This window comes from Motilibacter aurantiacus (assembly GCF_011250645.1).
In the GTDB taxonomy this organism is placed as follows: domain Bacteria; phylum Actinomycetota; class Actinomycetes; order Motilibacterales; family Motilibacteraceae; genus Motilibacter_A; species Motilibacter_A aurantiacus.
The window spans coordinates 56,782-102,559 of the sequence record NZ_JAANNO010000012.1 but is presented as its reverse complement, the minus strand read 5'-3'; the positions used below and the strand labels follow the sequence as shown (position 1 = coordinate 102,559).

Here is a 45,778-nt window from a genome sequence, read left to right as displayed (position 1 = left end):
CACGGCCCGGCCCGCGGACACGGCCCGGCCCGCGGACACGGTCGTACCGACGAGGGATCCCGTCGCCGGTAGCCGTCCCGGAGTGCCCGCGGGGGCGCACGCCAACGTGCCCGCGGAGGCGGGGAGCGCGGCCGGAGTCGCGGCCACCGGCCCGTACGACCACCTGGCCGCCGAGCAGGCCGCGGACGACGCGGCACCGGCGGCCGAGCCGGACGATTGCGGCGACCCAGCGGAGCCTGCCCACCGCACGGGCTCGAACGCAAGGCCCGCCCCGTGACGGCCGGGGCGCAGGAGCACTCGCCGCGCCCGGAAGCCGGGGCTCCGGGCACCGGCGACCCGCGCGTGGACGCCGCGGTGGCGCGGCTGGCCGAGCTCGCCGGCCGTCCGGCGACCGAGCACGTCGAGGTCTACACGCACATCTCCCGGGCTCTGCAGGAGACGCTCACGGGCGCCGGCGCGAGCGCGGCTCCCGGCTCAGGGACGACGAGCGGGACGGCGATGACCGGGACGCCGCGCCCAGGCCCACGGGCGTGACCGCGCGCATGCCGGCCCGCGCCCGCCTCGCCCGGCTCGACGCCGAGCTGGTCCGCCGCGGCCTGGCCCGCTCCCGGGAGCAGGCGGCGTCGCTGGTGGCCGACGGCCGCGTCACGGTCGCCGGACGGCGGGCCGAGAAGCCGGCCACGCAGGTGGGCGCCGACGCCGCGATCGTGGTGGCCGAGGCCGCCGAAGGCCCGGACTACGCCAGCCGCGGCGGGCACAAGCTCGCCGGCGCGCTGGAGGCGTTCGTGCCCCAGGGCCTGGTGGTCGAGGGGCGTCGCTGCCTTGACGCCGGTGCCTCCACAGGCGGCTTCACCGACGTGCTTCTCCGGTCGGGCGCCGCCTCGGTCCTGGCGGTCGACGTCGGCTACGGCCAGCTGGCGTGGTCGCTGCAGACCGACCCGCGGGTGACCGTGCGCGACCGGACCAACGTGCGTGACCTGCAGCCCGAGGACGTCCCCGAGCCGGCGCAGCTCGTCGTGGGCGACCTGTCCTTCATCTCGCTCACCCTGGTGCTACCGGCCCTGCGCCGGGTGTCCGCGCCCGACGCCGACCTCGTGCTCATGGTGAAGCCGCAGTTCGAGGTGGGCCGCGAGCGGCTCGGCGCCGGTGGCGTGGTCCGCGACCCGGCACTGCGCGCTGACGCTGTGCGCACGGTGGCCGGCGCCGCGGCGGCCGAGGGGCTGGGCGTGGCCGGCGTCGTCGCCAGCCCGCTGCCCGGCCCGAGCGGCAACGTGGAGTACTTCCTGTGGCTGCGGGCAGGCGCGCCCGCGCTGGACGACGAACGACTCGAGCAGGCGATCACCGAGGGGCCGCAGTGACCGCAACGCCGCCGCGCACCGTGCTGCTCGTCGCGCACACGGGCCGCGAGTACGTCCACAACGCGGCCGAGGAGGTGGTGACCCGGCTGCGCGGGGCCGGGCTGCAGATCCACGTGCTCGCCGAGGAGGCCGCCGAGCTCGAGCTGCGCGGCGCCCGCCGCGTCGGCCCTGCCGACGCCTGCGCGCCCGGGGTCGAGCTCGTCGTGGTGCTCGGTGGGGACGGCACCATCCTGCGCGGCGCGGAGCTCGCCCGAGACGGGGGCATCCCGGTGCTCGGCGTCAACCTGGGCCGCGTCGGCTTCCTCGCCGAGGCCGAGCGCGCCGACCTGCACTCGGTCGTCGACGCCATCGCGGACCGGCGCTACACCGTCGAGGAGCGCATGACCCTCGACGTCGTGGTCCGGCGCGACGGCGAGGTGCTGGCCCGGCAGTGGGCGCTCAACGACGTCAGCGTGGAGAAGGCCGACCGCGGCCGCCTGCTGGACATCGCGCTCGAGGTGGACGGGCGCCCGCTGTCCACGTGGGGCTGCGACGGTGTGGTCGCCGCGACGCCGACGGGGTCCACGGCGTACGCGTTCTCGGCCGGTGGGCCGGTCGTCTGGCCGGAGGTCGAGGCGCTGCTGCTCGTCCCGCTCAGCGCGCACGCGCTGTTCGCCCGTCCTCTCGTCGCGGCGCCCACCTCCATGATCGCGGTCGAGATCCTGGAGGTGGGCTCGGAGGAACCGTGCGCCGTCATGTGGGCCGACGGGCGGCGCCGCGCCGACCTGCCTGCGGGCTCCCGCGTGGAGGTACGCCGGGGCCAGGTCCCCGTGCGGCTCGCCCGGCTCAAGCAGGCTCCCTTCACCGACCGGCTGGTTGCGAAGTTCCAGCTCCCGGTCCGGGGATGGCGCGGCCCTCCGAACGGCTCGTCCGCATAGCCTGGGCGGGTGCTGGAGGAGGTACGGATCCGCGCCCTGGGCGTGATCGAGGACGCGGTGCTCGACCTCGCGCCCGGGCTCACGGTGCTGACCGGCGAGACCGGCGCGGGCAAGACCATGGTCGTCACCAGCCTGGGCCTGCTGCTCGGCGGCAAGGCCGACCCCGGTGCCGTGCGCACCGGCGCGGCGAGCGCGGTCGTCGAGGGCTCCGTCGTGCTGCCGGCCGGCCACCCCGCGCTGGCCAGGGCCGAGGAGGCGGGGGCGGAGCTCGACGACGGCGTGCTGCTGCTCGGCCGCACCGTCTCGGCCGGCCGCTCCCGGGCCCATCTCGGGGGCCGGTCCGTCCCCGCCGCGGTCCTCGCCGAGCTGGCCGACGACCTCGTCGCGGTGCACGGCCAGTCCGACCAGCACCGGCTGCTGCGCCCGGCCCGGCAGCGCCAGGCCCTGGACCGCTACGCGGGGCCGAAAGCCGCCGAGGTGCTGGACCGCTACCGGGAGCGCTGGTCCCGGCTGCGTGAGGTCGAGGACCGGCTCCACGAGCTGACCACCCGGGCGCGCGAGCGCGCCCAGGAGGCGGACCTGCTCCGGTTCGGGCTGGACGAGATCGAGGCTGTCGACCCCCAGCCCGGGGAGGACGCCGCGCTCCGCGAGGAGTCCGACCGGCTGGGCCACGCCGACGCGCTGCGCACCGCTGCGCTCAGCGCGCACGCCGCCATCCTCGGCGACCCCGACGCCTACGAGGACGCGCCGGACGCCGCGGGGCTGCTGGCGGCCGCGCGCCGGGCGCTGGAGGCCGAGCGGGCGCACGACCCGCAGCTGGGCGGGCTCGCCGACCGGCTGGGGGAGGCGGCCTACCTGCTCACCGACCTCGGCGCTGACCTCGCCGCGTACGCGGCCTCCGTCGACGCGGACCCGGGGCGGCTGGCCCAGGTGCAGGACCGGCGCTCCGAGCTGGCCGCGCTCACCCGCAAGTACGGCGAGAGCGTCGACGCGGTGCTCGAGTGGGCCCGGCAAGCGGCCCAGCGGCTGACCGGCCTCGAGGGCGACGACGACGCGGTCGACGCGCTGCGCGAGGAGCGAGCCGCCCTCCGCGCCGAGCTGGGGGCGCTCGCGGCCACGCTGTCGACGACCCGGACGAAGGCCGCCGTCCGGCTCGGCGAGGAGGTCACCCGGGAGCTGGCCGCGCTGGCCATGCCACGGGCCCGGGTCGAGGTCGCCGTCACCCAGCAGGCCGCGGAGAGCGGCGACCCCGGGGAGGGGCCGGGCAGCGCGCAGACCGTGCTCGAGGTGGACGGCCGCGCCGTGGTCGCCGGAGCGTACGGCGTCGACACGGTGGAGCTCCTGCTCGCCGCGAACCCCGGCAGCCCGGCCCGGCCGCTCGGCAAGGGCGCCTCCGGCGGTGAGCTCTCGCGGGTGATGCTGGCGCTGGAGGTCGCGCTCGCCGGGGCCGACCCGGTGCCGACGTTCGTGTTCGACGAGGTGGACGCCGGGGTCGGCGGCAAGGCTGCGGTCGAGGTGGGCCGCCGGCTGGCGCGGCTCGCCCGGCGTGCCCAGGTCATCGTCGTCACGCACCTTCCGCAGGTGGCCGCCCACGCCGACCGCCACCTGGTGGTCGTGAAGGACGCCGACGGCGCCGTCACCCGTTCCGGGGTGGCGACGCTCGACGACGAGGGACGGGTGCAGGAGCTGTCGCGGATGCTCGCCGGCCTGGAGGGGTCGGGCACCGCGCGCGCCCACGCACAGGAGCTGCTGGACGCGGCGCGGGCCGAGGACTGACCGCGCGGGCGCTGCCGGCCCGCGCGACCCGGGGGAACGAGCGGGGTGTGCGCGCCGTGCCGTGGCCAGACCGTGACGTTCGCGACGGACAACGCGCGCGTCGGCTGCTCGGCACTCGCGGGTGCCTCTGGCACGATGTCGGGCGATGAGGATTGCCACCGCTCGTCGTCGGTCCCGGGTGCCCGAGCTCCCCGGCATCACGGCACCGACCCGGGTGGACCGCCGGACCAAGAATCTCACCAAGCGGGTACGCCCGGGTGAGATCGCGGTCATCGACCACATCGACCTCGACCGGGTGAGCGCCGAGGCGCTCGTGGCGTGCCGCGTGGCGGCCGTCGTCAACGCGTCGCCGAGCACCAGCGGGCGCTACCCGAACCTCGGCCCCGAGATCGTCGTGGGCGCAGGCATCCCGCTGATCGACGGGTGCGGCCAGGCGGTCATCAACGACGTGACCGACGGCGACGTGCTTCGGGTGCACGAGGGCGTGGTCTACCTGGACGGCCGCCAGCTCGCGGCCGGGGTGGAGCAGACGCCGGAGTCGATCGCCTCCGCCATGGCGGAGGCGCGGGCCGGGCTGGCCCTGCAGCTCGAGGCGTTCGCCGGCAACACGATGGAGTTCCTGCGCCGCGAGCGCGAGCTCCTGCTCGACGGGGTCGGCGTCCCGGAGATCCGCACGCAGATGGAGGGCCGGCACGCCCTCGTCGTCGTGCGCGGCTACCACTACCGCGAGGACCTGCGCACCCTCCGGCCGTACATCCGCGAGTACCGCCCGCTGCTCATCGGCGTCGACGGCGGCGCGGACGCCCTGCTCGACGGGGGCTACATCCCCGACCTCATCGTCGGGGACATGGACAGCGTGTCCGACAAGGCGCTCACCTGCGGTGCCGAGCTCGTCGTCCACGCCTACCGCGACGGGCGCGCCCCCGGGCTGGAGCGGCTGGAGCGGATGGGCCTGCAGTCGGTGCTCTTCCCGGCCGCCGGGACCAGCGAGGACGTCGCCATGCTGCTCGCCGACGACAAGGGGGCGAGCCTCATCGTCGCGGTCGGCACGCACGCCACGCTCGTCGAGTTCCTCGACAAGGGCCGCTCGGGCATGGCCAGCACCTTCCTCACCCGGCTCCGGGTGGGCGGGAAGCTGGTCGACGCCAAGGGCGTCAGCCGGCTCTACCGCAGCCGCATCTCGAACCTCCAGGTCGCGCTCTTCCTGCTCGCCGGGATCGTCGCGCTGCTGGTCGCGGTCGCGGCCACCCCCGCGGGCCAGGTGTTCATCGAATATCTCCGGGACCGCTGGGCCGAGGGCCAGTTCCGGCTGGAGGAGCTCTTCTCGTCGTGATCGACTTCCGCTACCACCTGGTCTCGTTGATCGCGGTCTTCCTGGCCCTCGCCGTCGGCGTGGTGCTCGGCGCCGGGCCGCTCGACGACCCGATCGGCCAGACCGTCGAGAGCCGCGCCGACGCGCTCAGCACGTCCAACAACGAGCTGCGCGAGGACAAGGCCGACCTCACCGACCGGATCGGCGACTACGAGGACTTCATCACCCGCACCACACCGGCCCTGATCGGCGGCCGCCTCGAGGGCTCGACCGTCGCGCTGGTCGGCCTGCCCGGCGTCACCGAGGGTGAGGCGGAGGCCGCGCGGACGAGCCTGGCGGCGGCGGGGGCCGCCGTCCCCGGCAGCGTCCTGCTCACCGACGACTGGGCCTCGGCCGACCGCGCGGCCGAGCTGGACGACGCCCTGACCCGCCTGATGCCGCCCGACGTCTCCTTCCCCGAGGACACCAGCAGCGCCGCCCGAGCCGCCCTGGTGCTGGCCCGCGGCGTCGTGACCGCCGACCCCGCCGCTGCAGGGGCCGCGGACGACGCCGCCAAGACCCTGCTCGAGGGGCTGCGCGAGGACGGGTTCCTCACGCTGGAGGACGAGCCGTGGAAGCGCGGCGCCCTCGTGGCCGTCCTCGCGCCGCTGCCCGAGGAGCCCGAGCCGGGCGAGGACACGACGAGCCAGCGGACCGCGCTGATCGCCGTGCCCCGGATGCTGGCCACCTCCGGCGCCGTCACCGTGGTCGCCGGCGCCACGGGCAGCGCGGAGCCCGGTGGGCTGCTCGCCGACGTGCGCTCGGACTCCGAGGTCGCCGCCACCGTCTCGACCGTGGACGACGTCGACACGCCCGCGGGACGGGCCACGCTCGTCCTCGCCTTCGTCGCGGCGCGCGCCGACGACCCCGGCCACTACGGCGACGGCCCCGGCGCGGACGAGCCGCTGCCGGACATCGAGGGCGTCACGACCAGGTGACCCGCACCCCGCCCACGGCGCACCTGCCCGCAGGCCACGTCCCGGCGCGGGTACGCGCCGCCGCCGTCGTCGCCGGCGCCGCGGTCGGCCAGGCCGCCTTCAGCGCGCTGCTGGCCAGCCCGCCGGGCGGCTCGGCGCGCTGGGCGCGGCGCAACGCGCGCGACCTCCCGGTGACCCTCCTCGAGGGCCCGGCGTACGCCCTGGCCGCCGTGCTCGGGGTCGCGCTCGCTCCCCGCGTGCCACTGCGGGCGCGGGTGGCCGGCGTCCTCGCGGTGGGGGCGGCCGGCGGGCTCGGGGCGTACGACGACCTGGCCGGGTCCGGCGACGACCGCGGGCTGCGCGGGCACCTGGCGGCGCTCAGGCGGGGGCGGGTGACGACCGGCGCGGCGAAGTTGGCCGGGCTGGGCGCCGCCGGCCTCACCGCGGGAGCCGTGCTGCGCGGGCCCGGGGCCGGCGGCAGCGCGGTGGAGGCCGTGCTCGCGGGCGGCGTGGTCGCCGGCTCGGCCAACCTGATCAACCTGCTGGACCTGCGCCCCGGCCGGGCGCTCAAGGCCGGGCTGCTCGCCGGCGCCCCCGCGCTCGTACGCGGCGGCACCCCCGGCGCCCTGGCCGCCGCGCCGCTCGGAGCGGCCCTGGCCATGCTCCCGCCGGACCTGGGAGAGCGCTCGATGCTCGGGGACGCGGGGGCCAACGCGCTCGGCGCGGCGCTCGGCGTCTGCGCGGCGGCGGGCTCCTCGCGACGCGGACTGGCGGTGCGCCTCACCCTCCTGGCCGCGCTCACCCTCGCCAGCGAGCGCGTCAGCTTCACCAAGGTCATCGCCGCGACGCCCGGGCTCCGCGAGCTCGACGCCTTCGGCCGCCGGGCGTGAGCCGCCGGCTCGCCTCCGGGCTCGCCGGCGCGGCCGCCCTCGTCGCGGTGGCGACCCTGCTCAGCCGGGTGGTCGGCTTCGGCCGGTCGTTCGTCTTCGCCACCACCGTGGGGTCGAACTGCCTGGGCAGCGCCTACAACACCGCCAACCAGCTGCCGAACGTCGTCTTCGAGGTCGTCGCCGGCGGCGCGCTGGCGAGCGTGGTGGTCCCGCTGCTGGCCAGGCCCTTCGCGGACCGCGACAGCGCCGAGGCCGGGCGCATCGCCTCGGCGCTGCTCACCTGGACGCTCGCCGTGCTCGTGCCCGTCACGGCCGTGGCGCTGCTGCTGGCCGAGCCGCTGGTCTCGGTCCTCGTCGGTGACGCGGGTGGGGCGGCCTCGGGCACGCAGTGCGACCGGGACGAGGCGGTGCGCACCGCCACCGGGATGCTGCAGGTCTTCCTCCCGCAGATCCCGCTCTACGGGGTGGCCGTCGTCTGCGGGGGAGTCCTCCAGGCCCAGCGCAGGTTCCTCGCGCCCGCCGTCGCCCCGCTGGCCTCGAGCGCTGTCGTCGTCTTCGCCTATCTATGGTTCGGCGAAGCGTACGACGGGGACCCCTGGGACCTCTCGAGCGTGCCCCGCGGGCCAGAGCTGATCCTCACCGTCGGCACCACGGCAGGCGTCGTGGCCCTGGCCGCGGCCACAGTTCTCCCGCTTCTGCGTTCCGGAATCCCGGTTCGGCCGTCTTTCCGCTTCCCGCCCGGCGTCGCTCGGCAGGCACGTGGCCTGGCCCTGGCCGGGCTGGCCGCGCTGGTGGCCCAGCAGGCGTCCACCCTCGTCGTCATCCGGCTCGCGAACGACCGGGTGGGCGGAGGCGGGCTCCCGCTCTACGGCTACGCCTGGGCCGTCTTCCTCCTCCCGTACGCCGTGCTCGCGGTCCCGCTCGCGACCAGCGCGTTCCCGACCCTGTCCCGGCATGCGCAGAGCGGGCAGCTGAGCGAGTACGCGGCGGTCAGCGCCGTGACGACGCGGGCGGTCCTGCTGGCCGGCGGCCTGGGTGCCGCGCTGCTCGCGGCGACCGCCGGCCCGGTGTCGCAGGTCTTCTCCTCCGGCGAGGACGACGCTCCGGCGGTCTGGCTCGCGCGGGCGCTCGTCGCCTTCGCCCCCGGCCTGCTCGGCTACGGCCTCGTGGCCCATCTGGGCCGGGCGCTCTACGCCGCCGGGTCCGGCCGGGCCGCCGCCACCGCCACCGTCCTGGGCTGGGCCCTGGTGCTCGTCGCCGACCTGGCGCTCGTGGCGCTCGTGGATCGGGGGTGGGCCGTCGCCGCGCTGGGCCTGGGGAACACTCTGGGCATGACGATCGCCGGGGTGCTGCTGCTGGCCGCTGTGAGAACGGCCGCCGGGCCGGCGGCGCTCTCCGGCGTGGCGCGGGCCGGCGCGGCCGCCGTCCTCGCCGGCACGGGCGGCGCGGTGGTCGGCGGCGGGCTCGCCCACCTGCTCGACGCGGCCGGGCGTCCCGCGGGAGCGGCCAGCGCCGTCGCCAGCGGGGCCGCGGCGGCCGCGGCGTACACCGCCGTCGTGCTGCTCGCCGACCGGGCGGGCGCGCTGCAGATGACGCGGGGGCTGCGCCGTGGCTGAGCCGCTCGACGTCCGGCTCGTGCTCGCGACCAGCACCGGGGGAGTCGGCGCCCACGTGCGCGCACTGGCCCGCGGGCTCGTCGACCGCGGGGACCGGGTGACCGTCCTCGGCCCGGCGAGCACCGAAGAGCACTTCCGCTTCAGCGGGACGGGCGCGGCGTTCGTCCCGGTCGAGGTGAGCGTCGTGCCGCGCCCGGCCGCCGACGTGCGCGCGGTGCTGCGGCTGCGCAGGGCGCTGCGTGGCGCCGACGTGGTGCACGCGCACGGGCTGCGGGCCGGCCTGGTCGCGGGCATGGCGCTGCCCAGGGGCGTCCCCTACGTCGTCACCTGGCACAACGCGCTGCTCGCCACCGGCGCGAAGCGGGCCGTGCTCGAGCGGATGGAGCGCTACGACGCCCGGCGGGCCACGGTCACCCTGGGCGTCTCCCCGGACCTCGTCGAGCGCGCCCGGCAGCTGGGCGCACCCGATGCCCGTCTCGCCGCCGTCGTCGCCCCGCCCCCGGCGCCCCGCCCGTCGCCGGACGGCTCGGACCGGCGGGCGGAGGTCCGTGCCGAGCTCGGCGTCGGGTCGAGCCCGCTCGTGGTCGCGGCCGGGCGGCTCGCCCCGCAGAAGGCGTACCCGGTGCTCCTGCAGGCCGCCCGCACGTGGCGTGACCGGCTGGACCGCCCGCTCACCGTCATCGCCGGGGACGGCCCGCTCCGCGAGGAGCTGCAGCGCCGGATCACCGACGACGGGCTCGCCGTCCGGCTGCTCGGTCACCGCGAGGACGTCTCCGACCTGCTGGCCGCGGCCGACGTCGCGGTGCTGCCGTCGCAGTGGGAGGGGCGCCCGCTCGTGGCGGAGGAGGCGCTGCGCGCCGGCGCACCGCTCGTGGCGACGGCTGTCGGCGGAGTGCCCGAGCTGGTGGGCGACGCGGCGGTGCTGGTGGCTCCCGGCGACCCCGCCGCGCTCGCCGCGGCCGTGGTCGCGCTGCTCGACGACCCGGTCGAGCGCGTACGCCTCTCCGCCGCCGCGCGCGAGCGGGCCGCCGCCTTCCCGACGGAGGACGACACCGCCGCCGAGGCCCGCCGCCTCTACGTCGAGCTGACGTCTTCGCTAGGCTAGAAGCCCGTGGACAGGTGGGTGTTCCCACCGCACTACGGACCCACGGGAGCGCCCCTTGGCCGCACCGCAGCCGCCCAAGCACATCTTCGTCACCGGGGGCGTCGCCTCCTCGCTCGGCAAGGGGCTGACCGCTTCGAGCCTGGGCAACCTGCTGACCGCTCGCGGGCTCCGGGTCACGATGCAGAAGCTGGACCCGTACCTCAACGTCGACCCCGGGACGATGAACCCGTTCCAGCACGGTGAGGTCTTCGTCACCGACGACGGGGCCGAGACCGACCTCGACGTCGGCCACTACGAGCGGTTCCTCGACACCGCCCTGCACGGCTCGGCCAACGTGACCACCGGCCAGGTCTACTCCGGGGTCATTGCCAAGGAGCGGCGCGGAGAGTACCTCGGCGACACCGTCCAGGTGATCCCGCACATCACCAACGAGATCAAGGACCGCATCCGCCGCGTCGGACAGGCCGGCAAGGTCGACGTCGTCATCACCGAGATCGGCGGCACGGTCGGCGACATCGAGTCCCAGCCGTTCCTCGAGGCCGCCCGCCAGGTCCGTCACGACGTGGGGCGGGACAACGTGTTCTTCCTCCACGTGTCGCTGGTGCCCTACATCGGCCCGTCCGGCGAGCTGAAAACCAAGCCCACCCAGCACTCGGTCGCCGCGCTGCGCAGCATCGGCATCCAGCCCGACGCGATCGTCTGCCGGGCGGACCGGGAGATCTCCACGGGCGTCAAGAAGAAGATCTCGCTGATGTGCGACGTCGACGAGGAGGCCGTGGTCACGGCCATCGACGCGCCGTCGATCTACGACATCCCCAAGGTGCTGCACGCCGAGGGGCTCGACGCGTACGTCGTGCGCCGTCTCGGGCTGCCCTTCCGCGATGTCGACTGGCGGCGTTGGGACGACCTGCTGCGCCGGGTCCACTCGCCCAGCCGGTCGGTCACCGTGGCGCTCGTCGGCAAGTACATCGACCTGCCGGACGCGTACCTCTCGGTCACCGAGGCGCTGCGGGCGGGCGGGTTCGCCCACGACTGCAAGGTGCACCTCAAGTGGGTCGCCTCCGACGAGTGCGAGACGCCCGAGGGCGCGGCCCGCGAGCTCGGCGACGTGGACGCGGTCTGCATCCCCGGCGGCTTCGGCGTGCGCGGCATCGAGGGCAAGCTCGGCGCGATCCGGTACGCCCGGGAGCACCGCGTGCCGACCCTCGGGCTCTGCCTGGGCCTGCAGTGCATGGTCATCGAGACCGCGCGCAACCTCGCCGGCCTGGAGGGCGCGAACTCCCTCGAGTTCGACGAGCAGGCCCCGCACCCGGTGGTCTCCACCATGGCCGACCAGCGGGACGTCGTCGCCGGCGAGCGCGACATGGGAGGCACGATGAGGCTCGGCCTCTACCCGGCCAAGCTGGCCGAGGGCAGCATCGTCCGGGAGGTCTACGGCGAGCCCTACATCGACGAGCGCCACCGCCACCGCTACGAGGTCGCCAACAACTACCGCGAGCAGCTCGAGGCGGCGGGGCTGGTGTTCTCGGGGACCTCGCCCGACGGCCGGCTGGTCGAGTTCGTCGAGCTGCCGCGCTCGGCCCACCCGTACTTCGTGGGGACCCAGGCGCACCCGGAGTTCCGCTCCCGGCCCACTCGCCCGCACCCGCTCTTCGCCGGGCTCATCTGCGCCGCGCTGGACAGCCGGCAGGAGCAGCTGGACATGCTCGAGCGGGAGCCCGTGGACGCCGGCGTGAACGGGCAGGGCGCATGAGCCCGTCCCCGTGGGAAGGGAAGATCACCGACGCCCGGGAGCGACGTCAGGTCGTCTCCTCGTCGCGCGAGTTCACCGGCAGGGTGTGGCACGTGCGCCGCGACATCGTCGACCTCGGCAGCGGCGGGGACCCGGTGACCCGCGAGGTCGTCGAGCACACCGGCGCGGTGGGCGTGCTCGCGCTCGACGACCGGGAGCGGGTGCTGCTGCTGCGCCAGTACCGCCATGCGGTCGGCGCCATGCTGTGGGAGGCGCCCGCGGGCCTGCTCGACGTCGCCGGCGAGGACCCGTTCGAGGCGGCCAAGCGCGAGCTGTGGGAGGAGTCCGGCTACCGGGCCGGGCGGTGGAACGTCCTCGTCGACTTCTACAACAGCCCCGGCGGGAGCACCGAGGCGTTCCGCTGCTACCTCGCCCGCGACCTCGAACTGGCGCCGGAGGACGACCGGCACGCGGGTGAGGACGAGGAGCAGGACATGCCGCAGGCGTGGGTCCCGCTCGACGAGGCGGTCGCGCTCGTGCTGGAGGGGCACCTGCACAACCCGACCTCGGTCAGCGGCATCCTCGCCGCCGCGGCCGCCAGGGCCCGCGGCTGGGACACGCTGCGCCCCGCGGACGCCCCCTGGGAGTGGCGGCACACCTGACGGGCCGCCGGGCCGCCACGGCTCCGGACGGAGTGGCGGCCCGGCATTTCCCGCCCGGCCTCTTAGGCTCGGCTCATGCGCGTCGGAGTCGTGCGGGAGGTCAAGGACGGCGAGTTCCGCGTCGCCGCCACCCCGGCGGGGGCCCATGAGCTCGTCCGGGCCGGCCACGAGGTGCTCGTCGAGGCGGGCGCCGGGGCCGGCTCCGGGCTGCCCGACGCCGACTACGAGCGGGCCGGCGCCCGTGTCGTCGACGGCCCGGACGCGGTCTGGGGCGACGCCGAGATGGTGCTCAAGGTCAAGGAGCCCGTCGCGCAGGAGTACGCCCGGATGCAGCCGGGCCAGCTGCTCTTCACCTACCTGCACCTGGCGGCGTCCGCCGAGTGCACCCGGGCGCTGCTCGACCGGCAGGTGACCGCGGTCGCGTACGAGACGGTCGAGCTGCCCGACGGACGGCTGCCGCTGCTGGCCCCGATGTCGGAGGTGGCCGGCCGGCTCGCCCCGCAGGCCGGGGCCCACCACCTGACCCGTGCGGGCGGGGGGCGCGGCGTGCTGCTCGGCGGGGTCCCCGGCGTCCCTCCGGCGACCGTCGTGGTCCTCGGGGCCGGAGTCGCCGGCATGAGCGCCGCGGCGATCGCTGTCGGCATGCGCGCCCGCGTGCTCGTGCTGGACCGGGACGTGGACAAGCTGCGCGCAGCCGACCGGCAGTACGCCGGCGCCCTCGAGACGGTCGCCTCCAACGCCCACGAGGTCGAGCGGGCATGCCTGGAGGCCGACCTCGTGATCGGCGCGGTGCTCGTGGCCGGGGCACGGGCGCCCAAGCTCGTGAGCGACGAGCTGGTGGCCCGGATGAAGCCCGGCTCGGTGCTCGTCGACATCGCCGTCGACCAGGGTGGATGCTTCCAGAGCACCCACCCGACCACCCACTCGGACCCGGTCTTCGGCGTGGCGGAGTCGGTCTTCTACTGCGTGGCGAACATGCCCGGCGCCGTTCCCCGCACCTCCACCCTGGCGCTCACCAACGTGACCCTGCCCTACGTCCTGACGCTGGCGTCCGCGGGGTGGAAGGACGCCTGCCGGGCCGACCCGGCGCTGGCCCGCGGCCTCAACACGGTCGGCGGCCGCGTCGTGCACGCCGGTGTCGCCGAGGCGCACGGCCTCGAGGCGGCTCCCCGCGAGGAGGCGCTGCGGTGACCGCGGTCGCCGAGGCCGAGCCGGCAGCGGCCGCGCCGGCAGCCTCCCCGGCGCTGACGGGGCTCCTGCGGGCGTACCTCGACCATCTGGCCGTCGAGCGCGGCGTCGCGGCCAACACGCTCTCGTCCTACCGACGGGACCTGCGCCGCTATCTCGCCCACCTCGCGGCGACCGGGCGGGAGGACATCGCGCAGGTCACGGAGGGCGACGTCGCCGCCTTCCTGCGCGCCCTGCGCGAAGGGGACGCCGCGCATCCGCCGCTCGGCGCCAGCTCGGCCGCGCGGGCCGTGGTCGCCGTTCGTGGGCTGCACCGGTTCGCGCTCAGCGAGCGGCTGGTCGTCGACGACGTCGCCCGCGCCGTACGCCCGCCCGCCCCACCGCGGCGGCTGCCCAAGGCCATCGGCGTGGACCAGGTGGAGGCGCTGCTCGCCGCCGCCGGCGCGGACGGCTCTGCCCGCGCGCTGCGCAATCGGGCCCTGCTCGAGGTGCTCTACGCGTGTGGAGCGCGCATCTCCGAGGCCGTCGGGCTCGACGTCGACGACCTCGACCTCGACGGTGGCACGGTGCGGCTGTTCGGCAAGGGCAGCAAGGAGCGGCTCGTTCCCATGGGCCGGTACGCCCGGGAGGCGCTCGACGCGTACCTCGTCCGGGCGCGGCCGGAGCTGGCCGCGGCCGGTACGGGCGGGTCGGCGCTCTTCCTCAACGCCCGTGGCGGCCGACTGACCCGGCAGAGCGCCTGGGTCGTGCTGCGCGCGGCCGCCGAGCGGGCCGGTATCGACGTCCAGCTCTCCCCGCACACGCTGCGGCACTCCTTCGCGACCCACCTGCTCGACGGCGGGGCGGACGTCCGGGTCGTCCAGGAGCTGCTCGGCCACGCCTCCGTGACGACGACGCAGGTCTACACGCTCGTGACGGTGGACCGGCTGCGCGAGGTCTACGCGTCCAGCCACCCCCGCGCGCTGGCCTGAGCCGGGGCGGCGACGCGCGATCGGGGCGCACCTGCGGCATCCGGGTGGCGTGCGGGCGTGCCACGTGGAAATCCCCGGGCGCGGGAGCTGGAGGCTGCCACACTTGTAGTAGTTGCGTTGTGACATGCGTGGAGAACTTCTGGGAACAACCCGAAGGGCGCATCACGGCCGGACGGAGGGGGCACGGCGTGGGCGAACCGCTGTCCTCCGGCGCGCGGTCCCACGCCGGCGCGTCCGAGCTGCCGGGGACCGGCCGCCCGGGAGCCCCCACCTGCGAGCCGGACGGCGGCGCGTCGCCGCGCCTCGACGCGCTGCGCAGCCTCGACGCGCTCGCGGACCCGCGCCGGCTCGCCGCGCTCGCCCGGACCGGCCTCGACTCGGCCGGCGACCCGCGCTTCGACCGGGTCGCACACCTCGCGCGCCGGCTGCTGCACGTGCCGCTCGCGCTCGTCTCGCTCGTCGAGGTCAGGCGGCAGTTCTTCCCCGGCCAGGCGGGCCTCGACGGGCCGGACGCCGACGCCCGGGAGACCGACATCTCCCGCTCGCTCTGCCGGTTCGTCGTCGCCTCCGGCCGGCCCTTCGTCGTGGCCGACACCGCGGTGGACCCGCTCACGCGGACCAGCCGCGCGGCGGTCGAGGACGACATCGGCGCATACGCCGGTGTCCCGGTCACGGACGACGACGGCCACGTGCTCGGCGCCCTGTGCGCGGTGGAGTACTCACCCCGCGTCTGGAGCGAGGAGGACCTCACCCTTCTGACCGAGCTGGCCGAGCTCTGCTCGGCCGAGCTCCGGCTGAAGATCCTGCGCAGCGACGCGGCGGGCGAGCCGGACGGCGCGCTCGCCGCGCTCTCGGTCGAGGAGCTGCACGACGTCCACCGGTTCACCGCCGAGGCGCTGCAGCGCAGCCTGCTGACCGACCTGCCGCGCGAGCCGCTGCCCGGCGTGCAGCTGGCCGGCCTCTACCGGCCGGCCACCGAGGCCCTACAGGTCGGGGGCGACTGGTACGACGCGATCGTCCTGCCCAGCGGACGAGTGGCCCTGGTGGTCGGTGACGTGGCCGGCCACGACGTCACGGCGGCGGCGATCATGGGGCAGCTGCGCACGCTGGTGCGTGGCGTCGCCTTCAACGCGCACGACACGCCCTCCGAGGTGCTTGCCGGCGTCGACCGGGCATCGGTGGGCCTGTCCCTCGACGCGCTCGCGACCTGCGTCTACGCGGAGCTGGAGCAGCGGGCCGACGGTGGAGTGCGCCTGCACCTGTCCAACGCCGGCCACCTGCCGCCCGTGCTGGTGTGCGCGGACGGCAGCACCGCCTCGCTCGCGGCGCGCGACGCGGACCTGCTGCTCGGCCTGGGGGCCGACGGCATGCGGCAGGACCTGTCGCGCTCACTGGGGGCCGGCGACCTCGTGCTCATGTTCAGCGACGGGCTGGTGGAGAGCAGGGAGGAGTCGCTGGAGGTGGGGCTCGCCCGGCTGCACGCCGTGGCCTCGGCCCACCGCGACGTGGAGAGCCTGGACGAGCTGTGCGCGGTCGTGGTGACGGAGCTGACCGGGGACGAGCGGCGCGACGACGTCGCCCTGCTCGCGCTGCGGTTGTCCTGACCGCCCGGGCGCGCCCGGCCCGGCGTCCTTGAGGTCGTCAGAGGGACCGCGTAGGGTCCGCCCCGGGCGGCGGCGGTGCGCGACCGCCCGCGCGCGTACGGAAGGAGGAGCCGCGATGGCACGTCAACCGCGGCACGAGCAGCCCTCGCTCCTTCCCGGTGGTGACGACGCGCTCATCGACCTGCGGTCCGTCGACGGCGGCCGGGGAGCGACGAGCCGTCGGCCGGCACAGGAGTTCCCCGACCCGCAGCCGCTGCTCGAGCACGGCGACGGGCGGGTGCTCGCGATGTGCAACCAGAAGGGCGGGGTCGGCAAGACCACGTCGACGATCAACCTGGGCGCGGCACTGACCGAGTTCGGGCGCAAGGTGCTGCTGGTCGACTTCGACCCGCAGGGCGCGCTCTCGGTCGGGCTCGGCGTCAACGCCCTCGACCTCGACGCCACCGTCTACAACCTGCTCATGGACCGCCGGTGCACGGTCGACGACGTCCTGCTCAAGACCGACGTGCCCGGTCTGGACCTGCTGCCGGCCAACATCGACCTGTCCGCGGCCGAGGTCGCGCTCGTGACCGAGGTCGGCCGCGAGCAGGCGCTCGCCCGGCAGATCGACGAGGTCGTCGACGACTACGACGTCGTCCTCATCGACTGCCAGCCCTCGCTCGGGCTGCTCACGATCAACGCGCTGACCGCCGCGGACAGCGTGATCATCCCGCTCGAGTGCGAGTACTTCGCGCTGCGCGGCGTCGCGATGCTCGTCGACACCATCACCAAGGTCAGGGACCGGCTCAACCCTGACCTCGCGATCGAGGGCATCCTCGCCACGATGTACGACGCCCGCACCACCCACAGCCGGGAGGTGCTGGCCCGGCTCGTCGAGGCCTTCGGCGACAAGGTCTTCCACACCGTCATCAACCGCACGGTGCGCTTCCCGGAGACGAGCGTCGCCGGCCAGCCGATCACGACGTACGCCCCGAGCTCGGTCGGCGCGGAGGCGTACCGCCAGCTCGCCCGTGAGGTCCTGCACCGCTGGCCAGGGGCGGCGGGCGACCCGGCGGCGGCCGCCGGCCCGGGCCGGTGACGACGCAGGCCGCCCAGGAGGAGACGGCGGCACCGGCCGCCGCGCAGCAGGCGCACAGCGGCTTCGCCGTCCACCTCGACGTGTTCGAGGGCCCGTTCGACCTGCTGCTCTCGTTGATCGCCAAGCACCAGTTGGACGTCACCGAGATCGCGCTGTCGAAGGTGACCGACGACTTCATCGCCCATATCCGGGCGCTGGGGCCCGAATGGGACCTCGGCCAGACCTCGGAGTTCCTGCTCGTCGCGGCGACGCTGCTCGACCTCAAGGCCGCCCGGCTGCTGCCCGCCGCCGAGGTGGAGGACGAGGAGGACCTCGCGCTGCTCGAGGCCCGCGACCTGCTGTTCGCACGGCTGCTGCAGTACCGGGCGTACAAGCAGGCCTCGGCCGCGCTCGCGGGGATGCTCGGCGAGATGGCGCTGCGCCATCCGCGCAGCGTCGGCCTCGAGCCGCGCTTCGCCGGGCTGCTGCCCGAGGTGCTGCTCGGCCTCGGCCCGCACGAGCTCGCCGCGCTGGCCGCCCGGGCGATGGCGCCTAAGCCGGTGCCGACCGTGGCGACCGAGCACGTGCACGCGCCGCGGGTCAGCGTCCGCGAGCAGGCTGCCCTGCTGGTGGCCCGGCTGCGCGGCGACGGGGCCTTGACCTTCCGCCAGCTGGCCGCCGATGCCGGGGACACCCTCGTCGTCGTCGCGCGCTTCCTGGCGCTGCTGGAGCTGTTCCGCGACGGCAGCGTCGCCTTCGAGCAGGCCGCTGCCCTGGGCGAGCTGCACGTGCGGTGGACCGGTGGCACGGCCGACGCGCCGGTCGTGCCCGCGTCCTCGGACTTCGACGAGGGGGAGGAGGCCCGATGAGCGAGGACACGCGTGCCCCGGTCCCTAACCCTCAACCTGAGATCGACCCTCGACCCGCGCTCGACGGTGAGACCGAGGTGCCGTTGCGGGCGGCGCTCGAGGCCGTGCTGCTCGTCGCCGACGAGCCGGTCTCGGAGACCCTGCTGGCCCAGCTGGTGGAGGAGCCGCCGGGGGCCGTGGCCGCCGCCGTCCGCGAGCTGGCGGCCGAGTACGCGGCACAGGGGCGCGGCTTCGAGCTGCGTCAGGCGGCGGGGGGCTGGCGCTTCTACACGGCCCCCCGGTGCGCCGCCGTGGTCGAGCGCTACGTGCGCGACGGCCAGCAGGCCCGGCTGACCCAGGCGGCGTTGGAGACGCTGGCCGTCGTGGCGTACCGGCAGCCGGTGTCGCGCGGGCGGGTGTCGGCGGTGCGCGGGGTCAACTGCGACGGGGTGATGCGCACCCTGGTCGCGCGCGGGCTCGTCGAGGAGGCCGGGGCCGACCCGGCGGGTGGGGCCACGCTCTACCGGACCACGTCCTACTTCCTGGAGCGGCTCGGCCTGCAGTCGCTGGAGGAGCTTCCGCCGCTGGCTCCGTACCTGCCGGACGTAGAGTCGATAGCTGTTGAAGGTTCGGGCACCAGTTGACACGTGAGGTTGAGGTCGAGGGTATGGAAGAGGGCATCCGGCTGCAGCGCGTGCTGGCGGCAGCGGGGCTCGGCTCGCGTCGCGCGTGCGAGGTGCTGATCGAGAAGGGCCGCGTCACGGTCGACGGCAAGCGCGTGCGCGAGCAGGGCATGCGGGTCGACCCGGAGAAGGCCGTCATCACGGTCGACGGGCGGCGCATCGGGTCGGCCCCGAGCAAGGAGTACCTCGCGCTGCACAAGCCCACGGGCATCGTGAGCGCGATGTCGGACCCGGAGGGCCGTCCGCACCTGGGCCAGTTCCTCGGGGAGCAGCGCCGGCTCTTCCACGTCGGCCGCCTCGACTTCGACACCGAGGGCCTGCTGATCATGACCAACGACGGCGACCTGGCGCACAAGCTGACCCACCCGTCGTACGGCGTGCAGAAGACCTACCTCGCCGAGGTCCCGGGCCCGGTGCCGCGCGACATCGGCAAGCAGCTGCGGGCCGGCGTCGAGCTCGAGGACGGCGTGGTCAAGGTCGACTCGTTCCGGCTGATCAGCGCCAGCGGCAACCGGGCAATGGTCGAGGTGATCGTCCACGAGGGGCGAAAGCACGTCGTCCGCCGGCTGCTCGACGCCGTCGGGCTGCCCGTGCAGCGGCTCATCCGCACCCAGGTCGGCCCCATCAAGCTCGGCGACCTGCGTCCCGGCAGCATCCGTCCGCTGAACCAGAAGGAGATCGGCGAGCTCTTCGCCGCCGTCGAGCCGAAGTGACCGCCATGCGGGCGGGTCGACGACGCAGGGGCGCGGCGCAGTAGCGTCCTCGTGCCCAGCCGCGGGCCCGCCCGCGCCGTCCCGCACCATCGTCGGAGGAATTCGTGCCCGTGCGCGCAGTTCGCGGAGCCGTCCAGCTCGACCGCGACGAGGCCGAGCACATGCTCACCTCCGTCGAGGAGCTGCTCAGCGAGATCCTGACGCAGAACTCGCTCGGCCTCGATGACCTCATCAGCGTGATCCTGACGGCGACGCCCGACCTGGTCAGCGAGTTCCCCGCCGTCGCCGCGCGCCGGCTCGGCATGGGCGACGTCCCGCTGCTGTGCGCGTCGGAGATCGCCGTGCAGGGCGCGCTGCCGCGGGTCGTCCGGGTCATGGCCCACGTGGAGACCGACAAGGCCCGGCAGGAGATCCGGCACGTCTACCTGCGCGGAGCGCAGGCGCTGCGCCGCGACCTTGCCCAGTGACGGCCCGGTGAGCGCCCCCGCGCTCACCAGCGTGGCCATCGCCGGCGCCGGTCTCATCGGCACCTCGATCGGGCTGGCCCTGCGCCGCAGCGGCGTCCGCGTGCACCTGTCGGACGCCAGCCCCGAGGTCGCCCGCCGCGCCGCCGAGCTCGGCGCCGGCACCCTGGAGCCGCCGGCCGGGCCGGTCGACCTGTTCGTGGCCGCCGCCCCGCCGTACGCCGTCGCCGACGTGCTGTCGGACGCGATCGCCGCTCGGGTGGCCAGGACCTACACGGACGTGGCGGGCGTGAAGGCCGCCCCGCTCCGCGAGGTCGCCGCCCGACACCCCGGGACGACCGCCCTCGTCGGAGGCCACCCGATGGCCGGCAGGGAGCGCAGCGGCCCCGGCGCCGCCCAGGCCGACCTCTTCGAGGGCCGTCCGTGGGTGGTCACGCCACTGCCCGGGTCCGGCGCCGAGGACGTCGGGCGCGTCGAGGAGCTCGCCGGACGCTGCGGGGCCACGGCCGTGCGGATGGGCCCGGAGGCCCACGACCGGGCGGTCGCGCTCGTCTCGCACGCCCCGCACCTGCTCGCGGCGCTCGTCGCCTGCCGGCTCGCCGGGGGCGAGGAGGCCGCGGTGGCGGTGGCCGGCACCGGGGTACGCGACATCACCCGGGTCGCCGGGTCTGACCCGGCGCCGTGGGTCTCGCTGCTCGGCGCGAACGCCCGTCCGGTCGCCGAGGTGCTTCAGGCGCTGCGCGCCGACCTGGACGTCGCGCTGGAGTCGCTGGACGCCCTCGCCGCCGACCCGGGCGACCAGCGCGCCGCCGAGCGGATGCGGACGCTGCTGGCGGCCGGTGTCACCGGCCGCGAGCGGCTGCCCGGCCGGCACGGCGGGCGGCCGGAGACCCTGGCCGTGGTGCCGGTGGTGGTGCCGGACCGGCCCGGGGAGCTGGCCCGGCTGCTCGCCTTCATCGGCGAGGCCGGGGTCAACGTCGAGGACCTCGGGCTGGAGCACTCGCTCGGGCAGCCGGCCGGCCTCGCGCTGGTCTCCGTTCGCCCGGAGGCCGCCGAACGGCTGGGCGAGGTGCTCGCCGCCGGCGGATGGTCGGTCCACGCCTGAGCGTCGGCGCCAGCGGCTTCGGCCAAGGCTGTCGACGAGGCCGGACGGCCTCTCACGGCCGGCGGAACGGCCCGTCCAGGGCGGCCCACTGCAGAGCCAGGACCGTCTTCGCGTCCACGATCGTGCCGTCGCGCACCAGCGCCAGCGCGTCGTCGAACGCCAGCTCGACCACCTCGATGTCCTCGCCCTCGTCCTCGATGCCGCCGCCCTCGCCCACCCGGTCGGTGGGGGAGTAGGGCGCGGCGTAGACGTGGAGCGTCTCGGTGACCGACCCCGGGCTCATCACGGCCGCGCAGACCCGCTGCACGTCGCCGACCCGGTAGCCGGTCTCCTCCTCCGCCTCCCGGCGCACGGCCTCCTCCGGCCCGTCGGCGTCGAGCAGCCCCGCCGGCAGCTCGAGCAGCATCCCGTCGGGGTGCCCGTTGACGTACGCCGGGTACCGGAACTGGCGGACCAGCACGACGGTCCGCGCGTCCGGCTCGTAGAGCAGGATCGCCGCGCCGTTGCCGCGGTCGTAGGTCTCGCGCCGGTCGGTGGCCCAGCTGCCGTCGGGGCGCAGGTACTGGAAGGTCGTGCGGCGCAGCACGCCCCAGTCGTTGGCGAGCACCTCGACGTCGGTGACCTTGACCCGCGGGTTGCCGGAGAGATCCCGGCCGGCCTGGTCGAGGCCGACCCGGCCCCGGCCGTCGGGGACGTCGATGCCCCGGCGGGAGGCGCTCATCGGGCGGCCGGGACCGCGTCGGCGGAGAAGTAGACGGCCTTCCCCTCGGCTCGGGCCTGGGCGACCATCGCGTCGGCGCCGGCCGAGGGGCCGCCGATGCGCAGGACGGCGTCGCACCGGCTGAGCAGCCGCTCGGCGATCGGGTGGAAGATCTCCTCGAACGCGGCGTCCCCGACGTGTCTCGAGCCGGCTGCCTCGACCATGGGCAGGGCGAGCGCTTCGCCGGTGACCGGGAGGTGCCCGGCCCGGAAGAGGCCCAGCGCGACGTCGGTCATCGCCCGCACGTTCGCGTCGAGCTTGGCGGGGTCGTCGCCGGTGCCCGAGCGGTAGGGGCCGGCGACCAGGATGAGCAGCGGCTGCGGGTTCATGAGATGCCTTTCAGGCGTAGGTGAGGTCGACGCCCGCGTCGGTGAGGGCGGTAAGGGTGGCGGTGGCGGTGGCGCCGAGGTCGGGGTCGCGGGCCCCCACGTCGGTCACGAGCCCGTCCACGACGTCGAGCGGCGCGACGTGGGCGAAGGCCCGGACCCCGAGCTTGGTCGCGTCGGCGACCACGACGATCCGGCCGGCGCGCGGGAGGGCGGCCTGCTTGACCGCCGCGTCCTCGAGGGCGAACTCGGACCAGCCGTCGGCGGAGATCCCGCCGATCGACATGACGAAGATGTCGAAGGAGAAGCCGGCGAGCGCGCGCAGGGCGAGCGGCCCGACGAGCGAGCGCTCGCCCGGCCGCGACTCCCCCCCGAGCACGAGCAGCCGGACGCCGGGGACGTCGGCGAGGGCGGTGGCCGCCTGCAGGCTGAGCACGGCCACCGTGAGCGGAGCGCGGTCCGCCAGGTGCTGGGCCACGTGGACGGTGGTCGTCCCCGCGTCGAGCAGCACGGTCTCGCCGGGCTGCACGAGCGCCGCCGTCGCCGCCCCCAGCCGGTCCTTGACGGCCGGCTGCCACCCCAGCCGGGCCGTGTAGCCCGCCTCCTCACGGAGCTCGCGAGTGGCGACGGCGCCTCCGCGCACCCGCCGCACCAGGCCGGCCTCCTGCAGCGCGTCGAGGTCGCGGCGCACGGTCATCTCCGACACGCCGAGCCGGCGCGCGAGCTCGGCGATCGTCGCCCGCTCCGCTCCCTGCACGAGGCGGAGCGTGAGGTCGAGACGGTCTCGGGTGGCCACGGGGAGAACTTAACAGAGTTCCTGTGAGATTGGGAGCAAGTTTGTGAACAAGTGGCCCGGCTACGCTGGGAGCACGGGCTCCCGCCCGCTTCCCCCGACGGCCCTCCGAGGAGACCCTTGCCTGCGACCAGCAGCCTCGACCGGATCGTCATCGCGATCGACGGCCCCTCCGGGTCCGGCAAGTCCACGGTGTCGCGCCGCGTGGCGACCCGGCTCGGCCTGGGCTACCTCGACACCGGCGCGACCTATCGCGCCGTGGCCTGTGCTGCGCTCGACCGCGGGCTCGACCTCGAGGACGCCGCGGCGATCACAGCGCTCGCGCACCGCGCGGTCATCGAGCAGTCGCCGGACCCCGAGGTGGACGTCGTGGTCATCGACGGCGTCGACGTCACGCGCGCGATCCGCGAGCCGCGGGTCTCGGCCGTCGTCAGCAAGGTCGCGGGCAACCTCGACGTGCGGGCCGAGCTCGTGCGGCGTCAGCGGGAGGTGGCTGCCCGTGGGCGCGTCGTCATCGAGGGGCGCGACATCACGACGGTGGTCGCCCCCGACGCGCCGGTGCGCATCCTGCTGACCGCCGACGAGCAGGCCCGGCTGGCCCGCCGGGCGCGCGAGCTGCACGGCACGGCCGACGCCGCCGCGATCGCGGCCACCCACGACTCGATCGTCCGGCGCGACGCCGACGACTCGAAGGTGGCCAGTTTCCTCACCGCTGCCGAGGGTGTCGTCGAGGTCGACACCTCCGCGCTCGGCCTCGACGAGGTCGTCGCCGCGGTGCTATCGGTCGTCGCCGATCGGGTGCCGGCCGCCGCAGACCTTCTGGAGCGCACACCGTGACCGATCCGACCACCGCCGGGCCCCAGGACGAGAGCGCCCGCCAGGCCCTCGAGGAGGCCGCTCCGCTCGGCGGGAGCATCGAGGACGCGGTCGACGCCGCGTACGACGACGAGCGCGACTACGTCGACTGGGAGATCGCCGAGTCCGGCGACGACGCGGCCGCCATGACGTTCGAGGTGCCCGTCCTCGCCGTCGTCGGCCGGCCGAACGTCGGCAAGTCCACGCTGGTCAACCGCATTCTCGGCCGCCGCGAGGCCGTGGTCGAGGACGTCCCGGGCGTCACCCGGGACCGCGTCGCCTACGACGCCTCGTGGAACGGGCGCCCGTTCACGCTGCTCGACACCGGCGGCTGGGAGCGCGACGCCAAGGGGCTGGCCGCCCGCGTCGCCGCTCAGGCCGAGCTCGCCGTCGAGGCGGCGGACGCGGTGATGATGGTCGTCGACGCGACGGTCGGCCCGACCGACACCGACGAGGCCGTCGTCCGGGTGCTGCGGCGGGCCAAGAAGCCGGTCGTGCTCGTCGCGAACAAGGTCGACTCCGAGCGGCTGGAGTCCGAGGCCACCTCGCTGTGGAGCCTGGGCCTCGGCGAGCCGCACCCGGTCTCGGCGCTGCACGGCCGCGGGAGCGGCGACCTGCTCGACGCCGTCCTCGCCGCCCTGCCGGAGCCGCGCCAGGTGGAGGCGCCCGCACCGGGCGGCCCCCGGCGCATCGCCCTCGTCGGCCGGCCCAACGTCGGCAAGTCCAGCCTGCTCAACGCCCTCGCCGGCGAGGAGCGGGTCGTCGTCGACGCCACGGCCGGCACGACCCGCGACCCGGTCGACGAGCTCATCGAGCTCGGAGGCCGCGACTGGCGCTTCGTCGACACCGCCGGCATCCGTCGCCGGGTCCACCAGACCGCGGGCGCCGACTACTACGCGAGCCTGCGCACCCGGGCGGCGATCGAGAAGGCCGAGGTCGCGCTGCTGCTGCTCGACTCCAGCCAGCCGCTGGCCGAGCAGGACGTGCGCATCGCCTCCATGGTCGTGGAGACCGGCCGTGCGCTCGTGCTCGCCTTCAACAAGTGGGACCTGCTCGACGAGGACCGCCGGCTGCTGCTCGAGCGGGAGGTCGAGCGCGACCTGGGTCCGGTCCGGTGGGCCCCGCGGGTGAACATCTCCGCCCAGACCAAGCGGCACCTGGAGAAGCTGGTGCCGGCGATCGACACCGCGCTCGAGGGCTGGGAGACCCGCGTCCCGACCGCCAAGCTCAACGGCTTCCTCGGCCAGCTGGTCGCCGCCACGCCTCCCCCCGTGCGCGGGGGGAAGCAGCCGAAGATCCTCTTCGCCACCCAGGCGTCGGTCCGCCCACCCCGGTTCGTGCTCTTCACCAGCGGCTTCCTCGAGGCCGGCTACCGGCGCTTCATCGAGCGCCGGCTGCGTGAGGAGTTCGGCTTCGCCGGCAGCCCGGTGGCCGTGTCGGTCCGCATCCGGGAGAAGAAGAAGCGCTGACGCGGGCGGCGCAGCTGGTGCCGGGCCGAGCCCGCGGTTGAGGTAAGGTCTACGAGGTCCGGACGGCGTCCGGGCAGCTCGGGACGTGGCGCAGCTTGGTAGCGCACTTGACTGGGGGTCAAGGGGTCGCAGGTTCAAATCCTGTCGTCCCGACGAGCAGAAGCCGCAGGTCAGCGAGTTGCTGGCCTGCGGCTTCCGTGTTCCCGGCCCCGCCTCGGGGTCTGCTGCGCTCAGCCGGCCCCGGCCCCGGCCCCGCCCCGGCCCCGGCCCCGCCTCGGCGAGCCGGTCTGCCGTCGCGCGCAGCAGGCCGGTCTTCCATCCGGTCGAGCGTTCGCGGGCGACGGGGCAGAGCCCGACGGCCGTGATGGTGCCGCCGCGGCGTACGACCGGCTGGTGGCTCCGTCCTCGAGGGCGACGGCGGGCGGGCGGAAGGTGCAGCCCCAGGATGCGGCCCGGAGTTCGCGGGAGTAGGTTGAGCGCGCAACTACTCCGTAGCACCCGAGGAGAACCGTGGCCGTCAAGCTCGCCGTCATCTACTACTCGTCCACCGGCACCATCCACGGCATGGCGGAGCGCGTCGCCGCCGCCGGTGAGAAGGCCGGCGCCGAGGTGCGCCTGCGTCAGGTCCCCGAGCTGGCGCCACAGGAGGCCATCGCCAGCAACGCCGCCTGGAGCCAGCACTTCGACCAGACGAAGGACGAGCCGAAGGCGACCGTCGACGACCTCGTGTGGGCCGACGCGGTGCTGTTCGGCACCCCGACCCGCTACGGCAACATCGCCAGCCAGCTCAAGCAGTACCTCGACACCACCGGTGGCGCCTGGGCGCAGGGCAAGCTGGCCGGCAAGGTCTACGCCGGGTTCACCGCGACCCAGACGGCCCACGGCGGCCAGGAGTCGACGCTGCTGGCGCTCTACAACACCGTGTACCACTTCGGCGGCATCCTCGTCCCCCCGGGCTACACGGACCCGCTGAAGTTCGCCGACGGCAACCCCTACGGCGTCTCGCACGTCACCGGCGCGAACAACGACGCCCCCCTCGGCGACGTGCAGCTCGCCGCGCTCGACCACCTGACCGAGCGGGTGCTCACGTACGCCGCGAAGCTCGCCGCCTGACCCAGGCCCGATCGCGAAGCGTGGAGCGCCGGCCGGGTCCGGACGCGGTCGGCGCTCCACGCTCTCGCGACGAACGTCGGTCAGCGCCTGCGCTGCTCCAGCGACCGGGCGAACTCCTCCGCGACGCCGAGCTGGTCACGCAGCGCCTGCACCCGCGCAGCGACGACTCCCTGGAACGCTGCCAGCCGGGCGCGCGCCGCCTCGTCCTCCCCGGCTGCGAGCGCGTCCAGCACGCCGAGCAGCTCGCGCATCTCCTCGAGCGTGAACCCCAGCGGCTTCATCGGCTTCACGAGCGCCAGGCGGGCCAGGTCGTCCTCGGTGTAGAGGCGGAAGCCCCCCTCGCTGCGCGCCGACGGGCGCACGATGCCCACCTCCTCGTAGTGGCGCAGCGTCCGGATGCTCAGCCCCACGCGCTCGGCGGCCTCCCCGATCCGCATCAGCTCGCGGGCCATCAGTGGGCCCCGGAGAGCCGGCCGGACAGCTGGTCGTGACGGGCGGCGCTCGGCTCGTTCAGCCCGACGAGGGTCACCGCCTTGCCGCGCTGTGCGTACTTGTGGGTGATCGCGTCGAGCGCAGCGACGGACGAGGCGTCCCAGACGTGGGTCTGCGACAGGTCGATCACCACCCCGGCGGGGTCGCCGGAGTAGTCGAACTGGTAGACGACGTCGTTGCTGGAGGCGAAGAACAGCTCGCCGTGGACGGTGTAGACGCGGCGGCCGGCGTCGTCCAGCGTGCTGGTGACGGTGGCCAGGTGGGCGACCCGGCGGGCGAACAGCACGCACGCCACGAGGACCCCGACGACGACGCCGATCGCGAGGTTCTCGGTCACGACGACGACGGCCACGGTCGTGAGCATCACCGTGCTCTCGCTGCGCGGCATCCGCCGCAGCGTACGCAGGCTGTGCCAGTCGAAGGTCGACATGGACACCAGGATCATCACGGCCACCAGTGCGGCCATCGGGATCCGCGCGACGACGTCGCCCAGGGCGACCACCAGGATCAGCAGGAACACGCCGGCGAGGAAGGTCGAGAGCCGGGTGCGTGCCCCCGAGGCCTTCACATTGATCATGGTCTGGCCGATCATCGCGCAGCCGCCCATCCCGCCGAAGAAGCCGGTCACGATGTTCGCCACGCCCTGCCCCCACGACTCCCGGGTCTTGTCCGAGTGCGTGTCGGTGATGTCGTCGACGAGCTTGGCCGTCATCAGCGACTCCATCAGCCCGACGAGCGCGACGCCGAGGGCGTAGGGCGCGACGACGCGCAGCGTCTCCCAGGTCCACGGGATGTCCGGCAGCCCGAGCGTCGGCAGGCTGGACGGGAGCTCGCCCTCGTCGCCCACCGTCGGCACGGCGACCGACGCGGTGACGGTCAGGACGGTGACCACCACGATCGCGACGAGCGGGGCCGGCACCGCGGTCGTGACCCGCGGCAGGAGCACCATGACGGCCAGCGCCCCGGCCGTCAGCGGGTAGACCAGCCAGGGGACGTCGACCAGGTGGGTAACCTGCGCGCCGAAGATCAGGATCGCCAACGAGTTGACGAACCCCACCATCACGCTGCGCGGCACGAACCGCATGAGCCGGGCGACCCCGGCCAGGCCGAGCGCGACCTGGAAGACGCCCCCCAGGATCACGGCCGCGACGAGGTGGCCGAGTCCGTGCTCGCGCACGAGCGGCGCGACGACGAGGGCGACCGCGCCCGTCGCCGCGCTGATCATGGCGGGGCGCCCTCCGGTGAAGGAGATGACGACAGCCATCGTGAACGAGGCGAACAGCCCGACCTTCGGGTCGACGCCGGCGAGGATCGAGAACGAGATCGCCTCGGGGATCAGCGCGAGCGCGACGACCAGGCCGGCCAGGGCCTCGGTGCGGGCGACCCGAGGGGAGAGCCAGGCGGGAGGGGAGAGCCGGGTGGGGACGGGCATGCAGGCCTTCCGGTACGCCGCGGCGGCGGCAGCGAGGTGTGAGCGCCGCGGCGACGGTGCCGGACAGCAGGCCGCAACTCTACCCTTCCGAAAGGGGAGAGTTGCCGGCTCAGACGGGCGAGAGCTGTCGCTCCCGGCCCGACCGCCACTCGACGAGCAGCTGCGTCGCGTCGTCCTGCACGCGCCCGGCCTGGTGGGCGAGCACGCGGAGCATCACCTGTCGCAGCGTCTCCGGGACCGGAAGGCCGGCGGCGGCGGACTCGGTCAGCGCCGCGACCAGGCGCTCGACCCCGAAGAAGCGGCCATCCGGGTCGCGGCCCTCGACCACCCCGTCGGTGTAGGCGAGCACGCAGTCGCCCGGCGCCAGCGCCGTCGTGCCGACGCGCAGCTCGTCGGCCCCGTCGAGGTGCAGCAGCCCCAGCGGAGGGTGGGGCTCGACCTCCAGCGACCGCTCGACCCGGCCGTGGTGGAGCACCAGCGGGGCCGGGTGCCCCGCGAGCACCCAGTCGAGCCGCCCCGAGCCGAGGTCGAGGTCGGCGACGACCGCCGTGACGTACTGGCCGCCCGGGAACGCCTCGCGGACGGCCGCGTCCATGTGCCGGACCACGTCGGGAAGGCCGGGCTGCGGCCCGCGCCGGGCGTTGCGGTAGGCGGCGACCGCCGTCGTGGACAGCAGGCTCGCCTGCAGCCCGTGGCCCATGGCGTCGAGGACGGCGAAACGCACGCGGCGCCCGTCCGCGGCGTAGTCGAACGAGTCCCCGCCCACCTGGTAGCTCGGCTCGACCGACCCCGCGACGACGACGCCGTCCGTGGCGAAGGTGAGGGGGGGCAGGGCCTGCCACTGGACCTCCGCGGCGAGGGACATCGGCCGGTCGCGGGCCGCCCGGGCCAGCGAGTCGCCGTACTGCCCCTTCGTCGTGACCAGCTCGGCCACCGCCGACGCGAACGAGACGAGCAGCAGCATGCGAGAGGCGTCGAGCGGGACGTCGTCCGGCAGCGTCAGCTCCAGAGCGCCGAGCCGCTCGACCCCGTCGAGCAGGGGAAGGCAGACCCGCTGCCGCCCCTGCAGGGGCCGGACGCAGGGCCGCATGAGGCGGAACGCCTCGCCCGCGTCCGAGGCGTCGATCTCACGGGGCCGGGGCTCCGCGGGCGGCAACGGCAGCAGACGGCGCTGGGAGTAGTCCGTGAGCAGGACCGCCACGTCACGTGCCCCCACCGGCTCCAGGGCAGCGGCCACGATGGGCCCGACCTGGTCCGGCGTGGCCATCCGGCCGGACTCGAGGAGCCGCTGCAGGAGCTGCGGGCCGATCGGCTCCCGGCGTTCGTCGCTCGACATGACTCCCTCGCGTACCCGGGCCGGTGCAGCCTCACCCCCCGGGCAGGAAGACCGGGCGCACGCACCCGTCCTTCTTGTCCTTGAACTGCTGGTAGCCCTTCGGCGCCTTCGACAGCGGCATGACGTGGGTGCCGAACTGCGCGGTCCGCAGCTCGCCCTTCTCGATCCGGTCCAGCAGCATCGGGATGTAGCGCTGCCCGTGCATCTGCGCGCCGCGGATCGTCAGGCCCTTGTTCATGGCCGCGCCCAACGGGAACTTGTCGACCACCCCGGCGAAGACGCCCAGCACGAAGACACTGCCGCCCTTGCGCGTGGAGTAGATCGCCTGCCGGACCGCGGTGGGCCGGTCGGTCTGCAGCCGCAGCTGCTGCTTGGCCTGGTCGTACGGGAACTGCGGCCCCGTGCTGTGGGCCTCCATGCCGACCGCCTCGATCGCGACGTCGGGACCGCGCCCGCCGGTGAGCTCACGCAGCGCCGCGTCGACGTCCACCGCCGTGTAGTCCAGCGTCTCGGCACCCGCGTACGTCCGGGCCATCTGCAGCCGCTCGGGGTACCCGTCGATGACGACGACCTTCGAGGCGCCGAGCAGGGCGGCGGCCTGTGCGGAGACCTGCCCCACCGCGCCCGCCCCCCAGACCGCGACGACGTCACCGGGCTGGACCCCGCCGAGGTCCGCCCCCATCCAGCCGGTGGGCCCGGCGTCCGAGGCGAAGACCGCGGCCTCGTCGGAGACCCCGTCGGGCACCGCGAAGGCGCCGACGTCTGCGTAGGGAACGCGGATGTACTCCGCGTGGCTGCCGGCGTTGCCCCCCATCGCGTGCGAGTAGCCGAAGCAGCCGCCCGGGTTCGAGCCCCACAGGAACTCGGTGAGGCCGGGGTTGGTGTTCCCGTTGTCGCAGAGCGAGTAGAGCTGTTTGCTGCAGTACCAGCACTTGCCGCAGGCGATGAAGGAGCTGACGACGACGCGGTCCCCGACCTTGTGCTTCTGCACCGACGAGCCGACCTCGACGACCTCGCCGAGGAACTCGTGGCCGAGGACGTCGCCCTTCTCCATGGCCGGGATGTAGCCGCCGAGCAGGTGCAGGTCCGAGCCACAGGCGGCCGACCGGATGACCCGCAGGACGACGTCGTGGGTGTTCTGGATGCGGGGGTCCGGGACGGTCTCGACCGAGAGCTTGTTGACGCCCTGCCAAGTGAGTGCCTTCACAGGTGGCCCAGCCTCTCGGCCCGGCGCGTCGCCGCGCGGAGGGGCAGGTTGAGCAGCGTCCCCTTCGTCGTGCCGGGGGAGTCCGCCTGCAGCACCTCGCCGGCCTCGAGCTGCATCTTGGCGTGCCGCAGCGCCTGGCGCAGCTGCGCGCGGTCGACCTTCGACCGCTCCGCCGGCCGGGCGGCCAGCTCGACGCCCTTGTCGCCCGGCGCCGTCGCCCAGCGCGTCTCGATGGCGTCGCCCAGCTCGCCGAGCGGGGCGGGAAGCGTTCGTGCGGGAGTGGCCAGGAAGACCGTGACCACCTGCCAGTCCCGGGTCGCCCGCGCCCGCTTGCGTCGATGACGGGCGAGCGCGAGGACGCCCACGCCCCCCACTGCGAGCGCCGCGGGGAGCGCCGCCCTGTTGCTAGCCGAGGTCATGGTCCGCCTTCCGTGCCGGGAACGCCGCCCCCATACCCATTCGGGCCGGTTGATCCCTCGGGAGCGTGCCCGGTGAGCCCTCCCGCTCCTGCGGCGGCCCGCCTCGGGAACGCGGCTGCGCCGAGACGCCGGCCCCGGGAAGGTCAGGACAGGGCGTACGCCAGCAGCACCGGCACAGCCTGGCCGTCCCAGCTGCCGGTGAGCACCGCGCCGCCCGGTCGCCCATCGCCGGCCGCGACCGCCCGGACGACGGCCAGCTCCAGCCGCTCGCACCGCACGAGCGTCGGGTCGCCGTCGTCGACGGACTCGATCCGCCCGGGCTCGGCCGACAGGCTCGGCGCGCCGCTGCCGCGCACCGACGCCAGCGACGCCCGCGCCTCCAGCCGCCCGCCCGCCGCGACGTACTCGACGGCCTCGCCGCTCCCGGTCCTGATGGCGGCGGCGAGCGCCGCGACGTACACCGGGTCGTGGCAGCCGTCGTAGACCCACCGCTGGCCGAGCACCGAGTGGTCGATCGTCCCGACGAGCCGGTCCTGGGCCCCCTCCAGGGGAGCTGCCCGATAGGTCAGCGGCACCTGCAGGACCGGCCCGTCGCCGGCCCGCACGAGGAACGTCTCGATCCCGACCTCTCCGTCGGGGTCGTCGAAGCGGTACGCCCCGACCCGTGCCGGGGCGCCGGAGCCGGCGTACCAGCGCTGCGCCGGCAGCCAGTCGGCGAGCAGCTCGAGCTTGGTGGGGCGGAGCTCCGCCTGGTGGATCAGCGCCATGGCCGAGAAGCTACAAGCACCCGGCCGGGGTGTCGCCCGCGTTTCCGCGCGGCCGCGCCCTGCTCCCGGCGCACGCCGTCACCCGATCGGCTCAAGGGCTGCCCGGGCGGTGCCGATCGAGGTCCGGACGGCCGACGCACCGGCCTCGCGAGCGTGGCAGGGACGCCGGCTCGCACCGCTTCGTACCCGAGGACCAGGACGGTCCGACGGCGCGCGCAGCGAAGGACACGACTTGTCCCCCACGACGCTCTCCGCCATCGACCTCGCCCTGGCCACGCCGCACACCGGGATGCCCGCCGACGTCATCCCGCTGCAGTACCACACCAACATGCTCACGGACCCGCACCGGATGGACTCGTTCGCGGCGGCGATCGCGGCGGTCGTGAAGCCCGGGATGCGCGTGCTCGACCTCGGTGCCGGCACCGGCGTCCTCTCCTTCTTCGCCGCCCGTCAGGGCGGGGTCGTGACCGCGGTCGAGCGGGAGCCCGGCGTGCTCGCCGCGGCCCGTGCGGCGCTCGGCGCGAACATCGGCGACGCCGTCACCCTCGTGCACGGCGACGCCCGGACGTACGTCCCCAGCGGGCCGGTCGACGTGGTGCTCTGCGAGATGATGCACGTGGGGCAGCTGCGCGAGAAGCAGATCGAGGTCATCGGCGGGTTCAAGGAGCGGTACGCCGCGGCCGGCCTCGGCCCCATGCCGCGGTTCCTGCCCGAGGCCTGCGTCCAAGCGGCGCAGCCGGTGCAGCAGGACTTCACGTACCACGGCTACACCGTGGCGGCGCCGTACTTCCAGGACCCGTTCACCCCGCAGCCGCGCTCGATCGGGCTCGCCGAGCCGCAGGTGTGGCAGTCCTTCCTGTACGACGGGCGCATCCCCGCCGTGTGCGCCGCCGACCTCGCCTTCACCGTCGAGCAGCCGGGCCGGCTGAACGCCGTCCGGATGGTCACGAAGAACCTGCTGGCCATCGAGCCCTCCACCGGCTCGTCGATCGACTGGCTGATGAACTACCTCGTCGTGCCGCTCCCGCGGCCGCTCGACGTGCGGGCCGGCCAGGTCGTGCGGGTGCGCTTCTCCTACCTGCCCGGCGACGAGATCCCGGCCCTGATGGGCAGCGTGGAGGCGACGCTGGAGAGCTGAGCGGGGCGGCGACCCACTGCCGGGCTCGGCCCCGCCGCGGCGTACCCCTCGTTGAAGTAGGGTCGTGACGTCGCGTAGCCGGGGACACAGCGGGGGCGTCGCGTCGCGGACTGCCTTGCGGGAGTGACTGCCGTGCGTAGGAATGCAGTGGGGCCCGAAGCCGCCGAGCCGGCGTCCCGACCGCTGCCCGGGGCGCCGGTGCCGGACGGTGCAGAGCCCGCGCAGACCGACCGCGTCCTGACCGTCCCCAACCTGCTCAGCGTCGCCCGTCTGCTCGGCGTGCCGGTCTTCCTCTGGCTGATCCTCGCCGAGCACGACGGGTGGGCGCTGGTCGTGCTCGCCGTCAGCGGGGTCAGCGACTGGCTCGACGGCAAGCTGGCCCGGGCGCTCGGCCAGACCAGCCGGCTAGGGGCGATGCTCGACCCCTCGGCCGACCGGCTCTACATCCTCGCCACCCTCGTCGGGCTCACCCTGCGCGACGTCATCCCGGTCTGGCTCGCGGTGGCGCTCATCGCGCGCGACCTCTTCACGAGCGCGCTGCTGCTCGTGCTGCGCAGGCACGGCCACGGGGTGCTCGCGGTCCACTTCCTGGGCAAGGCCGCGACCGCGAACCTGCTCTACGCGTTCCCGCTGTTGCTGCTCGGTGACGGAGACGGCAGGATCGCGACGACGGCGAACATCTTCGGCTGGGCGTTCGCCTGCTGGGGCGTGGTCCTCTACTGGTGGGCCGCCGTCCTCTACGCCCTGCAGGTCCGCGCCGCGGTGCGCTCGCCGGCTGCGGCCGGGCAGGCGGCTCCGGCGACCGGCCCGGCCCGGCAGCAGGAAGGGAGGGCGCGGCGGTGAGGGCAGTCGTGATGGCCGGCGGCGAGGGCACCCGGCTGCGCCCCATGACGGCGAGCATGCCCAAGCCGCTGCTCCCGGTCGTCAACCGCCCGATCATGGAGCACGTGCTGCGCCTGCTGCGCAAGCACGGCTTCGACGAGACCGTCGTCACCGTCCAGTTCCTCGCCGCGCTCGTGCGCAACTACTTCGGGGACGGCGAGGACCTCGGGATGAACCTGCACTACGCCACCGAGGAGACCCCCCTCGGCACGGCCGGCAGCGTGCGCAACGCCTACCACCTGCTGCACGACGACACCTTCGTCGTCATCAGCGGCGACGCGCTGACCGACATCGACCTCACGGCCCTCGTGAAGGCCCACCGCGACCGCGACGCGCTGGTGACGGTCTGCCTCAAGCGCGTCAGCAACCCGCTGGAGTTCGGGATCACGATCGTCGACGAGGAGTCCCGCGTCCAGCGTTTCCTCGAGAAGCCCACGTGGGGGCAGGTGTTCTCCGACACCGCGAACACCGGCATCTACGTGATGGAGCCGGAGGTCCTCGACCTGGTCGCGGAGGGCGAGCAGGTCGACTGGTCCGGGGACGTCTTCCCCAAGCTCATGGAGAAGGGCGCACCGATCTTCGGGTACGTCGCCGACGGCTACTGGGAGGACGTGGGCACCCACGAGAGCTACCTCAAGGCGCAGGCCGACGTCCTGTCGCGGCGGGTCGACGCGGACATCGACGGCTTCGAGGTGTCGCCCGGGGTGTGGGTGGCCGAGGGCGCGGACGTCGACCCGGACGCCGTGCTCAGCGGGCCGGTCTACATCGGGGACTACGCCAAGGTCGAGGGCGGCGCCGAGCTGCGCGAGAACACCGTCCTCGGCAGCAACGTCGTCGTGAAGAGCGGGGCGTTCCTGCACCGCGCGGTGGTGCACGACAACGTCTTCATCGGCCCGCAGACCAGCCTGCGGGCGTGCGTCGTCGGCAAGAACACCGACGTGATGCGGGCGGCGCGCGTCGAGGAGGGCGCGATCGTCGGTGACGAGTGCGTCATCGAGGAGGAGGCCATCGTCCAGTCGGGCGTCAAGGTCTACCCGTTCAAGACCATCGAGGCCGGCGCCGTCGTCAACCAGAGCGTCATCTTCGAGTCCCGCGGGCAGCGCAGCCTCTTCGGCCCCCGCGGCGTGAGCGGCATCCTCAACGTCGAGATCACCCCCGAGCTCGCCGTCCGCCTCGCGAGCGCCTGGGCGACCACCCTGCGCAAGGGGTCGACGGTCGTGACGGCGCGCGACCACAGCCGGGGCGCCCGGACGATCAAGCGCGCGGTGATCGCCGCCCTGAACTCCAGCGCCCTCAACGTCGAGGACCTCGAGGCCGTGCCGCTGCCGGTGGCGCGGCTGCGGGTCGCCGAGGGGGGCGTCGGCGGCGTCTTCGTCCGCACCACTCCCGGCGTGCCGGAGAGCATCGACATCGTCCTCATGGACGGCAGCGGGGCCGACATCACCCAGGCTGCCGAGCGCAAGCTCGAGCGCGTCTTCAGCCGGCAGGAGTACCGCCGCGCGTTTCCGGGTGAGATCGGCGACCTGCAGTTCCCCAGCCGGGTCACCGAGCAGTACGTCGTGGCCCTGCTCAACCGCATCGACACCCGCGGCGTGGCCGAGGCTGACCTCAAGGTGGTGCTCGACACGGGCGGAGGCACGGCGGCCCTCGTCCTGCCGCCGCTGCTGGGGCGCCTCGGCGTCGACGTGCTGACCCTCGGCAACCGGCTCGACGAGACGTACCCGACCGAGACCGCGGAGGGGCGCTCGGCCGCCCTGCAGCGCCTCGGCGAGCTCGTGGCCTCCTCGGGCGCCGCGTTCGGGGTCCGCTTCGACACGGTGGGGGAGCGGATCTCGCTCGCCGACGAGACCGGACGTGTCATCGACGACGACCGCGGGCTGCTCGTCGTGCTCGACCTCGTCGCCGCCGAGCGAAACCGCGGGGTCGTCGCGCTCCCGGTCACCACGACGCGGGTGACCGAGCAGGTGGCCCGCTTCCACCACGTACGGATCCGCTGGACCGGGACCTCGGCCGCGGACCTGGCGGCTGCCGCCCGTGACCCCGAGCTGATCCTCGGCTCCGATGGCCGCGGCGGCTTCGTGGTGCCGGAGTCGAGTGGGATGGTCGACGGGATCGCGGCCTTCGTCAACCTCCTCGGCCTCGTGGCGAGGACCCAGCTCAAGCTCTCCGAGATCGACGCCCGCATCCCGGACGCGCACATCGCCCGGCGCTCGCTCGCCACCCCGTGGGCCGCCAAGGGGTCGGTGATGCGCACGGTGTTCGACGCGGCCGGCGACCGCCTGGTGGACACCACCGACGGCATCCGGGTGGTCGAGCACGACGGCTGTTGGGCGATGGTCCTGCCCGACCCCGCCGAGCCCGTGACGCACCTGTGGGCCGAGGGCCCGACGGCCGAGGCCGCCGAGCAGCTGCTCGACGCCTGGACGCGGGTCGTCGAGCGCGTCCAGGGCTGAGCCGGGCACGCCCGGAACGCCTTCCGGCCTCGCCCGAGTCGGCGGTGCCACGTGCGACGATGACGCCATGGTGCTGGCCGAGGAACGCGAGGCGGCGGCCCGGCCGCTGCGTTCCGTCCTGCCGGCCAGCCCCACCACCGAGCTGCTGAGCGGCCTGCTGCTCGAGGGCAGCGAGACCGCGTACGCCGCGGCCGCGCGGCGGCGCGAAGCCGCGGGCGCCGCCGGGGCGACAGGCACGGGTGGCGGCCGCACCGCGCTGCTCCTGGTCGTCGGGCTGGCCCTCACCGGGGCTGTGCTGGGCGTGGCAGCGGCTCAGGAGCGCGAGCGCGCGCCCGTCGACTCGGCCGGCCGCGCCGCTCTGGTCGCCGAGACCGACGAGCGGCTGGCCGCGGTCGACCGGCTGCAGTCCGACGTCCGCGTCCTGCGCACCAGGGTCGAGGCCGCGCGCAGGGGAGCGCTGAGCGCCGCAGGTGGGGCGCAGCTCGCTCGCCGGGTCGAGGAGCTCGAGCAGCGAGCCGGCGCCGCGCCGGTCAGCGGGCCGGGCGTGCTCGTGACCGTCGACGACCCGGAGCGCCCGTCGGGCGAGGCGGCCGTCGACGGCAGCGAGCGGGTGCAGGACAGCGACCTGCAGTTGGTCGTCAACGCGCTGTGGGCCGCGGGAGCCGAGTCGGTGACGGTCAACGGGCACCGGCTCACGTCGCTGAGCGCCATCCGGTCGGCCGGCGCGGCGATCCTCGTCGACTACGTCGCGCTCACCCCGCCGTACGCCATCTCCGCCATCGGCGACCCGGGCCGGCTCGCCGACCGCTTCGACGCGGGGGACGGCGGCGCGCTGCTGCGCGACCTCGCGGAGGCGTTCCGTATTCGCTGGGGCCTGGAGCGCGAGCCCGAGCTCGAGCACCCCGCGGCGTCGTCCCTGTCGCTGCGGTACGCGTCGGTCGCGGACGGCCCGTTGTCCGCCGCTTCGTCAGGAGCCTCCGGGTGATCCCCCTGATCGGCCTCGTCGTCGGCGTCGTCCTCGGTCTCGTGCTGGAGCCGACGGTGCCGCTCTGGCTGCAGCCCTACCTGCCCATCGCCGTCGTCGCCGCCCTCGACGCGGTCTTCGGCGGGCTCCGGGCCGCGCTGGAGAAGATCTTCGACGAGCGGGTCTTCGTGGTCTCCTTCCTCTCGAACGCCGTCGTCGCCGCGCTGATCGTGTTCCTCGGCGACCAGCTCGGCGTCGGCTCCCAGCTGTCGACCGGGGTCGTGATCGTGCTGGGCGTCCGTATCTTCGCGAACGTCGCGGCCATCCGACGCCGGGTCTTCGGGGCCTGAGGCACGGCGTGAGCGCGAGCACTCCTCCGTCCGGCAACGGCCGCCCCCCGGGCAAGGGCAACGGCGGCAAGGGCACCGGCGGCAAGGGCACCGGCGGCACGGGCAACGGCGGCACCGGCGGCACGGGCACCGGGGGCACCGGCACCGGCAACGGCAGCGGCAACGGCCGGGCGAAGAAGGGGCGACCCCGTACGCGGCCGAACCGGCCCGCTCGCCCGGGCGGCTCCGCGGGAGGGTCGACGGGCTCGCCCGCTGCCCGGCCGGTGCAGCCGGAGAAGGCGGTGCAGCTGGAGAAGGCGGTGCAGCTGGAGAAGGCGGTGCAGCTGGAGAAGGCGGTGCAGCTGGAGAAGGCGGTGCAGCCGGAGAAGGCGGTGCAGCCGGAGAAGGCGGTGCAGGTCAAGCCCGCGGCGACCGAGAAGGCAGGGGAGGGGAGGACCGCCACCGCGCAGAAGCCCCCGCCTGCGAGCGGGCCGGCTGCGACGAAGCCCGTCCCGGCGGCGGAGCCTGCGCCCGCGGAGAAGCAGGTGGCGGCCGAGAGGCCCGCGACGGCGCAGAAGCCTGAGCCCGCGCAGAAGCCGTTACCGGCCGAGAAGCCCGTCCCAGCGCACCAGCCGGAGCCGGCGGGCCACTCGAAGGACGTGCCCGCCGAGGCCGCCCTCCCCGAGCCGGAGCCCGGCGAGCCGGTCGCCCAAGGGAGCCCGGCCTGGCGCCCGCTGCTCGGTGCCACCCGCAGCCAGCTGGCCATCGCGGCCCTGCTCGCCCTGGTCGGGTTCGCGGGGGTGGTGCAGGCGCGGACGACCCACGACGAGGACCTGTCAGGGCTGCGCCAGGCCGACCTGGTGCGAATCCTGGACGACGTCGACGAGCGGGCGGCCCGGCTGCGGGCCGAGGAGCGCGAGCTCGAGGAGTCCTACGAGAAGCTGGCGTCGGGCGCGGGAGGCTCGCTGGCCGCCGTCGAGGACGCGCAGCGCCGTGCGGACGTGCTCGGGATCCTGGCCGGGACGCTGCCGGCCGAGGGGCCGGGGATCGAGCTGCGGATCGCGGACCCGCAGGGGGTGCTGGCGGCGAGCCAGCTGCTCGACGCCGTGCAGGAGCTGCGCGACGCGGGGGCCGAGGCGCTGCAGCTGGGGAACGTCCGGATCGTGGCCAGCACCGCGTTCCTGGACGCGCCGGCGGCGGACGCGCCGGCGGCGGACGCGCCGGGCGTGCTGGCCGACGGCGTCCTGGTCCGGCCTCCGTACGTCCTGCGGGCGATCGGCGACCCGGACGCCCTCGAGTCGGCCCTCGGGATCCCGGGAGGGGTGCTGGAGTCGCTGCAGACGGCGGGGCTGACGCCCGACCTCGCCCGGCGGACCAGCCTGGAGGTCGACGCGCTGCACGAGGCGAGGAGCCCCGACTACGCTCGCCCCGGGGCCGGAGGCGCGGGCGGGTGATGCCGCCACGACCCTCACCCGCCACAATGCGAGCGCACTGGCAGGGCGGCGGCCGGGCCGCCCGCCCATGACGAGAGGCGTGACGTGCTGCCCCAGGAGCTCCGCTACACCCCCCAGCACGAGTGGGTCCGCGACGGCGCGACCGTACGGGTGGGCATCACCGACTTCGCCCAGGACGCCCTCGGTGACGTCGTCTTCGTCACGCTCCCCGAGGTCGGCGCCTCGGTGCGGGCCGGCGAGCCCTGCGGCGAGGTCGAGTCGACCAAGAGCGTCAGCGACGTCTACTCCCCGGTGACCGGCACGGTCACGGCCTGCAACGAGGCGCTCGAGGCGACGCCCGAGCTGATCAACTCCGACCCGTACGGCGAGGGGTGGATGTTCGAGGTGGAGCCGGCCGACGCCGCCCAGGTGGCCGGGCTGCTCGACGCCGACGCGTACGCGGCCCAGACCGGCGCCTCCTGACGGCTGCGCGGTGGGGCGGCCGGGAAGGTGGGTACGTCCCGGCCCGCCGGTTGCGCATCGCAGCCGGGGCACAGTCTCACCCTCGACCTTCGGTTGACGGTCGGTGCCGACAGCCTTAGGTTGCGGCACTACGGTGGAGACCTGCTGTTCCGACGAGGCCCACATCGAGGAGGCCCCACGCATGCCGGTCTGCACGAACTGCGGACACGCGAACCCCGACGACGCCCGCTTCTGCAGCAACTGCGGAAGCTCGCTGCGCGCCGCCGGCGGCCCCGGTGGGGCGGACATCACGTCGACGCAGTCCATCTCCGGGCTGGCCCCGGTCGGCCCGGGCACCTCCGCGGAGACCGACGCCGACGCGAGCGGTGACCTTCCCGCGGTCTCCGCGGCCGACCTCGCAGCGGTCGAGGCGCTGCCGCCGGGCTCGGCGCTGCTGGTGGTGCGCCGTGGCCCCAACGCCGGCAGCCGCTTCCTCCTCGACGAGGACGTCACGACGGCGGGGCGCCACCCGGAGAGCGACATCTTCCTCGACGACGTGACGGTGTCCCGGCGGCACGCGGAGTTCGTCCGCGTGGGTGCCGGCTTCACCGTCCGCGACGTGGGCAGCCTGAACGGCACCTACGTCAACCGCGAGCGCATCGACGAGGTCGTGCTCGTCGACGGCGACGAGGTCCAGGTCGGCAAGTACCGCATGGTGTTCCTGCCGAGCGGTGGAGGAGCCGTGGCGTGAGGCCGCTGCCCGCCGGCGTCGGTCCCGCGCGGGGCATGGCGACGATGAGCATCGGCGAGGTCCTGGCCGCCCTGCGCCAGGAGTTCGCGGACGTCACGATCTCCAAGATCAGGTTTCTCGAGGCCGAGGGCCTGGTCGAGCCGCAGCGGACGGCGTCGGGCTACCGCAAGTTCGCCGCCGAGGACGTGGAGCGGCTGCGTTATGTGCTGCGCGCGCAGCGTGACCGGTACCTCCCGCTGCGGGTGATCAAGGAGCACCTGGACGCCATCGACCGGGGGCTCGAGCCGCCGGAGGACCAGTCCGGGGCGCCACGCGCGCCGCGGCCGGCGCCCGACGCGGGCGGGTTCCCCGGGCCGGAGACGTTCCGGCGCGACGGGGCAGGGCTGCGGCTCGCGCGCAGCGAGCTGTGCGAGGCGGCCGGTATCGAGGAGTCGGCGCTGCGCGAGATCGAGGGCTACGGGCTGGTCGCCCCGGCGACGGCCGACGGCTTCTTCGACGGCGACGCGTTGCTCATCGCGCGGACGGTGGGCGAGCTGGCCCGGTTCGGCGTCGAGCCGCGCCACCTGCGCCCCTTCAAGACCGCAGCCGACCGGGAGGCCGGCCTGGTCGAGCAGGTCACCCGGCCGCTGCTGCGCCAGCGCAGCCCGGAGGCTCAGGCCAGGGCCGAGGAGGCCACCCGCGAGCTGGGCGCGCTCTCGGTCCGGCTGCACGCGTTGTTGGTGAAGGCCGCGCTCCACCGCGGATAGGCCGGGACCGCGGTGGGCAGGCAGTGCCGCACAAGGACCGTTTCGAGGGGCCGCAGAGCCCGTCCGTGAGAGGTAGGGTTGCCGAGTGCGCCAGCTCGACGTCGTCGGCGTCCGGGTAGAGATGCCCTCGAACCAGCCCATCGTCCTGTTGAAGGAAGCGGACGGTGAGCGCTACCTGCCCATCTGGATCGGAGCGGTCGAGGCCACGGCCATCGCCTTCGCCCAGCAGGGTGTCGTGCCCGCGCGGCCGCTGACCCACGACCTGTTGCGCGACGTGCTCGGCGCGGTCGGCCGCGAGCTCGAGCAGGTCCGCATCACCGGCCTGCGTGACGGCGTCTTCTACGCCGAGCTCCGGCTCTCCGGCGGGGTGGAGGTCAGCAGCCGGCCGTCGGACGCGATCGCGCTGGCCCTGCGCACGTCGAGCCCGATCTTCTGCGCGGACGCGGTCCTCGACGAGGCAGCCATCGCGATCCCGGACGAGCAGGAGGACGAGGTGGAGAAGTTCCGCGAGTTCCTCGACTCGATCTCACCGGAGGACTTCGAGGCCGGCGGGGCTCCGGGCAGCTCGGGCTGACCGTCCGCCAACCGCAGACCCGGCCGCGACACGCCCAGGCGGCTCGTTGACCCCGCACTCGCCACCCCCGTACCGTTCGGAGGGAAACGCCGTCGCTGTAGTTCCACCGGTGGGAGCAGATCAGGCCGCAGCCTGGACGCCCTTCCCCGGCCCCTGACGCAGACCCGCGACGGCTGGACGGAGGACGGCATGGCCCGGGGTACCGGCTCGGACGGTGGCGTCTCCGCGAGCGGAGCGGTCGGCAGCACGGCACGGGACTCCTCGGGGCGGCTACCCAAGGCCACCCAGGAGATGCTCTTCCCGGGCCAGCTGACCACGCTGCCGGACGACATGGGCTACCGCGGCCCCACCGCGTGCGCCGCGGCCGGCATCACCTACCGCCAGCTGGACTACTGGGCACGGACCGGCCTGGTGGAGCCGAGCGTGCGCTCGGCGGCGGGCTCGGGGTCCCAGCGGCTCTACTCCTTCCGCGACATCCTCGTGCTCAAGGTCGTCAAGCGGCTGCTGGACACCGGCGTCTCGCTGCAGAACATCCGGGCGGCCGTCCATCACCTGCGCGACCGCGGGGTGGAGGACCTCGCCCAGATCACGCTCATGAGCGACGGGGCGAGCGTCTACGAGTGCACCTCTGCCGACGAGGTGGTCGACCTGGTCCAGGGTGGCCAGGGCGTGTTCGGCATCGCCGTCGGCCGTGTCTGGCGTGAGGTCGAGGGCTCGCTCGCCGAGCTTCCCGGCGTACGCCCCGACGCCGAGGGCGAGGCCGACGAGTCAGGCACGCCTGCGTCCCTGGACGAGCTGGCCAAGCGGCGCGCTCGCCGTACCGGCTGAGGCCCCTCCCGGCGCCGGTCGTGCCCGGCAGGGGCGTCCTTCCTCGGCTAGGGTAGGTGCGTCGACGACCCCGGACGGGAGAGTCGCCTCCGCAGCCGGCGGAGGCGCGCCGAAGGAGCAATTCTCCCCACGAACCTCTCAGGCCCACGGACCGTTCGGGACAGACACCTCTGGAAAGCAGACGGCGGCTCCTCGTACGCGGACATCGCGTACGGCGCGGGAGCCGACCGCTCGCCGACGGTGAAAGCCGGGCCCCGACGATGTGGGCCGGTGAAGCTCTCAGGCACCAGGACAGAGGGGGAGGCCCTGACCCGTCATGCCCGGGAGGCCTCGTGACCATCCTCGACCCGCTCCGCACCGCGCAGACCCCGCCGCGGCAGACGCCGCCGGCCGGGAGCCCGACGCCCGAGCCAGCCTTCCTCCGTCGTCACATCGGCGCCACGGCGCAGGAGCAGGCGCGCATGCTGGCCGTGCTCGGCTACTCCTCGCTCGATGAGCTGACCGATGCCGCCGTGCCGGAGGCGATCCGGGGTGGCGACTCCCTGGCGCTGCCGCCAGCGGTGAGCGAGGACGAGGTGGTGGCCGAGCTGCGTGCCCTCGCCGCGCGCAACCGGGTGCGCGTCCCCATGATCGGGCTGGGGTACTACCGCGCGTCGACGCCGGCGGTCATCCGGCGCAACGTGCTCGAGGACCCGGGCTGGTACACCGCCTACACGCCGTACCAGCCGGAGATCAGCCAGGGCCGGCTCGAGGCGCTCTTCACGTTCCAGACCCTGGTCTCGGACCTCACCGGGCTGCCCGTCGCGGGCGCCAGCCTGCTCGACGAGGCGACCGCCGCCGCCGAGGCGATGACGCTGGCGCGCCGCGTCGCCGGTGCCGCGGGCGCCGGGCGGGCGTTCCTCGTCGACCGGGACGTGCACCCGCAGACCCTCGCACTGCTCCAGGCCCGGGCCGAGCCGCTCGGCATCCCTGTCGAGGTGCTCGACCTGTACGCCGCGGCGCGGTCGGGCGAGGGTTTTCCCGAGCAGGTGATCGGCGCTCTCGTGCAGTACCCCACCTCCACCGGTGCGGTCCACGACCCGGCCGCGGTGGTCGCGGCGGTCAAGGAGCGCGGCGGCCTCGTCGTCGCGGCGACGGACCTGCTGGCGCTCACCCTGCTCGCCGCGCCCGGTGAGTGGGGCGCGGACGTCGCCGTCGGGAGCGCCCAGCGCTTCGGCGTCCCGCTCTTCTACGGCGGCCCGCACGCCGGCTTCATGAGCGTGCGCGCCGGCCTCGAGCGCCAGCTGCCCGGCCGCATCGTCGGCCTCTCGCGGGACGCCGACGGGCGGGCCGCCTACCGGCTGGCCCTGCAGACCCGCGAGCAGCACATCCGCCGGGACAAGGCGACCAGCAACATCTGCACGGCGCAGACGCTGCTGGCGGTCGTCGCCGCGATGTACGCCTCCTACCACGGCCCCGAGGGCCTGACCGCCATCGCGCAGCGGGTCCATGCCCGGGCAGCCGCGCTGGCGGCCGGGCTGCGCGCCGCCGGCGTCGAGGTCGTGCACGAGGCGTTCTTCGACACGGTCAGCGCGGCGGTGCCCGGGCGGGCCGACGAGGTCGTCGCCGCGGCCCGCGCGTCGGGCGTGGACCTGCGCCGGGTCGACGCCGACACCGTCGGCGTCAGCGCCGACGAGACGACGACCGAGGCCCACGTCGCCGCGGTGCTCGCGGCGTTCGGCGCTCGGCCCGTCCCGGACGCGCCGGCGATGCTGCCCGCCGCCGTGTCGCGCACCTCCGGATTCCTCACCGCGCCGGTGTTCGCCGACCACCGGTCCGAGACGGAGATGCTGCGCTACCTGCACCGGCTGCGTGACCGCGACTACGCGCTGGACCGGGGGATGATCCCGCTCGGCTCGTGCACGATGAAGCTCAACGCGACCGTCGAGCTGGAGCCGATCAGCTGGCCCGAGTTCGCCGACCTGCACCCGTTCCAGCCCGCCGAGGACGCTCAGGGCTACGCCGAGCTCACCGCCGACCTCGAGCGATGGCTGGCGGAGGTCACCGGGTACGACGCGGTGAGCCTGCAGCCGAACGCCGGGTCGGCCGGGGAGCTGGCCGGGCTGCTGGCCATCCGCGCCTACCACCGCGCCAACGGAGACGACGAGCGCGACGTCTGCCTGGTCCCGGCGTCCGCGCACGGCACCAACGCCGCGAGCGCCGTGCTCGCCGGGCTCCGGGTCGTGGTCGTGAAGACCGGGGACGACGGCGAGGTCGACCTCGAGGACCTGCGGGGCAAGTGCGAGCAGCACTCCGGGCGGGTGGCGGCGATCATGATCACGTACCCGTCGACCCACGGGGTCTACGAGGAGGGCGTGCGGGAGGTCTGCGCCGTCGTGCACGACGCCGGCGGGCAGGTCTACGTCGACGGCGCGAACCTCAACGCGCTGGTCGGCGTCGCCCGGCCGGGGCGCTTCGGCGCCGACGTCAGCCACCTGAACCTGCACAAGACCTTCTGCATCCCGCACGGCGGTGGCGGCCCGGGAGTGGGGCCGGTCGCCGTCCGCGCGCACCTCGCGGCGTACCTGCCCAACCACCCGCTGGCCGAGCAGGCCGGGCCGGCGACGGGGACGGGCCCGGTCAGCGCTGCGCCGTGGGGCAGCGCCGGCATCCTGCCGGTGCCGTGGGCGTACATCCGGCTCATGGGGGCCGACGGGCTGCGGGCGGCGACCCAGTCGGCCGTCCTCTCGGCCAACTACGTGGCGGCCCGGCTGCGCGAGCACTACCCGGTGCTCTACACGGGGCGGGGCGGCCTGGTCGCCCACGAGTGCATCCTCGACCTGCGCCCGCTGACGGCAGCCACCGGCGTGACGGTGGACGACGTGGCCAAGCGGCTGGTGGACTACGGCTTCCACGCTCCCACGATGAGCTTCCCCGTGGCCGGGACCCTCATGGTCGAGCCGACCGAGAGCGAGAGCCTCGTCGAGCTCGACCGGTTCGTGGAAGCGATGATCGCGATCCGCCGGGAGGCCGACAGGGTGGGGTCGGGGAAGTGGCCGAAGCAGGACAACCCGCTGGCGAACGCCCCGCACCCGGCTGAGCGGCTGGTCGAGGAGTGGGAGCACCCGTACTCGCGCCGTGAGGCGGTCTTCCCGGGCGAGGTGTCCCCTGCGGCGAAGTACTGGCCACCGGTCGCGCGCATCGACTCCGCCTTCGGTGACCGCAACCTCGTCTGCGCCTGCCCGCCCACGGCGGCGTACGAGGACTGAGCCCTTCTCGTGCCTGCCCCGAGGGGCAGGCACGCGGCCCGAGC

The 45,778-nt window shown here is 74.8% G+C and carries 44 protein-coding genes, 1 tRNA gene, 1 pseudogene and 2 riboswitches; of the genes and pseudogenes, 37 read left to right on the top strand and 9 right to left on the bottom strand.

Annotated elements, in window-relative coordinates:
• The 21 genes and pseudogenes from G9H72_RS21945 to G9H72_RS17530 all read left to right on the top strand — a co-directional run.
• Positions 1–277 (top strand): annotated as a pseudogene (locus G9H72_RS21945) (hypothetical protein); the annotation flags it as partial.
• Positions 274–534 carry a hypothetical protein gene (locus tag G9H72_RS17620; RefSeq protein ID WP_166173345.1) on the top strand — a complete coding sequence of 87 codons (261 nt, stop codon included), beginning with the start codon at positions 274–276 and terminating at the stop codon, positions 532–534. The pseudogene G9H72_RS21945 and the gene G9H72_RS17620, both read left to right, overlap by 4 nt.
• 8 nt (positions 535–542) lie before the next feature.
• Positions 543–1,358 (top strand): TlyA family RNA methyltransferase, encoded by an 816-nt coding sequence (locus G9H72_RS17615; RefSeq protein ID WP_166173538.1) that lies wholly within the window; start codon positions 543–545, stop codon positions 1,356–1,358.
• Positions 1,355–2,275, top strand: a complete 921-nt coding sequence (locus G9H72_RS17610; protein WP_331272394.1) for an NAD kinase — start codon at positions 1,355–1,357, stop codon at positions 2,273–2,275. Before G9H72_RS17615 ends, G9H72_RS17610 begins: the two co-directional genes overlap by 4 nt.
• 9 nt (positions 2,276–2,284) lie before the next feature.
• The gene (gene recN, locus G9H72_RS17605; protein WP_166173499.1) at positions 2,285–4,051 is read left to right on the top strand and encodes a DNA repair protein RecN; all 1,767 of its coding nucleotides are present in this window, start codon (positions 2,285–2,287) and stop codon (positions 4,049–4,051) included.
• A gap of 145 nt (positions 4,052–4,196) precedes the next feature.
• Positions 4,197–5,384: a putative cytokinetic ring protein SteA gene (steA, locus tag G9H72_RS17600; protein ID WP_166173497.1), complete on the top strand. Its 1,188-nt coding sequence runs from the start codon at positions 4,197–4,199 to the stop codon at positions 5,382–5,384.
• On the top strand, positions 5,381–6,340 hold the full coding sequence (locus tag G9H72_RS17595) for a copper transporter (protein WP_166173495.1): 960 nt from the start codon (positions 5,381–5,383) through the stop codon (positions 6,338–6,340). The genes steA and G9H72_RS17595 overlap by 4 nt, the downstream gene beginning before the upstream one ends.
• Entirely contained in the window at positions 6,337–7,209 is an 873-nt protein-coding gene (locus G9H72_RS23175; RefSeq protein WP_231127325.1) for a hypothetical protein, read from the top strand. Before G9H72_RS17595 ends, G9H72_RS23175 begins: the two co-directional genes overlap by 4 nt.
• Positions 7,206–8,825, top strand: a complete 1,620-nt coding sequence (murJ, locus tag G9H72_RS17585) for a murein biosynthesis integral membrane protein MurJ (protein WP_166173493.1) — start codon at positions 7,206–7,208, stop codon at positions 8,823–8,825. Before G9H72_RS23175 ends, murJ begins: the two co-directional genes overlap by 4 nt.
• The gene (locus G9H72_RS23170; protein ID WP_166173491.1) at positions 8,818–9,930 is read left to right on the top strand and encodes a glycosyltransferase family 4 protein; all 1,113 of its coding nucleotides are present in this window, start codon (positions 8,818–8,820) and stop codon (positions 9,928–9,930) included. Before murJ ends, G9H72_RS23170 begins: the two co-directional genes overlap by 8 nt.
• Positions 9,931–9,985: 55 nt before the next feature.
• The gene (locus tag G9H72_RS17575; RefSeq protein WP_166173489.1) at positions 9,986–11,683 is read left to right on the top strand and encodes a CTP synthase; all 1,698 of its coding nucleotides are present in this window, start codon (positions 9,986–9,988) and stop codon (positions 11,681–11,683) included.
• A complete protein-coding gene (locus tag G9H72_RS17570) occupies positions 11,680–12,324 on the top strand; it encodes an NUDIX domain-containing protein (protein ID WP_166173487.1) in 645 nt (214 codons plus the stop codon). Before G9H72_RS17575 ends, G9H72_RS17570 begins: the two co-directional genes overlap by 4 nt.
• A gap of 75 nt (positions 12,325–12,399) precedes the next feature.
• Positions 12,400–13,515: an alanine dehydrogenase gene (gene ald / locus G9H72_RS21935; protein ID WP_231127323.1), complete on the top strand. Its 1,116-nt coding sequence runs from the start codon at positions 12,400–12,402 to the stop codon at positions 13,513–13,515.
• A gap of 53 nt (positions 13,516–13,568) precedes the next feature.
• Positions 13,569–14,483, top strand: a complete 915-nt coding sequence (gene xerD / locus G9H72_RS17565) for a site-specific tyrosine recombinase XerD (RefSeq protein WP_231127366.1) — start codon at positions 13,569–13,571, stop codon at positions 14,481–14,483.
• Positions 14,484–14,671: 188 nt separating this feature from the next.
• On the top strand, positions 14,672–16,087 hold the full coding sequence (locus G9H72_RS17560) for a PP2C family protein-serine/threonine phosphatase (protein ID WP_166173483.1): 1,416 nt from the start codon (positions 14,672–14,674) through the stop codon (positions 16,085–16,087).
• A gap of 115 nt (positions 16,088–16,202) precedes the next feature.
• Positions 16,203–17,165: a ParA family protein gene (locus G9H72_RS17555; RefSeq protein ID WP_166173481.1), complete on the top strand. Its 963-nt coding sequence runs from the start codon at positions 16,203–16,205 to the stop codon at positions 17,163–17,165.
• Positions 17,162–18,013, top strand: a complete 852-nt coding sequence (locus G9H72_RS17550; RefSeq protein ID WP_331272392.1) for a segregation and condensation protein A — start codon at positions 17,162–17,164, stop codon at positions 18,011–18,013. The genes G9H72_RS17555 and G9H72_RS17550 overlap by 4 nt, the downstream gene beginning before the upstream one ends.
• Positions 18,010–18,636 carry an SMC-Scp complex subunit ScpB gene (gene scpB / locus G9H72_RS17545; protein ID WP_166173479.1) on the top strand — a complete coding sequence of 209 codons (627 nt, stop codon included), beginning with the start codon at positions 18,010–18,012 and terminating at the stop codon, positions 18,634–18,636. The genes G9H72_RS17550 and scpB overlap by 4 nt, the downstream gene beginning before the upstream one ends.
• Before the next feature lie 23 nt (positions 18,637–18,659).
• Positions 18,660–19,388 carry a pseudouridine synthase gene (locus G9H72_RS17540; RefSeq protein WP_166173477.1) on the top strand — a complete coding sequence of 243 codons (729 nt, stop codon included), beginning with the start codon at positions 18,660–18,662 and terminating at the stop codon, positions 19,386–19,388.
• A gap of 104 nt (positions 19,389–19,492) precedes the next feature.
• Positions 19,493–19,855 (top strand): chorismate mutase, encoded by a 363-nt coding sequence (aroH, locus tag G9H72_RS17535; protein ID WP_166173475.1) that lies wholly within the window; start codon positions 19,493–19,495, stop codon positions 19,853–19,855.
• 7 nt (positions 19,856–19,862) lie between these two features.
• Positions 19,863–20,957, top strand: coding sequence for a prephenate dehydrogenase (locus G9H72_RS17530; protein ID WP_166173473.1), 1,095 nt, complete (start codon positions 19,863–19,865; stop codon positions 20,955–20,957).
• Between the two features lie 52 nt (positions 20,958–21,009).
• Here G9H72_RS17530 and G9H72_RS17525 read toward each other — a convergent pair whose 3' ends face one another.
• From G9H72_RS17525 to G9H72_RS17515, 3 genes are read right to left on the bottom strand one after another with little or no spacing between them, the layout of a single operon-like run.
• Positions 21,010–21,678 carry an NUDIX domain-containing protein gene (locus G9H72_RS17525; protein WP_166173471.1) on the bottom strand — a complete coding sequence of 223 codons (669 nt, stop codon included), beginning with the start codon at positions 21,676–21,678 and terminating at the stop codon, positions 21,010–21,012.
• Entirely contained in the window at positions 21,675–22,046 is a 372-nt protein-coding gene (locus G9H72_RS17520; protein WP_166173469.1) for a DUF4406 domain-containing protein, read from the bottom strand. Before G9H72_RS17520 ends, G9H72_RS17525 begins: the two co-directional genes overlap by 4 nt.
• 10 nt (positions 22,047–22,056) lie before the next feature.
• Positions 22,057–22,839 carry a DeoR/GlpR family DNA-binding transcription regulator gene (locus G9H72_RS17515; RefSeq protein ID WP_166173467.1) on the bottom strand — a complete coding sequence of 261 codons (783 nt, stop codon included), beginning with the start codon at positions 22,837–22,839 and terminating at the stop codon, positions 22,057–22,059.
• Positions 22,840–22,956: 117 nt separating this feature from the next.
• Here G9H72_RS17515 and cmk point away from each other — a divergent pair, with 117 nt between their 5' ends.
• From cmk to wrbA, 4 genes are all read left to right on the top strand, one after another.
• Entirely contained in the window at positions 22,957–23,673 is a 717-nt protein-coding gene (gene cmk, locus G9H72_RS17510) for a (d)CMP kinase (protein WP_166173465.1), read from the top strand.
• Entirely contained in the window at positions 23,670–25,160 is a 1,491-nt protein-coding gene (gene der, locus G9H72_RS17505) for a ribosome biogenesis GTPase Der (RefSeq protein WP_331272390.1), read from the top strand. The genes cmk and der overlap by 4 nt, the downstream gene beginning before the upstream one ends.
• A 79-nt stretch (positions 25,161–25,239) precedes the next feature.
• A tRNA-Pro gene (locus G9H72_RS17500) sits at positions 25,240–25,313 on the top strand.
• Positions 25,314–25,724: 411 nt separating this feature from the next.
• The gene (gene wrbA, locus G9H72_RS17495) at positions 25,725–26,273 is read left to right on the top strand and encodes an NAD(P)H:quinone oxidoreductase (protein WP_231127359.1); all 549 of its coding nucleotides are present in this window, start codon (positions 25,725–25,727) and stop codon (positions 26,271–26,273) included.
• 80 nt (positions 26,274–26,353) lie between these two features.
• Here wrbA and G9H72_RS17490 read toward each other — a convergent pair whose 3' ends face one another.
• From G9H72_RS17490 to G9H72_RS17465, 6 genes are all read right to left on the bottom strand, one after another.
• Entirely contained in the window at positions 26,354–26,725 is a 372-nt protein-coding gene (locus tag G9H72_RS17490) for a MerR family transcriptional regulator (RefSeq protein ID WP_231127321.1), read from the bottom strand.
• Complete coding sequence (locus G9H72_RS17485) at positions 26,725–28,197, bottom strand: SulP family inorganic anion transporter (RefSeq protein WP_166173461.1); 1,473 nt, start codon at positions 28,195–28,197, stop codon at positions 26,725–26,727. Before G9H72_RS17485 ends, G9H72_RS17490 begins: the two co-directional genes overlap by 1 nt.
• A 109-nt stretch (positions 28,198–28,306) precedes the next feature.
• The gene (locus G9H72_RS17480; RefSeq protein ID WP_166173459.1) at positions 28,307–29,533 is read right to left on the bottom strand and encodes a PP2C family protein-serine/threonine phosphatase; all 1,227 of its coding nucleotides are present in this window, start codon (positions 29,531–29,533) and stop codon (positions 28,307–28,309) included.
• Between the two features lie 31 nt (positions 29,534–29,564).
• The gene (locus tag G9H72_RS23165) at positions 29,565–30,740 is read right to left on the bottom strand and encodes a zinc-dependent alcohol dehydrogenase (protein ID WP_166173457.1); all 1,176 of its coding nucleotides are present in this window, start codon (positions 30,738–30,740) and stop codon (positions 29,565–29,567) included.
• Entirely contained in the window at positions 30,737–31,159 is a 423-nt protein-coding gene (locus G9H72_RS21915; RefSeq protein ID WP_166173455.1) for a hypothetical protein, read from the bottom strand. The genes G9H72_RS23165 and G9H72_RS21915 overlap by 4 nt, the downstream gene beginning before the upstream one ends.
• Before the next feature lie 143 nt (positions 31,160–31,302).
• A complete protein-coding gene (locus tag G9H72_RS17465) occupies positions 31,303–31,926 on the bottom strand; it encodes a CG0192-related protein (protein ID WP_166173453.1) in 624 nt (207 codons plus the stop codon).
• Between the two features lie 232 nt (positions 31,927–32,158).
• On the opposite strand from G9H72_RS17465, the gene G9H72_RS17460 reads away from it, so the two are divergent.
• From G9H72_RS17460 to gcvP, 12 genes are all read left to right on the top strand, one after another.
• The gene (locus G9H72_RS17460) at positions 32,159–33,064 is read left to right on the top strand and encodes a methyltransferase domain-containing protein (protein ID WP_166173451.1); all 906 of its coding nucleotides are present in this window, start codon (positions 32,159–32,161) and stop codon (positions 33,062–33,064) included.
• Between the two features lie 198 nt (positions 33,065–33,262).
• Positions 33,263–33,907: a CDP-alcohol phosphatidyltransferase family protein gene (locus tag G9H72_RS17455; RefSeq protein ID WP_166173526.1), complete on the top strand. Its 645-nt coding sequence runs from the start codon at positions 33,263–33,265 to the stop codon at positions 33,905–33,907.
• Positions 33,904–36,399 (top strand): sugar phosphate nucleotidyltransferase, encoded by a 2,496-nt coding sequence (locus G9H72_RS17450; protein ID WP_166173449.1) that lies wholly within the window; start codon positions 33,904–33,906, stop codon positions 36,397–36,399. The genes G9H72_RS17455 and G9H72_RS17450 overlap by 4 nt, the downstream gene beginning before the upstream one ends.
• Positions 36,400–36,466: 67 nt before the next feature.
• Positions 36,467–37,384, top strand: coding sequence for a DUF881 domain-containing protein (locus G9H72_RS17445; protein ID WP_196791347.1), 918 nt, complete (start codon positions 36,467–36,469; stop codon positions 37,382–37,384).
• Positions 37,381–37,713 carry a small basic family protein gene (locus G9H72_RS17440; protein WP_166173447.1) on the top strand — a complete coding sequence of 111 codons (333 nt, stop codon included), beginning with the start codon at positions 37,381–37,383 and terminating at the stop codon, positions 37,711–37,713. Before G9H72_RS17445 ends, G9H72_RS17440 begins: the two co-directional genes overlap by 4 nt.
• Positions 37,714–37,721: 8 nt before the next feature.
• Positions 37,722–39,146, top strand: a complete 1,425-nt coding sequence (locus G9H72_RS23160; RefSeq protein WP_166173445.1) for a DUF881 domain-containing protein — start codon at positions 37,722–37,724, stop codon at positions 39,144–39,146.
• 84 nt (positions 39,147–39,230) lie between these two features.
• A complete protein-coding gene (gcvH, locus tag G9H72_RS17430) occupies positions 39,231–39,608 on the top strand; it encodes a glycine cleavage system protein GcvH (protein ID WP_166173443.1) in 378 nt (125 codons plus the stop codon).
• Between the two features lie 181 nt (positions 39,609–39,789).
• Entirely contained in the window at positions 39,790–40,338 is a 549-nt protein-coding gene (locus G9H72_RS17425) for an FHA domain-containing protein (protein WP_166173441.1), read from the top strand.
• Positions 40,339–40,373: 35 nt separating this feature from the next.
• Positions 40,374–41,084: a transcriptional regulator FtsR gene (gene ftsR / locus G9H72_RS17420; RefSeq protein ID WP_166173522.1), complete on the top strand. Its 711-nt coding sequence runs from the start codon at positions 40,374–40,376 to the stop codon at positions 41,082–41,084.
• An 85-nt stretch (positions 41,085–41,169) separates the two neighbouring features.
• Positions 41,170–41,658, top strand: coding sequence for a bifunctional nuclease family protein (locus G9H72_RS17415; RefSeq protein WP_166173439.1), 489 nt, complete (start codon positions 41,170–41,172; stop codon positions 41,656–41,658).
• Positions 41,659–41,847: 189 nt separating this feature from the next.
• On the top strand, positions 41,848–42,486 hold the full coding sequence (locus G9H72_RS17410) for a MerR family transcriptional regulator (protein ID WP_166173437.1): 639 nt from the start codon (positions 41,848–41,850) through the stop codon (positions 42,484–42,486).
• Between the two features lie 65 nt (positions 42,487–42,551).
• A riboswitch (glycine riboswitch) is annotated at positions 42,552–42,650 on the top strand.
• Positions 42,651–42,791: riboswitch (glycine riboswitch) on the top strand.
• 27 nt (positions 42,792–42,818) lie between these two features.
• Positions 42,819–45,734 (top strand): aminomethyl-transferring glycine dehydrogenase, encoded by a 2,916-nt coding sequence (gene gcvP, locus G9H72_RS17405; RefSeq protein WP_331272387.1) that lies wholly within the window; start codon positions 42,819–42,821, stop codon positions 45,732–45,734.
• Positions 45,735–45,778: the final 44 nt, after the last annotated feature.

Coding starts and splice junctions, on each gene's coding strand:
- G9H72_RS17615 (WP_166173538.1), top strand. CDS start 543: ATGCCGGCCCGCGCCCGCCTCGCCCGGCTCGACGCCGAGCTGGTCCGC.
- steA (WP_166173497.1), top strand. CDS start 4,197: ATGAGGATTGCCACCGCTCGTCGTCGGTCCCGGGTGCCCGAGCTCCCC.
- G9H72_RS17570 (WP_166173487.1), top strand. CDS start 11,680: ATGAGCCCGTCCCCGTGGGAAGGGAAGATCACCGACGCCCGGGAGCGA.
- ald (WP_231127323.1), top strand. CDS start 12,400: ATGCGCGTCGGAGTCGTGCGGGAGGTCAAGGACGGCGAGTTCCGCGTC.
- G9H72_RS17555 (WP_166173481.1), top strand. CDS start 16,203: ATGGCACGTCAACCGCGGCACGAGCAGCCCTCGCTCCTTCCCGGTGGT.
- scpB (WP_166173479.1), top strand. CDS start 18,010: ATGAGCGAGGACACGCGTGCCCCGGTCCCTAACCCTCAACCTGAGATC.
- G9H72_RS17540 (WP_166173477.1), top strand. CDS start 18,660: ATGGAAGAGGGCATCCGGCTGCAGCGCGTGCTGGCGGCAGCGGGGCTC.
- G9H72_RS17525 (WP_166173471.1), bottom strand. CDS start 21,678: ATGAGCGCCTCCCGCCGGGGCATCGACGTCCCCGACGGCCGGGGCCGG.
- G9H72_RS17520 (WP_166173469.1), bottom strand. CDS start 22,046: ATGAACCCGCAGCCGCTGCTCATCCTGGTCGCCGGCCCCTACCGCTCG.
- wrbA (WP_231127359.1), top strand. CDS start 25,725: ATGGCGGAGCGCGTCGCCGCCGCCGGTGAGAAGGCCGGCGCCGAGGTG.
- G9H72_RS17490 (WP_231127321.1), bottom strand. CDS start 26,725: ATGGCCCGCGAGCTGATGCGGATCGGGGAGGCCGCCGAGCGCGTGGGG.
- G9H72_RS17485 (WP_166173461.1), bottom strand. CDS start 28,197: ATGCCCGTCCCCACCCGGCTCTCCCCTCCCGCCTGGCTCTCCCCTCGG.
- G9H72_RS17480 (WP_166173459.1), bottom strand. CDS start 29,533: ATGTCGAGCGACGAACGCCGGGAGCCGATCGGCCCGCAGCTCCTGCAG.
- G9H72_RS21915 (WP_166173455.1), bottom strand. CDS start 31,159: ATGACCTCGGCTAGCAACAGGGCGGCGCTCCCCGCGGCGCTCGCAGTG.
- G9H72_RS17465 (WP_166173453.1), bottom strand. CDS start 31,926: ATGGCGCTGATCCACCAGGCGGAGCTCCGCCCCACCAAGCTCGAGCTG.
- G9H72_RS17445 (WP_196791347.1), top strand. CDS start 36,467: ATGGTGCTGGCCGAGGAACGCGAGGCGGCGGCCCGGCCGCTGCGTTCC.
- G9H72_RS17425 (WP_166173441.1), top strand. CDS start 39,790: ATGCCGGTCTGCACGAACTGCGGACACGCGAACCCCGACGACGCCCGC.
- ftsR (WP_166173522.1), top strand. CDS start 40,374: ATGGCGACGATGAGCATCGGCGAGGTCCTGGCCGCCCTGCGCCAGGAG.
- G9H72_RS17410 (WP_166173437.1), top strand. CDS start 41,848: ATGGCCCGGGGTACCGGCTCGGACGGTGGCGTCTCCGCGAGCGGAGCG.